Source organism: Allocatelliglobosispora scoriae (assembly GCF_014204945.1).
In the GTDB taxonomy this organism is placed as follows: Bacteria; Actinomycetota; Actinomycetes; order Mycobacteriales; family Micromonosporaceae; genus Allocatelliglobosispora; species Allocatelliglobosispora scoriae.
In genome coordinates, this window is the sequence record NZ_JACHMN010000003.1 from 1,320,931 (window position 1) to 1,378,255 (window position 57,325).

Genomic DNA, 57,325 nt, shown 5'->3' on the forward strand with positions numbered 1-57,325 from the left:
AAGTACGCTCTGGTGATCTTCGCCGCTAAGCGCGCGCGCCAGGTGAATGCCTACTACTCCCAGCTGGGCGAGGGTCTGCTGGAGTACGTCGGACCGCTGGTGGAGACGACGCCGCAGGAGAAGGCGCTCTCGATCGCCATGCGTGAGATCAACGCCGGTCTGCTCGTCGCCGAGCCCACCGAGGGTTAGAAACCCTCCCATGGCCGCCATCGTGCTCGGTGTCAGCGGTGGCATCGCCGCCTACAAGGCGTGTGAGCTGCTGCGGCTGCTGACCGAGTCTGGGCACCGCGTTCGCGTGGTGCCCACGGCGGCGGCCCTGAGGTTCGTGGGCGCGCCGACCTGGGAGGCGCTCTCGGGCCAGCCCGTTCAGCACGACGTCTTCACCAATGTGAGCGATGTTCCGCACGTGGCCCTGGGCCAGGGTGCCGACCTCGTCCTGGTGGCCCCCGCCACCGCCGACCTGCTCGCGAAGGCCGCACACGGCATCGCCGACGATCTGCTCACCAACACGCTGCTCACGGCGCGCTGCCCGGTCGTCTTCGCCCCGGCGATGCACACCGAGATGTGGGAGCACCCCGCCACCACCGACAACGTCGCGACGCTGCGGCGCCGGGGTGCCGTCGTGATCGATCCCGCCGTCGGGCGCCTCACCGGCGCCGACACCGGCCGGGGCCGCCTGCCCGATCCCGCCGAGATCTTCCGGATCGCCCGCCGGGTGCTCGCCCGGGGTTCGCTCACCCCCGACCTCGCCGGTCGCCACGTCGTCGTCACGGCGGGCGGCACCCGCGAGCCGCTGGACCCGGTGCGCTTCCTCGGCAACCGCTCCTCCGGCAAGCAGGGCTACGCCTTCGCGACCGCCGCCGTCGCCCGCGGTGCCAAGGTGACCCTGATCTCAGCGAACGTCTCGCTCGCCCCGCCCGCCGGGGTCGATCTGGTGCCCGTCGGCTCCACCGCCGAGCTGCGCGAGGCGACGCTGCTCGCCGCCGTGCGGGCCGACGCGGTGGTGATGGCCGCCGCACCGGCCGACTTCCGGCCCGCGACCGTCGCCGATCAGAAGATCAAGAAGGCGGCGGACGGCGTCACCCCCGTGATCGAGCTGGTCACCAACCCCGACATCGCCGCCGAGCTCGGCGCCGCCAAGCCGCCCGGCCAGGTGCTCGTCGCCTTCGCCGCCGAGACGCAGGACGCGCTGGCGCACGGCACCGAGAAGCTCCGCCGCAAGCGCGCGGACCTGATCGTGATCAACGAGGTCGGCGTCGACAAGGTCTTCGGCCACGACGACACCTCCGTCACCGTCCTGGATGCTGACGGATCAACGACACATCTCACCGACCGACCCAAGGATGAGGTCGCCGACGCCGTGTGGGATATCGTCGCCGAGCGCTGGAAACGGCAATGAGCCCTATTAACGCACGATTAAGCAGTGTCCTGCCCCGTGGAAAGCGGGCATGTTAGGTGGGTGCCACTGCTGGGAGCTGGCTACACTCCCCGCTAGTCGCATGAGCCGCGCACCGTCATAGAACACGAGATAACACCTAGGGAGTACCGTGGCACGCCGCCTCTTCACCTCTGAATCGGTCACTGAGGGCCACCCGGACAAGATCGCTGACCAGATCAGCGACGGCATCCTCGACGCCCTGATCGGCGCGGACCCGCGTAGCCGGGTCGCGGTCGAGACGCTGATCACCACCGGCCAGGTCCACGTCGCCGGTGAGGTCACCACGAGCGCGTACGCGGACATCGCCGCCATCGTGCGCGAGACGATCCTCGGCATCGGCTACGACTCGTCGAAGAAGGGCTTCGACGGCGCCTCGTGTGGCGTGAGTGTCTCCATCGGCTCGCAGTCGCCCGACATCGCGCAGGGCGTCAACACCGCGATCGAGCAGCGTGAGGGCGGTGCGGGCGACGCGCTGGACTCGCAGGGCGCCGGCGACCAGGGCATGATGTTCGGCTTCGCCTGCTCGGAGACCCCCGAGCTGATGCCGCTGCCGATCGCGCTCGCCCACCGCCTGGCCCGCCGCCTGACCGCCGCCCGCAAGGAGGGGATCATCCCCTACCTGCGTCCCGACGGTAAGACCCAGGTCACGATCGAGTACGACGGTCTCAAGCCGGTCCGGCTCAACACGGTCGTCGTCTCCTCGCAGCACGCGCCCGACATCTCGCTGGAGTCGCTGCTCACGCCCGACGTCCGCGAGCACGTCATCGCGCCCGAGCTGGAGGCGCTCGGCCTCGAGACCGACGGCTACAAGCTGCTCGTCAACCCGACCGGCCGTTTCGAGATCGGCGGCCCGATGGGCGACGCCGGCCTCACCGGTCGCAAGATCATCGTCGACACCTACGGCGGCTACGCCCGCCACGGTGGCGGCGCCTTCTCCGGCAAGGACCCGTCGAAGGTCGACCGCTCGGCCGCCTACGCGATGCGCTGGGTCGCCAAGAACGTCGTCGCCGCCGGTCTCGCCGAGCGTTGCGAGGTCCAGGTGGCCTACGCGATCGGCAAGGCACACCCGGTCAGCCTCTTCGTCGAGACCTTCGGCACGGAGACCGTCCCGGTCGCCCTGATCGAGAAGGCGATCAACGAGGTCTTCGACCTCCGCCCCGCCGCGATCATCCGTGACCTGGACCTGCTGCGCCCGATCTACCAGCAGACCGCCGCCTACGGCCACTTCGGCCGGGAGCTGCCCGACCTGACCTGGGAGCGCACCGACCGCGTCTCGCAGCTCAAGGGCGCCATCTCCTAGGTCACTGTGCGAACATCTGTTCGTGCCACCACGTAAGCGCCGCGACCGGCAGCCCGCAGCAGGGTTGCCGGTCGCTCGCGTCTGCGTGGACCTGCCGCTGCCGCACCTGGACCGGCTCTTCGACTACCTCGTCCCCGAGGACCTCGACGACGTCGCCCGGCCCGGCGTGCGGCTGAAGGTGCGCTTCTCCGGCCAGCTCGTCGACGCGTGGCTGCTGGAGCGGGTCGCCGACAGCGAGCACCCGAAGCTCGCCTACCTGGAGAAGGTCGTCTCCGGCGAGCCCGTGCTGAGCGCCGAGATCGCGCGGCTCGCCCGGGAGGTCGCCGACCGCTATGCCGGCAGTCTCGCCGATGTCCTGCGCCTCGCCGTCCCGCCCCGCCACGCGGCGGCCGAGAAACCCCCCAAGACACCAACTCTTGAAGAGTTGCCCCCATCCCCACCGGCGGACCCCGCGGACCCTGCAGAGCCCGCCGACCCGTCCCGTCACGTTTTGCAGCAAAGCGTGGCCTCCGACCCCCTCCAAGACCACGCTTTGCTGCAAAACGTGACGGGGACCGTGCCCGCGGGCCGGGCTGGCCGGGTCGGCGGTGCCGGCGGGGCGGGGTGGGGGCGGTACGCGGCGGGGGAGGCCTATCTGCGGGCGCTCGCCGACGGGCGGGCACCGCGGGCGGTGTGGTCGGCGGCGCCGGGGGAGGACTGGCCCGCGCGGCTGGCCGAGGCGATCGCGGTCACCGTCGAGAGTGGACGGGGTGCCGTCGCGGTCGTCGCCGATGCGCGGGACCTGGACCGGCTCGATGAGGCGCTGACCGTTCGGTTCGGCGGCGGCGACCGGCACGTGGCGTTGAGCGCGGCACTCGGTCCGGCGGAGCGGTACCGGCGGTTTCTCCGGGCCAGCCGCGGTGAGGTTTCTGCCGTCATCGGCAACCGGGCCTCGGCCTTCGCGCCGGTCGCCGCGCTCGGCTTCGTGGCGATCTGGGACGACGGCGACGACCTGCACTCGGAGCAGCGCTCTCCCTACCCGCACGCTCGGCAGACGCTGCTCAACCGGGCGCAGCTGGCGGAGGCGGCGGTGCTGGTGGCGGGCTTCACGCGTACCGCCGAGGGGCAACAGCTCGTGGAGTCGGGCTGGGCGCGCGAGATCAACCCGGGGCGCGACGAGGCCCGGCGGATCGTGGTGCAGACGGCCGACGACCGGCAGCTCGCCCGCGACCCGGCGGCGGTCTCGGCGCGGCTGCCGAGCGTGGCCTGGGAGGCGGCCCGGGAGTCGCTGCGGGCGGGCGCGCCGGTGCTGGTGCAGGTGCCCCGGCGCGGCTACCTGCCGAGCGTCGCCTGCCAGGACTGCCGGGAGCGGGCCCGCTGCCCGCACTGCGCCGGTCCGCTGGCCCTGACCAGCTCGCAGAGCATCGCCGAGTGCCGCTGGTGCGCTCGGCCCGCCGGTGGCTACACCTGTCCGCGCTGCGGCGGTCGGCGGTTGCGTGCCTCGGTGACCGGCGTCCGCCGCACCGCCGAGGAGATGGGCCGGGCGCTGCCCGGATACACGGTGCGCACGTCGGGGCGGGACGGCGTCCTGCCCACCGTCACGAACGAGCCCGCCCTGGTGCTGGCGACGCCGGGCGCGGAGCCGGTCGCCGAGGGCGGCTACGGTGCCGTGCTGCTCCTGGACACCTGGGCGCTGCTGACCCGGGCCGATCTGCGCGCGGGCGAGGAGGCGCTGCGGCGCTGGATGAACGCCGCAGCGCTGGCCCGCCCGGGGGGCCGGGTGATCGTCGTCGCCGACGGTTCGCTCGTCGTCGTGCAGGCCCTGATGCGCTGGGACGCGGCCTGGCTCGCCGCCCGTGAGCTGGCCGAACGCCGTGAGCTGGGCTTCCCGCCCGCAGCCCGCTTCGCCTCGCTGACCGGGACGCCCGCCGCCGTCGCCGAGCAGCTCGCGGCGACGCGCCTGCCGACCGGTGCGGACCTGCTCGGGCCGATCGAGCTGCCCGACGGCCAGGAGCGGATGCTCGTCCGGGTGACCCGCTCCCACGCTGCCGAGCTCGCCGCCGCGCTGCATGCGGCGGCCGGTGTCCGCAGCGCCCGCAAGGCACCCGACGCGGTCCGGGTGCAGATGGACCCGCTGGAACTCCTGTAACAACATTCACAAAAGATGTGCTGTTGCCAAAGACTTGCAACAGCGGCAGGATGATCGTCATGAACGTGGCGATGCACATCAGCAACGGCATCATCAACGGCCCGATCTCGCTGGTCTTCGGGCTGGTGGCCGTGTCTGCGATCACCTTCTGCCTGGTCCGGGCCCGCGGCGACCTCAACGACCGGCTGGCGCCGATGGCGGGCCTCGTGGCCGCGTTCATCTTCGCGGTGCAGATGCTCAACTTCCCAGTCCTGCCGGGCGTCAGCGGGCACCTCCTCGGCGGCGCCCTCGCCGCCACCCTCGTCGGCCCCTGGGTCGGCGTGCTCTGCGTCTCGGTCGTGCTGGTGGTGCAGGCGCTCGTCTTCGCCGACGGCGGCATCACCGCGCTCGGGCTCAACATCTTCAACATGGCGCTGCTCGGCACCGCCGTCGGCTACCTGATGGTGATCGCCCTGCTGAAGCTGCTGCCGCGGACCGCTGCGGGAGCGGGCTTCGCCGTCTTCATCGCCTCGGTCGTCAGCGTCACCCTCGCCTCGCAGGGCTTCGTGCTGGAGTATCTCCTCGGCGGCGGGGTCGACCTCACCATCGGCTACGGCAAGATCTCCGCCGTGATGGCCGGGGTGCACTCGCTCATCGGCATCGGTGAGGGGCTGATCGCGGCGGCGACCGTCACGACGGTCGCCAAGGTCCGGCCCGACCTCGTCTACGCGCTGCGCGGCCGAGCCCTGGACGCACCCGGTGCCGTGCGGGGCTCCGCCCGGCCGGTCGTCATCGCCGGGCTCGTCGCCGCGCTGGCGCTCGCGGGCGGGGTCAGCTACTTCGCCTCCTCGGCACCGGACGGGCTCGACGCCACCACGCTGCGCGGCTGCACGCTCAACGACGCGGGCGAGATCATCGGCGGCACCTGCATGGCCCAGTCGGCGCAGGACCACGAGTTCGGCGGCGGCTTCCTCGCCGATTACGGCATCAACGGGATCGACGGCACGGTCGGCATCGCCGGGGTGATCGGCGTGCTGCTCACCTTCGCCGTCGGCCTCGGCATCGCCTGGACGATCCGGCGCCGCCGGGCCCACGCGGCCCTGCCGAGCACCCCGGTCGGCGGCTGACGGATGGGAGCGGGGCACCTCCACCCGATGTTCGTGCACCGGCACTCGCCGGTGCACCACCTCGCACCCGAGGCGAAGGTGGTCGCGGCGGTGCTCTGCACCATCGTCGTGGTGGCGACCCCGCGGACGGCGCTCTGGGCGTTCGCGGGTTACGCCGTGCTCATCGCCGCCATCGCGGTGCTGGCGCGGATCCCGGCCGGGTGGCTGGCGCGGCGCAGCATGATCGAGCTGCCGTTCGTGCTGACGGCGGTGCTGCTGCCGTTCCTGACGGCCGGGCCGACGGTGCGGGTGCTCGGCATGGACCTGGCGGTCGACGGGCTCTGGGCGGGGTGGAACATCCTGGTGAAGGGTGCGCTGGGCGTACTCATCGCGTTGTTGCTCGCCGCGACCACCCTGCCGCGTGACCTGATCATCGGCCTGGACCGGCTGCGGGCCCCGACCGCGATCACCCAGATCGCCCTGTTCATGCTGCGCTACCTCGACGTGCTCGCCGACGAGGCGAAGCGGATGCGGATCGCGCGGATCTCGCGCCTCGACGACCCGCGCTTCCTGTGGCAGCTGCGCGGATTCGCGGCCGGGATCGGCACCCTCTTCCTGCGCGCCTTCGAGCGCGGCGAGCGCGTCTACCTCGCGATGAAGTCGCGCGGCTACACCGGCAGGATGCCCGCCGCGCTGCACGCCGACGGCACCGCGACGGCGCGGCAGTGGATGGCCGCGGCGATCCCGCCGGTCGCCGCCGCGGCGATCATGGTGTGCGGCAGGCTGTACGCATGACCGCGCTCCAGCTCACCGACGTCCGGTACGCCTACCCCGACGGCCACCGTGCCCTGCACGGGGTCGACCTGCAGATCGCCGAGGGCGAGCGGGTGGCGCTGCTCGGCCCCAACGGCGCGGGCAAGACCACGCTGGTGCTGCACCTCAACGGCATCCTGCCGACGCCCAACCTGCCCGGCGCCACCGGCACCGTGCGGATCGGCGACACCGTCGTCAACCCGCGCGACCGGGCCGGGCTCGCCGAGGTGCGCCGCCGGGTCGGCCTCGTCTTCCAGGACCCCGACGACCAGCTCTTCCTGCCGACCGTGCGGGAGGACGTCGCGTTCGGCCCGGCCAACCTGGGGCTCAAGGGCGCCGAGCTGGACGCGCGGGTCACCGAGGCGCTGGAGGCCGTCGGCATGACCGAGATGCGCGACCGCGCGCCGCACCACCTCTCGCTCGGGCAGCGACGGCGGGTGGCGGTCGCGACGGTGCTCGCGATGCGCCCCGACCTGCTCGTGCTCGACGAGCCATCGTCCAACATGGACCCGCAGGCGCGCCGGGAACTCGCCGAGATCCTGCTCGCGCTGCCGACGACGATGCTGATGGTCACCCACGACCTGCCCTACGCGCTGCAGCTCTGCCCGCGCTCGGTGATCCTCGACGGCGGCGTGGTGGTGGCCGACGGCCCGACCCGTGAGCTGCTCGCCGACCCGGAGCTGCTGGCGCGGCATCGGCTGGAACTCCCGTTCGGCTTCACGGTCACTGCCTGACCCTGTAGTCGTCTGACCCCTGCCGTTGCCTGGCCCCGGTCACGGTCGCTGCGTGCGGCCCCCCGGCGTGTTCCCTGAATTTTAATGCTGGACACGCCGACGGCCCTTGTCGATCCTGACCTTTGTTGCAGATTCTCCGGCGTGTCCAGCACTAAAATTCAGGGTGGGGGGCATGCACCCGGTGAGTCGGCTACGCGGCGTGAGGGCGGCGGGGCGATCAGTAGACTGACACCGTCGATCACCCGTGCAGAGGAGACCACCCCGTGACCGTCCAGCCCATCCGCTACTTCGGGGACCCGGTGCTGCGGACCCCCGCAGATCCGGTGACGACCTTTGACAAGGAGCTGCGGCGGCTGGTGAGGGACCTGACCGAGACGATGCAGGAGGCGGGCGGTGCGGGACTCGCCGCGCCGCAGCTCGGCGTCGGCTTGCGGGTCTTCACCTTCGACATCGACGACGTCGTCGGCCACCTCGTCAATCCGGTGCTGGAGTTCCCGGACGACGAGGAGCAGGACGGCCAGGAGGGGTGCCTGTCGCTGCCGGGGCTGTATTACGACACCAAGCGCCGGCAGAACGTCATCGCCCGAGGCTTCCACGAGTCCGGCGACCCCGTGCAGATCGTCGGCGCCGGCCTGATGTCGCGCTGCATCCAGCACGAGACCGACCACCTCGACGGCGTGATCTTCATCGACCGCCTCGACAACACCGGCCGCAAGCAGGCCCTCAAGGACATCCGCCGCGCCGAGTGGTACGACCCGACCAACACCCGGGTCAAGGTCAGTCCGCACGTGACCGGCCCGCTGGGGCTGGGCCTGTGAGAATCATCTTCGCGGGTACGCCGGAGGTCGCCCTCCCGTCGCTGGAGGCCGTCGCCGCCTCGGGCCACGAGCTGCTCGCCGTCGTGACCAGGCCCGACGCGCCGGCCGGCCGGGGTCGGCACGCTGCCCGGTCACCGGTCGCCGCCTGGGCCGACGAGCACGGGATCGAGGTCCTGACCCCGGCGAAGCCCCGCGACGAGGACTTCCTGGTCCGGCTCACCGAGCTCGACGTCGACTGCGTACCCGTCGTCGCCTACGGCGCGCTGGTGCCGCCGGTGGCGCTGGAGATCCCCGTGCACGGCTGGGTGAACCTGCACTTCTCGCTGCTGCCCGCGTGGCGCGGCGCGGCACCCGTGCAGCACGCCGTCTGGCACGGCGACGAGGTGACCGGCGCCTCGGTCTTCCAGCTCGAGGCCGGTCTCGACACCGGTCCGGTCTTCGGCACCCTGACCGAGGTGATCCGCCCGACCGACACCTCCGGCGACCTGCTCGCGCGGCTCGCGGTCGACGGTGCCGGGCTCCTCGTCGACGTGCTCAACGCGATCGAGGACGGTTCGGTCCGCGCGGTGGCGCAGCCCGCCGACGGGGTCAGCCTCGCCCCGAAGATCACCGTGGAGGACGCGGCGGTCCGCTGGGGCGACCCGGCGTTCGCCGTGGACCGGCGGGTGCGCGCGATGACCCCGTTCCCGGGGGCGTGGAGCACGTTCCGGGGTGAGCGGATCAAGCTCGGCCCCGTCTCGATCGTCCCCGACGGTCCCCGGCTCGAACCGGGTGACCTGCTGGTGGAGAAGACTCGGGTGCTCGCCGGGACGGCGACGGACCCCGTCGCGCTCGGTGAGGTGAGGGCGGCCGGCAAGAAGCCGATGTCCGCCGTGGACTGGGCGCGCGGTGTGCGGCCGACGTCAGGTGAACGCATGACAGGGGAACATCCAGCATGAGCGAACGACAGGGCGGCTTCCGCTCCGGCACGGCCCGCGAGCGCGGTGGCCGATCTGATCGGGGCGGAGGCGATCGGCCGAGGGGTGGACGTCCGCCCTTCGACCCGGCCCGGTCGGCAGCCTACGAGGCCCTGCTCGCCACGCACCGCGACGACGCGTACGCCAACATCGTCCTGCCCGCGCTGCTGCGCGACCGCGGAGTGACCGGCCGGGACGCGGCCTTCGCGACCGAGCTCACCTATGGCACGCTGCGCCACCTCGGCACCCTCGACGCGATCATCTCCGCCGCCGCCGACCGCGATGTCAGCCGGATCGACCCGCCCGCGCGGGACTCGCTGCGACTCGGCGCCTACCAGGTGCTCTTCACCCGGGTTCCGCCGCACGCCGCCGTCGCCGCGACCGTGGACATGGTGCATGCGGTCGCGCCGCAGGCGGCGGGCTTCGCCAACGCGGTGATGCGCCGCATCACGGAGCAGGACACCGACACCTGGATCGCCGAGGTCTCGCCGAAGGCCGAGGACGACGCGATCGGCCACCTCTCCATCAGCCTGAGCCATCCACAGTGGATCGTTCGGGCGTTCTCGGAGGCCCTCGGCGGCGACATGGGCGAGACGGCCCGGCTGCTCGCCGAGGACAACGAGCGCCCGCCGGTGCACCTGTGCGCCCGGCCCGGCCTCGAGGACGCCGTCGACCTCGCCGAGCAGGTCGGCGGTCTGCCCGGCGCCTTCTCCCCCTACGCCGTCTACCTGTCCGGCGGCTCGCCCGGCGACATCGAGGCGATCCGCGACGGCCGCGCGCACGTGCAGGACGAGGGCTCGCAGCTCGTCGCCGCGGCTCTCGCCGCCGCCCCGCTGGACGGCTCCGACGAGCGGTGGCTCGACCTCTGCGCCGGTCCCGGCGGCAAGGCCGGCCTGCTCGGGGCCCTCGCCGCCCTGCGCGGCGCGTCCGTCACCGCCGTCGAGATCGCCGAGCACCGGGCCCGCCTCGTCGAGCTCGCGACCCGGCGGCTGCCCGTCACCACGATCGTCGCCGACGGGCGCGATGTCGGCGACAACCCGGCCCTGCCCGAGGGCGGCTTCGACCGGGTCCTCGTCGACGCGCCCTGCTCGGGTCTCGGCTCGCTGCGGCGCCGCCCCGAGTCGCGCTGGCGCCGCAAGCCCAGCGACCTGCCGCCGCTCACCAAGCTGCAGCGGGAGCTGCTCGGCGCCGCGTTCCGGGCGGTCCGCCCCGGTGGCGTCGTCGCCTATGTCACCTGCTCGCCGCATGTCGTCGAGACGCAGGTCAGCGTCGTGGAGGCAGCCCGGCGCAGCTCGATCCAGATGGACTTCGTCGACGCCCGTGAGCTGCTGCCGCCGGGTATGCCCGGCCTCGGTGCCGGGCCGACGGTGCAGCTGTGGCCGCACCGGCATGGCACCGACGCCATGTTTCTGGCCGTGTTGAGAAGGGGTAACGAATGAGCGTGATCATCGCTCCCAGCCTGCTCGCCGCCGACTTCGCGCACCTCGCCGACGCGGCGGCCGCGGTGCACGGCGCGGCCGACTGGCTGCACGTGGACGTCATGGACAACCACTTCGTCCCCAACCTGACGATCGGGCTGCCCGTCGTCACCAGCCTGCGGCGCGCGACGGACCTGCCGTTCGACGTGCACCTGATGATCGAGGCGCCCGAGCGCTGGGCTCCGGGTTATGCCGAGGCGGGCGCCTACAACGTCACCTTCCACGCGGAGGCAGCCGAGGACCCGGTGGAGCTGGCGAAGACGCTGCGCGGACTGGGTGCCAAGGCCGGGTTGGCGATCGACAAGGACACGCTGCTCGACCCGTACCTGGATCTGCTGCCGCACTTCGACACGCTGCTGATCATGACGATCAAGGCCGGGTTCGGTGGCCAGGCGTTCGTACCGGAGCTGCTGGACAAGGTCCGCGCTGCTCGGCGGCACATCGCTTCGGGGCATCTGGACATTCGGCTGGAGGTGGACGGGGGAGTGTCGATGGACACCATCGCGGCTGCCGCTGAGGCCGGGGCGGATGCCTTCGTGGCCGGGACCGCTGTCTACGGTGCCGCGGATCCGGCTGCTGCCTGTCGTGCGCTGCGTGCTCTTGCTGAGTCGATCTGAGGTCGTCTGTGCTTGCGGTGGGGGTGGGGGGCGGGATCGACCCGCTCTGGGCGGTCAGGCTTGATCCCGACGCGGGTCGATCCCGCCCCCCACCCTGACCGGGGTCACGCTGTCAGGGTTTGTTGCGGCTTGACGGCTGGACGGGACCGTCGGGTTGGCGGATCTTGGGCAGTTCCGTGGTCGCTTTCGTGACTTCTCCTCCGGGGTGTCGGTTGCTTCTTGGGTCTTTGCTGCTGGTGGGGGCTTGATTCCTGAGATCGGGAATGGTCTTCGTCTGGTGCGGGGTCGGTCGTAGACTGTCGAGTCCCGGGTCTGTCGCGCAGCGTGACGGACAACCGGCCACAACGGACAGTGGGGCGGACTTGACGGCAGAGGGGTACGGCCCAACGCCTTCCGGTGGTGAGGCGGAAGTCATCCTCGTGGTGGATGACGATGCCGATATTGTGCGGTTTGTTCGGGTCAATTTGAAGCTGCAGGGGTTCGGGGTCGTGACCGCGGTGGACGCGGTGGAGGCGCTGGCGGCGATCGAGGAGCGGCGGCCCGACCTGGCGCTGATCGATCTGTCGATGCCGGGGATGGACGGGATCGAGCTGACGCGGCTGCTGCGGGCCGATCCGATGACGAGCGCGCTGCCGATCATCATGCTGACCGCGCGGGCCACCGTCGCCGACAAGGTGCTGGGGCTGACGGCGGGGGCCGATGACTACCTGGTCAAGCCGTTCGACACGCTGGAGCTGATCGCTCGCGTGCGGTCGACGCTGCGGCGCAACCGGGAGTTCCGGGAGGTGTCGCCGCTGACCGGGCTGCCGGGCAACAACCGGATCCTGCGCGAGATCACCGATCGGGTGCACAGCGGCGCCGACTACGCGGTCTGCTACTTCGACATCGACCGGTTCAAGAGCGTCAACGACGCATACGGGTTCGCGCGCGGCGACGAGTTCATCGCGGCGCTGGCCCGGTCGCTGCACCGGGCGGTCGCCGAGGCGGGGCTGCCACCGGCGTTCCTCGGCCACGTCGGCGGCGACGACTTCGTGCTCGTGCTCGCGCCGCACCAGGTGCGCCCGACCACGACCCGCGCGGTCACCCTCTTCGAGGCCGCCGCCGACGAGCTCTACGACCCGGTCGACGCGCAGCGCGGCTACCTGGAGATGGTCGACCGCCGCAACCAGAGCTACCGGGTCAACCTCGTCACGCTCTCCATCGGCGTCGCGCTCTCCACCAGCCGTCCCTTCGCCGATCCTCGAGAGGTGATCGCGGCCGCCTCGGAGATGAAGACCGTGGCGAAACGCCAACCGGGGTCCTACGTCGCGGTCGACAAGCGCTCCGATGTCGGCAGCGACTCGGGCGCCTACCCGACAGTTCCAGCACAGCGGCTCGCCGCCGCCGTGGAGCCCGCGCCCGTGGAGCAGCAGACCGACGTGTGATCTGGTGCGCCCGCCGCCGCCCCGCCCGTGGCGCGCCGCGCCGCTGAGAGAGGATGGTCGCTATGACGGAGGCCACCTCAGCAGAGCTCGCGGCGATGGCGCGCGCGATCGAACTCGCGGCGCGCGGGCTCGGCACGACCAGCCCCAATCCGGTCGTCGGCTGCGTGATCCTCAACGCGGCCGGCGAGGTCGTCGGAGAGGGCTTCCACGCCTACGCGGGAGGTCCGCACGCGGAGATCGTCGCGCTGGCCCAGGCGGGTGAGCGGGCCAAGGGCGGCACCGCGGTCGTCACCCTCGAACCCTGCAACCACACCGGCCGCACCGGCCCCTGCGCGCAGGCGCTGATCAACGCCGGGGTGATCCGGGTGGTCCTCGCGGTGAGCGATCCCAATCCGGCCGCGACGGGCGGTGCCGACACGCTGCGGGCCGCGGGGGTCCAGGTCATCACGGGGGTACGCGAGGCCGAGGCCACCAAGGGCAACATCGCGTGGCTCTCCGCCGTGCGCCGGGGGCGGCCCTATCTGATCTGGAAGTTCGCCTCCACCATCGACGGGCGTTCGGCGGCCGCCGACGGCACCAGCATGTGGATCACCTCCGAGGCGTCCCGGATGGACGTGCACGCGCTGCGCGGCACGGTCGACGCGATCATCGTGGGCGTGGGCACCGTGCTCGCCGACGACTCCCGCCTGACGGCTCGCAATCTGCGCGACGGCAGCCTCGCCATCCGGCAGCCGATGCGGGTCGTCGTCGACTCGGACGGGCGTACCCCCCTGGGGGCGAAGGTGCGCGACGGCGCGGCACCGACGTGGATCGCGACCGCGGCCGAGGTCGGCGTGGACGCGACCGGCAAGGTCGACCTGGTCGTGCTGATGACCGAGCTCTACGCGCGCGGCGTGCGATCCGCCCTGCTGGAGGGCGGTCCGACGCTCGCGGGCGCCTTCCTGTCGGCCGGGCTCGTCGACAAGATCGTCGGGTACATCGCCCCCAAACTGTTGGGCGCCGGTCCCGCCGCGCTTCTCGGCGCAGGTGTGAAGACAATCACTGACGCGATCGAACTTGATGTCACAGATGTTGACAAGGTTGGTCCCGATCTGCGAATCACCGCCGTGCCCAAGAGGGAGAATTGATCGTGTTTACCGGCATCATCGAGGAGCTCGGTGAGATCACGGAGCTGTCCTGGAAGGGCGAGGGCGCGGTCCTCGCGGTCCGCGGCCCGATCGTCGCCTCCGACGCCCGCCACGGCGACTCGATCGCCGTCAACGGGGTCTGCCTCACGGTGGTGACGACCGACGGCGAGTCCTTCACCGTCGACGTGATGAAGGAGTCCTTCGACCGCAGCAGCCTCGCCCAGCTCACCCCCGGCAGCCGGGTCAACCTGGAGCGCGCCGCCAAGGTCGGCGACCGGCTCGGCGGGCACATCGTGCAGGGCCACGTCGACGGCGTCGCCACGATCACCGCGCGCGAGCCGGGAGATCTGTGGGAGATCGTCCGGTTCACCCTCCCGCCCGACCTCGCTCGCTACGCGGTCGAGAAGGGCTCGATCACCGTCGACGGCATTTCGCTGACGATCACCGAAATCTCCGCGGACCACTTCTCCGTGAGCCTGATCCCGACCACACTGGAAGTCACGACGCTCGGCCGCAAAGCCGTCGGCGACCTCGTCAACATCGAGGTCGACGTGGTCGCGAAATATGTCGAACGCCTGGTCACGCCGCACACGGATCGACTTGCAGGGGGAGCCCGATGACATCCATGTCGACGATCGAGACCGCGATCGCGGACATCAAGGCCGGTCGGGCCGTCGTCGTCGTCGACGACGAGGACCGCGAGAACGAGGGCGACCTGATCTTCGCCGCCGAGCTCGCGACCCCGGAGCTGATGGCGTTCACCGTGCGCTACACCTCCGGCTTCATCTGCGCCCCGGTCACCGAGGAGGACGCCAACCGGCTGGAGCTGCCGCCGATGTGGCACACCAACCAGGACCGGCGCGGCACCGCCTACACGGTGACCGTGGACGCCCGGGAGGGCATCACCACCGGCATCTCCGCCGCCGAGCGGGCGCACACGATCCGGCTGCTCGCCGACCCCGCGACCAAGCCCAGCGACCTGTCGCGCCCCGGCCACGTCGTGCCGCTGCGGGCCAAGACCGGTGGCGTGCTGCGCCGCCCCGGGCACACCGAGGCCGCGATCGACCTCGCCGTGCTCGCCGGGCTGCGCCCCGCCGGTGTGCTCTGCGAGCTCGTCAACGACGACGGCACGATGATGCGCCTGCCGCAGCTCACGGCCTTCGCCGAGGAGCACGGGCTCGCCCTGATCTCCATCGCCGACCTGATCGAATACCGCCGCCGCACCGAGCGCATCGTCCAGCGCGTCGTCGCGGCGCGGCTCCCCACCGCCTTCGGCGTCTTCACCGCCGTCGGCTACCGGGCCACCCACGACGGCACGGAGAATATCGCCCTCGTGCTCGGCGCCGGTCCCGACGGCACCTTCGCCGACGGCGAGGACGTGCTGGTCCGGGTGCACTCCGAGTGCCTCACCGGCGATGTCTTCTCCTCGCTGCGCTGCGATTGCGGTCCGCAGCTGGAGGCGGCCCTGGAGCGCGTCGCCCAGGAGGGCAAGGGTGTTGTCCTCTACATGCGAGGACACGAGGGACGCGGCATCGGGCTGCTCCACAAGCTGCAGGCCTACCAGCTCCAGGACGGCGGGCGCGACACCGTCGACGCCAACCTCGACCTGGGCCTGCCCGCCGACGCCCGCGACTACGGCACCGGCGCGCAGATCCTGCACGACCTGGGCGTCCGCACGATGCGCCTGCTCACCAACAACCCGGCCAAGCGCGCGGGGCTGGAGGGCTACGGCCTGTCCGTCGTCGGCCGCGAAGCCCTGCCGATCCGGGAGCACCCGGAGAACCGCCGCTACCTGGAGACGAAGCGGGACCGGATGGGGCACCTGCTCGAGCTCGACGACCACACGGAAGGGGTGGCCTGATGGCCGGCCAAGGTGCACCTCAGCTGGAGCCCGTCGACGCGACCGGGCTCACCCTCGGCATCGTCGCGACCCGCTGGCACGCCGAGCTCGTCGAGCAGATGCTCGACCGGGCCCAGGCCGCCGCGAAGGCGTGCGGGGTCGAGCGGGTCACGGTCCTGCGGGTCGCGGGCTCCGTCGAGCTGCCCGTCGTGGCACAGGCCCTGGCCAGGGCGAATGACGCGGTCGTCGCGCTCGGCGTGGTGATCCGGGGCGAGACGGCCCACTTCGAATATGTGAGCCAGTCCGTCACCGACGGCCTGACCCGGATCGCGCTGGACCTGTCGACCCCGGTCGCGCACGGCGTGCTCACCGTCGACACGGTCGCCCAGGCGGTGGCCCGGGTCGGTCTGCCCGACTCGCCGGAGGACAAGGGCTGGGAGGCGGTCATCGCCGCCCTCGACGCCGCCCTCGCCATCCGCTCCGTCTGACCCGCGATCGCCGCAACCACGATCGCCGCAACTCTTCAAGAGTTGGTGCTTTGAGTCTTCTCAGCACCAACTCTTGAAGAGTTGCGACGCGTCGGGTGGTGTCGAGGGTGGCGCGGTTGGCGTACACATGAGGTGTCCTTTTGACCTGGAGGAGACGTCTGTGCGCGCCTACCCGCTCCGGTTTGCCGCTGCTGCCGCCCTTGCCCTGGGCCTGGCCGCCTGCACCCCGCCTGATCCGCTGCCCACCCCCGGCCAGCCGACCAGGGTGCCGTCCGCGGCGCCCTCGGTGGTCGAACCGCCCGAGCCCTCCTCGGGCACGGTCGCGCCCGGCAAGGCCTCGCTCGCGATCTACTACGTGGGCAACGACAAGACCAGGCTCGTGCTCTATCGCGAGTTCCACACGCTCGCCATCGACGAGGACTCGCCCGCGCCCCGGGCGAAGGCCGCCGTCGCGGAGATGCTGCGGCTGCGCAGCGCGGCGGACCGCGACTACTCGACGCCGTGGCCCACGAGCGCCCGGGTCGGCGACGTGACCGTCGACGGCGACACCGTCACCGTCGACCTCACCGGTGCGGCGACCGGCAGCGCCGGGGCCGAGGCCGCCGCGCAAGCCGTCCAGCAGCTCGTCTGGACCGTGACCGCGGCGACCGGCAAGCCCAACGTCGCGATCACGCTCGACGGGAAGCCCGCCGCCGAGCTCTGGGGCCACGTCGACATCTCGAAGCCGCAGCAGCGGGGCCGCGCCGCCGACGTGCTCGCGGCGGTCTGGCTGATCGACCCGCAGCAGGGCGCCAAGGTCGGCCGGACCTTCACCGTGCACCTCGCCGGGATCCTCTTCGAGGCGCAGGCACACCTGCGGATCACCAAGGGCGGCGAGGTCATCGCCGACCAGCCCGTGCTGCTCGGCGCGGGCGCACCCGCGCAGGGCTCGGCGAAGCTGACGATCACGCTGGAGCCGGGGACCTACGTCGTCGAGGCGTTCGAGATCTCGGCGCGGGACGGCAGCGTCCAGCACGTCGACAACCACACGATCACCGTCGGCTGACGGGAGGGGGTGCCGCCGGGGTGGCGGCACCCCCTCCGATCAGGCCGTGAGCAGTCGCTGCACCTCGGCGAACTGGTCGGCGGGGAGCGGGCCGAACGCCAGCGCTCCCGCGTTCTCCTCCACCTGCGCCACCGTGCGGAAACCCGGGATCGGCACCGTCACCTCGCTGCGGGTCCAGAGCCAGCCGAGCGCGCCCTGCACCAGGCTCCGCCCGTCGGCGGTGAGGGCACCGCGGATCGCGTCGACCCGGGCCAGCCATTCCGGTGCCCCGGCCCCGTTCCGGAAGTAGGCGAGCCAGTCGTAGCCCTGGCTGCGGACGTCGGCAGCGCCGACACTGCGGCCGTCGTGGTATTTGCCCGAGAGCAGCCCCATCGCGAGCGGACCGCGGTTGATGCTCGCCAGCCGCTGCTCCTCGCAGACCGCGATCACCGCCGCCGCGTCGTTCAGCACCGACATGTCGTGCTGGATCGCCGTGCACGCGGCACCCGCGGCGGCGAAGGCGGCGGCGCTGGCGGGGTCGTCGGTGCTCCACCCGTACGCCCGGATCACCCCCGCCTCGACCAGCTCCTCCAGCGTGCCGATCATGTCGAGCGCCTGCGGGACCGGCAGCCCGTTGAGGTGGAGCTGGTAAAGGTCGATGTAATCGGTGCCGAGCCGGCGCAGCGAGCCGTGCAGGCAGCTGCGGATATAGGCGAGGCTGCTGTCCTCGCCGGTCGCCTCGCGGGTCTTCTCGTCGAAGGTGTAGCCCCACTTCGTCGCGATCACGATGTCGTCGCGGGACCCGGCGACCGCCTGGCCGAGGAGGCGCTCGCTGTGCCCGGCGCCGTAGTTGGACGCGGTGTCGAAGAAGGTGATGCCGAGCTCCCGGGCCCGCTGGATCGCCCGGATCGACTCGGCGTCGTCGGTGGGCCCCCAGCCGTACTGGTCGGTGCCGCCCTGCAGCGGGCCGCCGATCGCCCAGCACCCCATGCCGAGCGCGCTGACCTCGATGCCGCTGCGGCCAAGAAGACGTGTCATGGCTCCCATGCTCCCCGCCGGACGCACGCGCGATCCAGCGGGGTGGCCCGTGATCGGCGCACCTCTTCACGAGTTGCGCCGATCACGACGGTGGCTCAGGCGGCCAGGAAGATCTCCCGGGCCAGGACGCCGATGTCGGCCTGGTCGGTGAAGAGCCCGTCGATCCCCGCCTTCAGGAACGTCACCTGCTCGTCGATCGCCCGACCGTAGTCGTTGGGCCCCGTGCCGACCCGGTAGTCGGCGGGCAGGAACTGGTTCTCCGCCCGGAACGTGTAGGGGTGCAGCACCAGCCCGGCCGCGTGCGCGTCGGCGACGAGCGGCGACGGCGTGCCCAGCGTCCCGTCCGGCAGCCGGGGGATGATCAGTCCCTTGTCCGGTCCGACACCGTTGACGACGCGGGCGAGGTCGGCGAGCCCGGCCGGCGACAGGTACTCCGCGTAGGTGCGGGTGTCGCCGAACGGCTTGCCCGCCGCCGATGCCAGGAAGACGAGCGGCACCCGCACCCGGTGCACACTGCGCAGGTCACGCAGGTTGACGGCCTCGAAGGACTGCACGAAGACCGGCGCGTCCCGGCGGTCGAGCCCGTGCCGCCGCAGCGACGCCACCAGCGGGGCCTCCAGCGGCAGGCCGACGCCCCGGAAATAGCTCGGGTGCTTCGTCTCGGGATAGACGCCGATCTCCCGGTGCAGCTCCTTGCTGAGGCGCTCGCGCAGGCGCAGCACCTCCTCGAAGGTCGGGATCTCGAAGAGGCCGTTGAAGAGGGTGTTGCGCTGGCGCACGGCGGGCAGCCGCTCCACGGCACGCAGCCGCTTCAGCTCGGCGAGCGTGAAGTCCTCGGTGAACCAGCCGGTCACGGTCACGCCGTCGATCACCTTGGTGACCCGGCGGTCGGCGAACTCGGCCCGGGAGGCCACGTCGGTCGTACCGGAGATCTCGTTCTCGTGCCGCGCGACCAGCACGTGGTCGGCGGTGGAGACGAGGTCGGGCTCGATGAAGTCGGCGCCCATCCGCGCCGCCAGCTCGTAGGAGGCGAGCGTGTGCTCCGGCCGGTAGCCGGAGGCACCGCGGTGGCCGATGACGAGCGGCTTGCGGTGGGGCTTGCGGCCGCCATCGGCCAGGGCGGGCTCTGCGGCGAGCATGACCGGAACGGTACCGGCCGTCAGCAGGCCCAGGCGCAGCAATGCGCGACGATCCGTCACGGCAACTCCTCGGGGGTCGGCCGGCGACCATCGCCGGCGGCTTCGAGCAGTTCAACCCACCCATGGGTACGCCACCCAAAGCCCCCGTATCCACCGGACGAACATCTCCTTTGGTGCGATGATGCTCTCTGGCACATCAATCGAATCGAGGGAGCATCCGATGGCTTCGCGGCTCAACCCGTATATCAGCTTCTCCGACAACGCCCGCCAGGCGATGGAGTTCTACCAGGGTGTCCTCGGCGGCACCCTCGTGGTGAACACGTTCGGGGATTTCGGATCGCCGGACCCGGCCGTGGCCGACAAGATCATGCACGCGATGCTGGAGACCGATGCCGGCTTCGCGCTGATGGCGTCGGACACCCCGCCCGGGATGGACTACAACCCCGGCACCAACATCACCGTGAGCCTCAGCGGCGACGACGCGGACGACCTGCGCGGCTACTGGGAGAAGCTCGCCGAGGGCGGCACGGTCTCGGTACCGCTGGAGAAGCAGGTGTGGGGCGACGAGTTCGGCCAGCTCACGGACAAGTTCGGCATTCCCTGGATGGTCAACATCACCGCCTCCTGAGGTATCCCAAGATCTGCGATCTTTCGCATTGTCGAGCACGATAGGCGCGGAGTGTCCCCAGATTCGCTGGAGATCACGCCATCTTGGGGGAAAACGGTGTGATCAAGGCCCTTGATCACACCGTTTTCCCCCAAGATGGCGTGATCACGAAGTGGGGGTCGGGGGGAATGCGCGCCCAGGCTCAATGATCGCGTCTGGTTCGGGGAAGCAGACGCGATCACCCACCAAGATCACGTCTGCTTCCCCGAACCAGACGCGATCACCGCCGAGGATGATCACCGATGGGTGAGAAAATGGAGTACGTGGCCGGCTACTCGGGGACTGCGCTCGCGGTGAAGCTCGGCGTCAAGCCGGGGCTCGCCGTGCTGGTCGACGGAGCGCCGGCCGGGTTCGCGCTGGGCGAGCCGCCCGGCACCGACATCGCCGCCACCGGCACCGGCCCGTTCGACATCGTGCTGTGTTTCTGCCCCGATCGTGCGCGGCTTGAGCAACGCTGGCCGGTGCTGCACCGGCTCACCACTCCCGCCGGGGCCCTCTGGATCGCCTGGCCGAAGCGGTCCAGCGGTGTCCCGACCGACCTCAACGAGACCATCGTTCGAGACTTCGCCCTGCTCAACGGCCGTGTCGATGTCAAGGTCTGCGCCATCGACGAGACCTGGTCCGGCCTGAAACATGTGATCAGGGTCGCTGACCGTTGAGGTCCACGTGCTGGACGCGCTGCCGGGGCCTTGAGGATCGTCCGGCACAATGTGGGACGTGAAGACCTTCGAGGAGCTCTTTGACGAGCTGAAGGCCAAGGCGGCTACCGGCGATCCCACCTCTGGGACCGTCGCCGCGCTCACGCGGGGTGTGCACTCGGTGGGCAAGAAGGTGGTCGAGGAGGCCGCCGAGTCGTGGATGGCGGCCGAGCATGAGGGGCCGGAGCGTGCGGCGGAGGAGATCTCCCAGCTGCTCTACCAGGCCCAGGTGCTCATGCTCGCCTGCGGACTTGAGCTGAAGGACGTCTACCGACATCTGTAGAGATCTCGCCCATATTGGTTTGATCTTGAAAGAGAGTCGCTTCATGCTGCGCGTCGCCATTCCCAACAAGGGCACCCTCTCGGGGCCCGCCGCACAGATGCTGCGCGAGGCCGGCTATCGCCAGCGCTCCGCAGACAAGGACCTGACCTGCCTCGATGTCGCCAATGATGTCGAGTTCTTCTATCTCCGCCCGCGCGACATCGCGACCTACGTCGGGTCGGGCGACCTCGATCTGGGCGTCACCGGCCAGGACCTGCTCGTCGACGGCGGCTCCACCGTGGAGGAGCTGCTCGAGCTCGGCTTCGGCGGTGCCACGTTCCACTTCGCCGGGCCGGTCGCCATGGCCGGGCTCGCCGGGGCCGATCTGACCGCCTACCTGTCCGGCCGCCGCATCGCCACCGCCTATCCCGGGGTGGTGGAGCGTCATCTCGCCGACCGCGAGATCAAGGCCGAGATCGTCAAGCTCGACGGTGCGGTGGAGAACGCGGTGCGCCTCGGCGTCGCCGACCTCATCGCCGACGTCGTCGAGACCGGTGCCACCCTGCGCCAGGCCGGGCTCGTCACGCTCGGCGAGCCGATCATGCGCTCGTCGGCGGTGCTGGTCAGCCGCGACACCGGCGAGGCACCGAGTGGTGCGGTCGCGCAGCTGCTGCGGCGGCTGCAGGGTGTGCTGGTGGCCCGGCGCTACGTCATGCTCGCCTATGACTGCCGGGCCGACCGGCTCGACGAGGCGGTCTCGCTGACGCCGGGGATCGAGTCGCCGACCGTCTCGCCCCTGCACCGCGAGGGCTGGGTCGCGGTGCAGGCGATGGTGCTCCGCACGGAGATCCACCGGATCATGGACGAGCTCTACGAGATCGGTGCGCGGGCCATCCTCGTCACCGACATCCACGCCTGCCGCATCTGAATCGACGCCTCCTCGCGGTTCACGCCGGTGCGTGGGCCGCGAGGAAGTCGGCGAACGCCGTGCGCGCCACCTCGTTGGTGCCGGGATTGATCAGCCGGACCCCGTGCCCGTTGTCGTTGACCAGGACCAGCTTGCGGTCCGGGCTCTGGGTGGTGGCGTCGCTGAGCAGTTGCGCAGCCTCGGCGAAGCGGGCGTCGCCGGTGCCGCAGAGGTAGAGCACCGGCACGGTCAGCTTCGGCGCCGTGTTCAGCGCGCTCTCCAGCATCCCGCTCATCCCGAAGGGCGCCGACAGGCTGATCACCGCGGCGACCGGCGTCGTCACCTGGGTGGCTGCGACGAGCACCGCCGTACCCCCCATGGACGCGCCGACCAGCACGATCCCGGTGGCGCCGTCGGCGCGCAGGAAGTCGGCCGCCTCCACCGCGTCGGTCTCGAAGGGCCGCCCGGTCAGCCCCGACGACCCGTTGCCGTTGAAGTCGAAGGCGAGCACCCGGTAGCCCTTCGCGACGAGCTCCGTCGCCACCGCCGCGTAGTAGCAGAGGTCCGCCGACGCCTCGTGCGCCAGCACGACCCCGGTCCGGCCGGTGCCGAGCACGATGCCGCGCAGCTCGTGTCCGAACGCGACGGTCCGGCCCGCCGCCTGCACCGCCGGGCAGCCGGCCCCCGGCACGGGCACGGTCGACGACGGGCTCGGCTGGGCGGTGGGCTGGGCTCCGCACCCCACCAGGGCAAACCCCAAGATCATTCCTATCGTGGTACGCCGAAGCATGCTCACGCCTCTCGTGTCAGTTCATGTACGAGAAGAACGCAAGAAACCACCGAAGCGTTGTAAGAAAATCAGGACGGATTCGTGGACCGCATCAGCAGCAGCAATCGAAGCTCGGTGAACTCCATCGTGGACGCGATGGTGAACTCCTCGCGCAGCACGGCTGCCTTCCCCGACGGCAGCCCGGCGAAGGGGTCCCCGCCGATCGTGGTCGTGACGAACCACAGCCGCCGGATCTCGTCCGGCAGACAGGTGCGGGGTGCCGGGCACTCCGCGACCGCGTAATCGCCGCGCTCGGCAGCCGAGACCTCGGCGAACGGGTCGGGCAGCCACCTCGCCGTGGCGGGCAGGTGATAGGTGGTGCCGAGCCGTTCCCGCCAGGACGCGTCGGCATAGGCGAGCCCGTCCCCGGGCAGTGCCCGTTCGCCGATCACGACGGCGGCACCCCGGAAGTCCGGTGCCCAGCTCGGATCCCGCCGTACGCCCACCTGATCGACCACCCCCGGCAGCCCCACCACCAGCACGACCAGCACGACCAGCACCAGGCCCCCCGCCCGCCACCCCGTCACGTTTTGCAGCAAAGCGTGGCTTCGCGCAGCGAAATGGCCACGCTTTGCTGCAAAACGTGGCAGGGGCTTGGCGGCGGCCGAGGACTCGGCGGTCGGCAAGGGGCCGGCTGCGTCGGCGTGCTGAGGGCTGGGGAGCGGCGAGGTGCCGACGGGCAGCGAGGTGTGGAGGAGGAGGGAGGCGACGCCGGAGGCGGCGAGCAGGGCCCAGGCGGGCAGGGTGAAGAGCAGGTAGCGGGGCACGACGAGGTCGGCGAGCGGCGAGACGGCGAGCAGCAGCAGCGGGGGAGCGGCGGCCCAGATCAGCAGCGGGAAGAGGGTGTCTCGGTGCTCCCGCCAACCCCTGGCCGTGCCGAGCGCGGCGAGCAGGATCAGCCCGATCGCGACGGGGATCGAGGCGGTGAGGTCGGACAGGAGCATCAGCGCGGACAGCCAGGTCGTGTCGATCCAGGAGACCTGTTCGCGCTGGTCGAAGCTGTCCAGGGTGAGCGCGACACCCGGCACGAGCGCGATCGCGGTGGTGGCGAGCCAGGCGGCCGGGGCACGGCCGCCGCGGCGCCGCTGCCAGACCCAGGCGGCGTGGGCGAGCAGCAGCAGGGCGGCGACGAGGTGCAGCGACACGGTCACCGCGAGCGCGAACCCGTAGTCCGCCCAGCGCAGGGCCGTCGGCCGGTCGAGCACGCGCAGCAGGAGCAGCGTGGACAGGGCCGCCGCGGCGAGGACCAGGGCATAGGGGCGGGCTTCCTGGGCGTACCGGCTGATGGCTGGAATCACCGCGAAGAGCAGGCCGCCCGCGACGCCGCCGGTGACGCCCAGCAGGCGCCGCCCGAGCGCGGTGACGAGCGCGGCGGCGAGGACCATCGCGAGCAGGGACGGCAGGCGCAGCGCGACGGGTGACGTGCCGGTGATCGTGACCCAGCCGTGCATCAGGGCGTAGTAGGGCGCGAGCGTCAGGTCGTGCTGCGAGATGAGGCGGGTGAGGTCGGTGCCGGGCAGCGCCGTCGCCCACCAGGTGGCGAGCTCGTCCTGCCAGAGCTGGCGGGAGCTCAGACCGATGGCGCCGAGGACCGCGGTCAGGGCGGCCGGCGCGGCGAGCGCCAGGCGGTTCGCGCTCATCGATCTCTGCGACATCGTGACACGGTAGCGCTCCCACGGCGATGCCGTCGAGAGTGGAGCGCCCCGGTGACCTGGAGCGGTCACCGGGGCGCGCGGCCGAGCAGGATGGAGCTGTCAGAGCAGGTAGGAGTGGTTGCGCAGCTCCCGGTCGAGCGCCTCCAGCGGCTCGGCCTCCGCGCCCGGCGCCGCCTCCAGGGCGGCGATCAGGTCGGCCAGGCGCTGCTTGTCGGCGTCGACGACGAACGGCATGATCTTCTCGCGCGCCTTCCTGATCGACTCGCGGGCGGCGGGGGAGAGCGCCGGCCCGGTCGGGGCGCCCAGGCCGGACGCGCCGGTCGGCGAGTCCATCAGGCCGTCGACCCGGCGCCGCATCGCGGGCAGCTGCGAGCGGTCCTCGCCGGCGCCGAAGGCGAGCTCCTCGTCCATCATGATCTTGCCGCTGCGCTTGTCCTGCAGGCGGACGTGGAGGATGCCGTCGAGGTCGTACTCGTAGGTGATGTCGAACGCGGCGTCCTGCTTGAGCCGCTGTTCCGGCAGGTCGATCGACCAGTTCTTGATCACCACGTTGTCCTCGTGCTCGATGGGCTTCGTCGGGTCGCCCTCGATCACGTCGATGCTGATCTTCTCCTGGAAGTCCATCGCCGGCACGTAGCTGTCCGTCGCGCTCGCCGGGTACTTCGTGTTGCGCCGGATGAGCACGGCGAACTCGCCCGCCTTGGGCGACGTGTCGTTGTGCACGATCGTGCCGAGCGCGTGCTCCGTCCCGACGTGGAAGTCGAGATCGGTGATCGTGCCCTGGAGGATGCCCGCCGCGATCGCGGCGCCCTCGGCGATCGCGGTCATCGGGTCCACATCGGTGCTGAGGTCCGTGCCGACGATGTCGGTGATGAACTTCTGGATCACCGGCATCTTCGAGCTTCCGCCGACCATCACCAGGTGGTCGATGCGGCCCGGGCTCTCGCGCAGGCAGACGTCGAGCGGTTCCCTGGTCCGCTGGATCAGCGGCCGGATCGCCTCCTCGAACTGCGCCCGCGTCACGTCGACGAAACCCTGCTTCGATCCCGGCAGCGCCACCGGTACGGAGGTGAGCGTCGACAGCTTGATCTTCGCCAGCTCCAGCTCCAGCCGGAACAGGTTCAGGTCGTCCGTGCCCCAGTCGGCCGAGCCCGGGATCCGGGACAGGACCGAGCTGAGGAAGGCCGCGTCGACATCGAGGCCGCCGAGGCGCTGGATGCCCTTCGACGACTGCTCGATGAAGGTCCCCTCGAAGGACTGCAGGACGGTGACATCGAGCGTGCCGCCGCCCCAGTCGAAGACGAGGATGCGCTGGTTCTGCCCGATCGCCCGGGCGTGCGCCATCGCGGCGGCGGTGGGCTCGTTGATCAGCGCCATCACCTGGATGCCCGCGAGCCCCGCCGAGAGCTTGGTGCGGTAGCGGGCGAGGCCGCGGCTGTTGGCCGGGATCGTCACCACGGCGCGGTCGAGACGGGAGGTCAGGCCCATCGCGGCGGCACGCTGCTGGATGTGGCGGAAGAAGATGGCCGCGGCCTCCTCGACCTTCAGCTCGTTGCCGCCGATGGTGACCGTGTCGTCGGTGGCGAACAGCCGCTTGACCGCCTCCAGCCGGTTGCTGCTGGACCGCTTCGCCAGCCAGCCGAAGGTCGGGGTCGAGCCGTTGAAGCCGATCACCGAGGGCAGCACCCGGTCGAAGCCGGCCTCCGCCCACGCGGCCGGCGGCTCGTCCAGCGGGATCGCCTCGACCGAGGTCGCCGTGGTGCGGGCCAGGACGCTGTTGGTGGTGCCGAAGTCGATGCCGAACGCGTCGCTCACCGGTCCGCCTCCTCGTCCGTCGCGTGTGCCGCCACGGCTGAGCCGTTCACGGCCCGGTCGGCCGCCTTAGGCCGCTCCCCGGACGGGTCCGGCTCGTCCTCGGTGCGCTCGTCGGCGAGGTCCTCGGCCGCGTCGTCGGCGTCCGGCTCGGCGCGGTCCGCCGCGGCCTTCGCCTTCGCGGTCGGTGCCGGCCGCTCCGGCGCGGCGTGAGCCGGTGCCAGGCGCCGGGCGCGCCCGAGCCGGATCACCCGGCCGGTGAGGGAGTCGATGTACGCCGGTTCGATGATCTCGAACGCGCCGCCGCCATCGCTGACCAGGTCGAACAGGGTGCCGCGCTGGGGATGCCGGGGATCGGTGATGCGGGTGACCCCGGCCTGCTCGAACCACGAGTCGGTCAGCTTCTGCAGCTGCTCGACATCGGCCCCGTGTGCCAGCGCGGAGTCCAGCTGGACCAGTTGGGAGACGTGGGTGAGCCGTTCGGAGACCGCGTTGACCACCTGCTTGCGCAGGCCCTCGTAGGCATCGGCCGCGGCGACGGTCGACGGCTCCCGCACCATCAGGATCGTCTCCATCTTGTCGGCACGACGATCGAGCACGTCCAGCAGTTTCAGCACCTTGGCGAGCTGCGACCGCAGCTCGGCGCCTCTGGAAAACACGTCGGTTGTCCTCCCTAGTTCTTCGCGATGTGTGTCGATGAAAGGTGTGTACTACACCGGGGGCGGTGACAGCTGGCTCGCCCGGTGCACGACGAGGAAGCGCAGGTAGTCGTGTGCCGCGTCGGCACGCAGCGCGTCGAGGGCGCCCTGCGTGTCGCCGGGCCGGGGCGGCAGGAACTCGGGCAGCGGCGACAGTGCGCCCGCGCCGGTGATGGTGAAGGCCGACGGGTCGGCGGGGATCCGGTAGATGCCCATCTCCGCCTCGGGCAGCCGGATCCCCTCGTCCACCTGGTTCAGCGCCCAGGTGAGGTCGGTCATCTGCGCGCGTCCCTCGGCACCGAGCCGGCGGAGGACCCGGGCCTTGCGGGCGAAGGCGATGTTGGCCTCCTCGCGGGAGGACCCGAACGGGATGCCGAGGATGACATACGGATTGCGCTGGGCCACGATTGTCCTCACAGGAGAGAGCGCAGTCGGGCGGACTCGGCGGCCCACCTGTCGACACTGGACACGATCAGGTCGCGCTGTTCGGTGCTGGCCTCGCTGAGCGGCAGACCGGCCATGGCGTTCAGGTAGCCCCGGCAGCGGGCCACGTAGGTGTCGAACACGTCGAGGATCCGCTTCTCCTGCATGACGATCGCGTAGCGGTTCTGGACATCCCACCGCTCCCGCTGGATGAGCTGCTCCCAGGTCTCGCCGAAGAGGTCCCACGCCCGCTCGGTGGTGACGACGAAGGCGATCGCCGCGACGACGGCGCAGCGGCCCAGCTCCAGGGCGACCGCCTCGCGGAGCCCGTCGGGCAGCTCGCCCCGGCGCTCCCGGAATTTCCGCAGCGGTGCGAAGACCAGCCGCTGCTCGGCCTCGGTCGCCAGCTCGCCCTCGTCGTCGCTGATCCGGACGGCGACGTGGGTTCCCGCCTGCATCAGCAGGATCAGCTCGTCCTCGAGCGGCAGCACGCCGCCGGCGGTGAAGGCCTCGATGACGCCGACCAGCCCGGCCGCCTCGCCGAAGGGCACGTGCACCGCGTCCATCAGCATCTCGGTGAGCCAGGTCCGCTCACGGTCCACCCAGGACGGTCGGGGATTCATCCGGCAGAGGCCGACCAGCATCGTCGCCACGTCGATGAAGGTCTCCTGGTGCGAGTCCGACGTGGCGCGCGAGCGGAGGATGAAGTAGCGGATCGCGGCGGCCTGCCCGGCGTTCGCGGCGGCCGGTGCGGCGCCCGCGAGCCACTGCCGATCGTGAATGGCGCTGATGGTGAGGATGCTGTTGTGGAAGTCGTCGTCGGCCTGCGGGGTGGCGAGGGCCTCCCGCACGATCTCGGCGAGCGCGTCGGGGTAGTCCTGTGCCTCGGAGTCCTCGAGCCACACGGTGATCGCCCGGGAGACCGCCCCCTGGCGTACGCGGGGGTCGGTCGACAGCCGCATCGCCTGCGCCAGGTAGGGAAAGGCCGGGCGGCAGCTCTGCTCGCCCGCGACCAGGGCGGCGTTGACGACGAGCCCGGCGGTGAACCGTCCGGTGAGCGCCTCGTTGAGGACGCGCAGCGCCTCGCTCGGCCGTCCCAGCTGCCACTGCGCGAACGCCACCATGTTCAGCGCCTCGTCCTGCAGCGTCTCCAGGTTCGACGTCGCGGCGAGCTGGCGGCCGGTCGTGATCACGTCGGACCAGCGGGCCTCGAAGACCCTGCGCTGCATCGTGCACAGGTCGAGCCAGGCACCGAACTCCGGGTGGCCCCGGCGGACCTCGTCGCTGATCGTGACCTCGCCCCGGTAGGCGAGCTCGCGGATCAGCGGCCAGCAGGACGCGTCCGCGGCCACCTCGGCGGGCGCCTGCCGGCTCGCCTCGCTGCCGCCCTGCCGGATCACCTCGACCATCGCCAGGACGTGCCGGGCGGGGGCGCGCAGCCCGTCGCCGAGCGTGCCCGAGAGCCGGTATTCGCGCAGCGCCCGGTAGTGCGCCACCGCCGGGTCATCGGCGGGCAGGGCGGCGAGCCGCTCGTCGTCGGAGGTGTAGAAGTAGCGGCGGGCGAGCTCCGCGACGAAACCCACCTCCTGCAGTTCGGCCAGGTCGGCGGTGCCGGGATGCAGGCGGCTGCGCAAATACGCCGTCACCGGCGCCAGCCACGGCGCGGGGCCCTGGGCGATCCGCGTCAGCGCCTTGCGGGCGATGAGCTCGTCGAGCAGCGGGATCGGCAGCGTGGCGATGGCGTCGGGAGTCCCGTCCAGGGAGCTGCCCGCCATCCCCGCCACGTACGCGTCGAGCGTGCGGAGCGCCGCCGTCTGGGTCGGCGACGGGATCGGCAGCCGCTCGCCGTTCCTGATGGCGGCTGGCAGCGCCACCAGCGATCCCGTGGGCAGCGGCGAGCCGAGGTCGGTGAGCCGCTGGGCATAGGAGTTGGCGAGGTCGATGACGGTCGCCACCGGTGCCGGGGCGAACGCGGCGTGCATCGCCTGCGCGTCCGGGTCGAGGTCGACGAGGGGCTCCGCGACCCGCCGGGCCGAGGCGGTGTGCGCCGGGCTCGCCAGCAGCTTCGCCGCGTGGCGCTGCAGCAGCGGGATGCGGGCGGCGTAGCCGGTGGGGGGCAGCTTCTCCAGGAAGGTGAGCATCGTGGCGAGGTCGTCCTTGGACGAGGCGGACCACGCCCTGTACCACGCCGCCTCGGATGCCGTGAGCTGCAGGTGATCGAGCCAGCCGGCGGAGCCGAGCATCAACGAGTCGAGGGCCGCGGCGCGGCGGGCGCCGAGGCTCGCCACCGCGAACGTCGCGGCCGCCGCCTCGACCGGCTCGACCGGCCACTTGCCCTTGACGGTGTCGGCCTTGCGGGCGCTGCTCGCGATCCACAGCCGACCGGCCGCGCCGATGACCGCGGGACCGGGGACCGGCGCGGCGGTGTAGGCGTCGAACTGCGCGACCGGGATCGGGGTGATGGTGTCGGGCTTGACCAGCACCGAGACCGTCCCGCCCGCGTCGCCGATGGCGATGGCGTACTTGGTGAGCAGCCGGCCGCCGATGTTGACGACGCGGCCGATCCGCGGGCTGCCCGGGTCGGGGCGGGTGAGCGGGGTTGCGCATCGGCTGCAGGGATCACCGGCATTCGCATTGCCGCAGGCACGACACCACTCGCTCGACATTCAGTGCCCCTTCACTGTCAGTGCTCGGTTAGCTACCCGCTAGCCAACCTCATGGTGGTTCTGTCGGACAGCATCCGGATGGATGAACGTCTACGTCTGAGAGGATGGTGGTATCGGATGGTGCGTGACGATTGGCATCCGATCAAGCGGTACGCGACTCGTACACCGCATGGAATTCTGGCTCTATCGGACACTATGTACGGACGAAGGACCGGGTGACAGCCCAGAATGACGACGGAAGACGATCGCCCATCGGACACGGGCCTCGCCGACCCACCGGTTGCGGCGCCCGGCCGTCCGACCGCTGTCCGCCTCGGGGTCTGGTCGGACGGCCGCCCCACGGTCGGACTGGTGACCCCGTCGGCGCTCTACGTGGCGCTGCCGGGGATCGGGCTCGGCCAGACCGGTCGCGAGGCCTGGCACCGCATCGCCTCCCCGCAGGCGGCGGGCTCGCGGGACCTGGCCCTGGCCATCGGGCCGTCGCGGGGCACCATCGCCTGGTCGGACACGGGCGGGGTCCGCGCCGTGGGAATGACCCGCACGCCGGGCGGAGCCGCCGGTCTCGCCCTCGACGAGCCCCGGACGATCGTCCCCGCGGTCGGCACTGACCAGCCGCGGTACCCGCTCGTCGCGCTCGACGCCGACGGCGTCACCCTCGATCTCGTGTGGACCAGCGATCGGCGGACCCTGCGGCGGGGCGTGATCCGCCAGTGGCAGCCCGAGGTGACGGTGTCCGACCTCGCCGGGCTGTGCGAGCGCGGCGAGCGCCTGCGCAGCCTGGACGTGGCGCTCGCGACCGACCGGTCGGCGTGGCTGATGGTGCTGACCGATCGCGGGCGGGTCCTGCTGTCACATTGGAACCTCATGATCGACGATCTCTCGGCCTGGGTGGTCGTGGAGTCGCCGGTCGATCTCGCCGCCGCCGCGATCGTTCAGCTCGCCGCCGGACCGACCATCATCGCCGGTACGCCGGCCGGCCACCTGATCTCGGTCGACGCGCCGTCGGCCCACGCGGGTAGGGGTGAGTGGCGCAGCGTGGACCGACCGGTCGAGGTGCCGACCGCACCCGTCCGATCCCTCGCCGCTGCATCGGCCGGCGACGTCGCCTGGCTGGCCGTGGTGGAGGAGCACGCGACCTGGCTGGCCCGGCTCGACCGGATGGACGAGATCGCGACGGTGGGCCAGAGGCGGGAGCTGTGGCTGGGAGCCTGAGCCGCCGTCTCGCCGTTGAGGCACAATGGCGGGCGTGACGCAGACAGCAGCAGAGGTCGTCGAGGCACGCCCCCATCGCGTACGCGTCGTGGCCTGGATCGCCGCCGCCGCGATCCTGGCGGTCTTCACCGCCGTCGGCACCGCCCTGACCGGGTCGACCGGCGAGGACGGCGCGGCGGTCTTCCGCCCGGGCGACCAGGCGGCGATGGTGGGGCTCGGCATCTGCGGCGCCCTCGTCGCGCTCGCCTTCACCCGGCCCCGGGTGCGGGCCGACAGCCACGGGATCACCGTGCGAAACGTGTTCAGCGACACCCTGTTCCCCTGGTCGGTGGTGCGGGAGATCCGCTTCGACCGGGGTCACCCGTGGGCCAGCCTGGAGCTGGTCAACGACGACACCGTCTCGCTCCTCGCGGTGCAGGCGGCGGACAAGATGCACGCGGTCGTCGCGATCCAGGGGCTGCGGGCGCTGCACGCGGCGGCACAACCTGTGCCGGTCGAGGGCTGAGCGCACGTCCCGATTCGCGGCAGCTGATGACCAGCTGGTAAAGTAGCGGCGTCGACCGACCGCCCGCTCGCAGGAGCCGGGTGGTCAGACTAAGCGGAGCGCCTGCTCCCACCCATCCGCCCGCGGGCGGCGTGGGTCCGGTCGCCCACTTCACGGCTTCGCGGCCATGCTGTGGGACGTGCGCCGTGTGCGTAGCGTTTGACCGGTCGAGCGGGCCCAGGCTGCCACCCTAGCGGTGCAGATCCTGGGCCTTCTGCTTTCCGGGTCCCACGCCCACGGTCGACACGGACACTATCGAGGAGGCCACATCAGCGTCGAACCACGCATCAACGAGCAGATCCGGGCACGTGAGGTCCGACTGGTCGGTCCTGAGGGTGAGCAGGTGGGCATCGTCCCGCTGGAGCGCGCCCTGCAGTTGGCCGCAGATGTCGATCTGGATCTGGTCGAGGTTGCGCCGATGGCACGCCCGCCAGTCTGCAAGCTCATGGACTTCGGCAAGTTCAAGTACGAGAGCGCGCTCAAGGCCAGGGAAGCTCGGCGTAACCAGCAGCAGACGGTCATCAAGGAAATGAAGCTCCGGCCGAAGATCGATCCGCACGACTATGCGACCAAGAAGGGTCACGTGGTGCGGTTCCTGAAGCAGGGCGACAAGGTCAAGGTGACCATCATGTTCCGCGGTCGCGAGCAGAGCCGTCCGGAGCTGGGTTACCGGCTGCTGACCAGGCTCAGCGACGAGGTCGCGGAGCTGGGCGTGGTGGAGTCCGCGCCGAAGCAGGACGGCCGCAACATGATCATGGTGCTTGCTCCCACTCGCAAGCCCGTGCTCAAGCCCACCAAGGGTGATGAGGACGGCTACGAGGGCGGCGACGTCGATGAGACCGTGGCTGATGTGACCGACGAGGTCGTGCCCGAGGCGTAAGCCGCACGGCACGATTACCAATTCAGGGGAGAAACTTCGTAATGCCGAAGATGAAGAGCCACACCGGCATGGGCAAGCGGGTCAAGCAGACCGGCAGCGGCAAGTGGATCTCCGAGCAGGCTGGCAAGCGCCACCTGCTGGAGGGGAAGACTTCCCGCCGCACCCGCCGCCTGACGGGCACGGTCGAGGTCGCCAAGACCGAGATCAAGCGCATCAAGAAGCTGCTCGGCCGCTGACGCGGCAGCCACCCAATAGAGGAGACCGAACGAGATGGCACGCGTCAAGCGGGCAGTAAACGCCCAGAAGAAGCGCCGCACCGTCCTGGAGAGCGCAGCCGGTTACCGCGGCCAGCGCTCGCGCCTGTACCGCAAGGCCAAGGAGCAGATGCTGCACTCGATGCAGTATGCCTACCGGGACCGTCGTGACCGCAAGGGCGACTTCCGGCAGCTCTGGATCCAGCGCATCAACGCGGCTGCCCGCGCCAACGGCATGACCTACAACCGGCTCATCCAGGGTCTGAAGCTGGCCGAGATCGAGGTGGACCGCAAGATCCTCGCCGAGCTCGCGGTCAACGAGCCCACGGCGTTCGCCGCGCTGGTCGAGGCCGCCAAGGCCGCCGTCGCCACGCACCAGGCCGCCTGAGCAGTTGTCCAGTCAACAACCCGGGGTCGATCCGCCGTTCACCCGGCGGACCCCCCGGGTTGTTGCTGCTATCAAGCTGCAGAAACGCAAGGACCGCGAGCAGGTCGGCCGGTTCCTCGCCGAGGGGCCGCCCGCGGTCGCGTCGGCGTTGACCCACGGGTCGGTACGCGAGATCTTCGTCACCGCCGACCGCCACGCCGACTATGCCGACTCCGGTCCGCCGGTGTCGATCGTCACGGATGACGCGATGTCGGCGCTCGCCGAGACCGTCCACCCGCAGGGTGTGGTGGCGGTCTGCGACACCCTCGACGTGCCGCTGCGCACTGCGCTCGCCCGCGAGCCGAGGCTGGTCGCGGTCGCCGTCGAGATCAACGATCCGGGCAACGCGGGCACGATCCTGCGGACCGCCGACGCCGCCGGTGCCGAGGTGGTCGTCTTCGCCGGTGCCGCCGTCGACCCCTATAACGGCAAGTGCGTCCGGGCGAGTGCCGGGAGCCTCTTCCACGTCGACGTGGTGCGGGTGCCGGACCCCGTCGAGCTGCTCGACGAGCTGCGCGCGGCCGGGCTCCTGACGCTGGCCACCAGCGGTTACGCGGAGCACGACCTGGACGCGCTGCTCGATGCGGGGCGCCTCGGCGTACCCACCGCCTGGCTCTTCGGTTCGGAGGCCCACGGCCTGGCCGCGCCGGTGCTGGACCGGGCCGAACTGGGCGTGCGGGTGCCGATCCACGGGCGGGCGGAGAGCCTGAACCTGGCTGCGGCAGCGGCCGTTTGCCTGTACGCTTCAGCTCGTGCGCAGCGTTCTCCTCTTTAGCCAGCCCGCCGGTGTCGGCGGGCGGCTGAGCTGACGCACCTTCCTCTCCAGCCTCCTTTCGCGCCGGTGGGCCGCGGCCAAGCCGCATGACGCCCCGTCCGTAGACTGACCCGGTTGCCGCATCTGGAGATCCCATGACCTTTCGCACTGATCCATACGATCCCAAGCAGGCCGCCGCGCTGGACCCGTCCGCCCTGGACGAGGCAGTAGCGGAGGCGCGCAAGGCATTCGACGGAGCCACCGATCTCGACGCCCTGGCCCCGCTCAAGTCGCAGCACCTCGGCGATCGGGCCGCGGTGTCGCTGGCCCGACGCGAGATCGGTTCGCTGCCGCCGGCCGCGAAGGCCGACGCGGGCCAGCGTGTCAACGCCGCCCGCACCGCGATCAGCGAGGCGCTCGCCGCACGGCAGGAGATCCTCGCCGCCGAGCAGGCCGAACGCGTCCTGCACGAGGAGCGGGTCGATGTGACCCTGCCTGGTGGGCGGCGTCCGCGCGGCGCGCGGCACCCGCTCACCACCCTGATGGAGCGGGTGGGCGACCTCTTCGTCGGCATGGGCTACGAGATCGCCGAGGGCCCCGAGGTGGAGCTGGAGTGGGCCAACTTCGACGCGCTCAACATCCCCGCCGACCACCCCGCGCGCGGCCTGATGGACACCTTCTGGATCGCCGCGGCCGAGGCCGGTGCCACCGAGTCCGGCCTGGTGCTGCGGACGCACACCTCGCCGGTGCAGGCGCGCACGATGCTGCTGCGGCAGCCGCCGATCTATGTCATCGTGCCGGGCCGGGTCTACCGCACCGATGAGCTCGACGCGACGCACTCGCCGGTCTTCCACCAGTTCGAGGGGCTCGTCGTCGACAAGGGCATCACGATGGCCCACCTCAAGGGCACCCTGGACCACTTCGCCCGCAACATGTTCGGGCCGACCGCCCGGACCCGGTGGCGCCCGCACTACTTCCCCTTCACCGAGCCGTCGGCCGAGTTCGACGTGTGGTTCGAGGCGCACCGCGACGGACCGCAGTGGGTCGAGTGGGGCGGCTGCGGCATGGTCGACCCCAACGTGCTGCGCGCGTGCGGGATCGACCCGGAGGAATACTCGGGCTTCGCCTTCGGCATGGGCGTCGAGCGGACGCTGATGTTCCGCAACGGCCTGTCGGACATGCGGGAAATGATCGAGGGCGACGTGCGGTTCACCCGCGCATTCGGCATGGAGGTGCACTGAGATGCGGGTAGGACTCTCCTGGCTGCGGGAATTCGCGGCCCTGCCCGACGGCGTCACCGCCGCCGAGCTCGACCTCGCCCTGACCAACCTCGGCATCGAGGTCGAGTCCATCGTGGACCAGCGGACCACGGTGCAGGGCGAGCTCGTCGTCGGCAAGGTGCTCACGATCGAGGAGCTCACCGAGTTCAAGAAGCCGATCCGCTTCTGCACGGTCGACGTCGGTGCCGCCAACGGCACCGGCGAGCCGCAGGAGATCGTCTGCGGCGCCAGCAACTTCGCCGTCGGCGACCTCGTCGTGGTGATCCTGCCCGGCGGGGTGCTGCCGGGCGGGTTCGCCATCGGCGCGCGCAAGACCTACGGCCGCAACTCGCACGGCATGATCTGCTCGGCTCGCGAGCTGGCCCTCAGCGATGAGCACGAGGGCATCATCGTGCTCGACCCCGCTGTCGTCACCGCGGTTCCGGGCGACGACGCGCGGCCCGTCGTCGGCCTCGACGAGACGATCATCGAGGTCGAGATCACCCCGGACCGGGGCTACCAGATGTCGGTGCGCGGGCTCGCCCGCGAGCTGGCGCAGTCCTTCGGCGTCGCCTTCACCGACCCGGCGCTCACCATGTCGGCCGCCGGGACGATCGCGCCCGCCTGGGACGTGACCATCGTGGACCAGGCCGGGTGCGACCGCTTCTCCGCCCGGCTCGTGCGCGGGGTCGACCCGTCGGCGCCGACGCCGGTGTGGCTGCAGAAGCGCCTGGTCACGGCCGGGGTGCGCTCGATCGATCTCGCCGTCGACATCACCAACTACATCATGCTCGAGCTCGGCCAGCCGATGCACGCCTTCGACGCCGACCGGATCAGCGGCGGCCTCGTGGTGCGCCGCGCGGTCGCGGGGGAGCGACTCACCACACTGGACGGTGTGGCCCGGGTGCTCTCGCCCGAGGACATGGTGATCTGCGACGACACCGGACCGATCTCGCTCGCCGCGGTCATGGGCGGCGAGGTCTCCGAGGTCGTCCCCGGCACCACCACCAGCGTGCTCTTCGAGGCCGCGCACTGGGACGCCACGATGGTCGGGCGGACGGCGCGTCGCCACAAGCTCTTCAGCGAGGCGGCGAAGCGCTGGGAACGCGGCGTCGACCGCGAGCTCACCCTCGTCGCGATCGAGCGCGCCGTCGCGCTGCTGCTGCGCTTCGGCGGCGACGCCGCGGTCGCGGGCGACGAGGTGCTCGACCACGACTACCCGCTGCCCGGCACCACGATCACGATGGACGCGGGTCGGCCCACCCGGCTGATCGGCGTCGACTACAGCACCGAGCAGGTGCGCTCGCTGCTCACCGAGGTCGGCTGCGTCGTGCATGTCGAGGGCGACGAGCTCCGGGTCATCCCGCCGAGCTGGCGGCCCGACCTGCTGCGCCCCGCCGACCTCGTCGAGGAGGTCGTCCGGCTCGCCGGGGTCGACCAGGTGCCGAGCGTGCTGCCGGTCGCGCCTCCCGGCAACGGGCTCACCGCGTCGCAGCGCCGCAAGCGCTCCGTCGGCCGCGCGCTCGCCGAGCAGGGGTACGTCGAGGTGATCTCCTACCCGTTCGTCGCGGGATCGGCGCTCGCCTCGCTCGGCCTGCCCGACAACGCGGTGCGCCTCGCCAACCCGATCTCGGAGGAGGAGCCGCTGATGCGGACCAGCCTCCTGCCGCCGCTGCTCGGGGCGCTCAAGCGCAACCTCGGCCGGGGCCAGCGCGACATCGCCCTCTTCGAGCAGGGCCTCGTCTTCCACGCCGTCGACGCCGGTCCGCCGCCGCAGCTCAAGGTGCACGACCGGCCGTCGGACTCGGAGTGGGCGCTCGCCAACGAGTCGGTCCCGATCCAGCCGTGGCACGTCGCCGCGGTGCTCGCGGGCTCGCCGCTCGAACCGGCCGGCTGGTGGGGCCCCGGCCGCGCCGCCGACTGGTCCGACGCGGTCGAGGCCGCGCGGACGGTCCTGCTCGCCGCCGGTGTCGCGGCGACGGAGATCACGGTCGCTCCGGCGGCCGAGGCTCCGTTCCACCCCGGCCGGTGCGCGGCGGTCGCGGTCTCAGGGCACATCGTCGGGTGGGCCGGCGAGCTGCACCCCGTCGTCTGCGCCGAGTGGGACCTGCCGAAGCGGGGCCGGTGCGATGGAGCTCAACCTCGACGCGGTGCCGCTGCCGGGTGTCACCCCGCCGCCGGTGTTCTCCAACTTCCCGCCCGCCCTGATCGACGTGGCCCTGGTTCTGCCCTCGGCGACGGCGGCGGCCGAGGTGGAGGAGGCGCTGCGGTCGGGTGCCGGTCCGCTGCTGGAGTCGGTGCGCCTCTTCGACATCTACGAGGGTGCGCAGCTCGGCGACGGCGTGAAGTCCCTCGCCTACAAGCTGACCTTCCGTGCCCCCGACCGTACGTTGAAGGTCGAGGAAGCCGTCGCGGCCCGCGACTCGGCGGTGGCGGTGGCGGCGTCCCGTTTCGGCGCCACCCTGCGCGGCGCGTAACGACGTGGGTGGGCTGGCCAACCCCCAGCCCGCCCACCCCTTTCTCGGTCCGTTCCCAGCCACGCTTTGCTGCAAAGCGTGGCTGTTTTGCGCTGCGAGGCCACGGTTTGCTGCAAAGCGTGACGGGTGCGTCGGGGTTGGAAGAGCGCGACGACGAGGCGGGAGCTTGAGTCTGGCGTCTGGGTTGATCTTCGCTGTCCCGGCTGCGCGTCACGTTTTGCAGCAAAGCGGGCTTATTTCTCTGTGCGAGGCCACGTTTTGCTGCAAAGCGTGACGAGGGCTTCGCACGCTGCGGATCTCGCACACGCTGATCATGGAGTGTTGGCCCGCTCGCGCGTGGTGATCACACCGTTTTCCCCAAAGAAGGCCTGATCATGGACGTTGATCACACCTTCTTTGGGGAAAACGGTGTGATCATCGCGGGGGCGCTCGCCCGGTCGTGGAGATCACGTCTGATTCGGGGAACCAGACGTGATCGAGCGCGGTGATCACGTCTGATTCAGGGAACCCGACGTAATCAGTCCGGCCGTCAAGCTGACCTTGCGCACCCCGGGTTTTGGGGGCTGGGTGACCCACGTCGGGATCAAGCCTGACCGCCCAGAGTGGGTCACCCAGCCCCCAAAACCACCCAACAACAATCCAGTAGTGATCATGAGAGAGCAACGGCTAGCGTCCCCCAGCATGACCAACTCAGCCCTCATCGAGTCAGCGCTATCCCTGCTGACCAGCAAATACGTCTTCCCCGACGCAGCGGCCAAAGCCGCCGGAATCATCCGGGAACGTCAAGCCGCCGGTGACTACGACGGGCTCGGCGAGGCGGAGCTCGGCGAGCGCCTCACCGCACAGCTCTTCGAGGTCTGCGCCGACAAGCACCTGCGGGTACGCGTCCGCGACGCCGCCCTGCACGACTCGATGAGCGAGGCCGACGCGGATGCGGCCTGGCAGGAGTACCTGCGCGTCACCAATTACCGCATCGCGCGGGTGGAGCGGCTCGACGGCAACGTCGGGTACCTCGACCTGCGCGGGGTTCCCGATCCGTCGCTGGGCGGCAAGGCGATCGCGGCCGCGATGGAGCTGGTGTCGCAGACCGACGCACTCATCATCGACCTGCGGAAGAACCGCGGCGGCGATCCGGACGGCGTGGCCTTCTGGTGCAGTTACTTCTTCCCCGACGCCGAAACCCACCTGAACAGCATCTTCGAGCCGCAGACCGGGATCACCAAGCAGTTCTGGACGCTCGCCTTCCTGCCCGGCTCGCGCTACCTGGACCGGCCCGTCTATGTGCTGACCAGCGAATTCACCTTCTCCGCCGGGGAGGAGCTCTGCTATAACCTGCAGGCGCAGGGGCGGGCGACCCTGATCGGCCGGACGACGCGCGGCGGGGCGCACCCGACGGATGCCTTCCCGATCACGCCGACGCTGGAGATCACGGTGCCGGTGGCGCGGTCGATCAATCCGGTGACCGGGACCAACTGGGAGGGCACCGGGGTGACGCCCGACATCGATGTCGACGCCGAGGGGGCGTTCGACGTGGCGTACCAATTGGCGTTGAAGCATGTGGTTTCGACCGTGACGGGCGAACTCGTGCTGGACGAAGCGCGGGCCGCGCTGAACTGAATCCGTGGCAGGCTGGAGGGCATGGACCGCGACGATGATCTGGGGCTCTTCGGGCCCGGCTCGGTGACCTGGGCCGTGCACCGCGAGCCGATCCTGCTCCTCGCGGGCCTGCGCTCGCTCTACCTGCAGGCACTGCATCCCCGGGCGATGGCGGGTGTCGCGCAGAACACCGACTACCGCAACGACCCGTGGGGCCGGCTGTTCCGCACGGCGACCTACGTCGGCACCGTCGTCTTCGGCACGACGGCGCAGGCGGAGGCCGCCGGGCGGCGCCTGCGCACCCTGCACGCGCGGCTGCGCGCCACCGACCCGCTGACCGGCGAGGAGTTCCGCATCGACGAGCCGGAGCTGCTGCGCTGGGTGCACGTGGCGGAGGTGGAGTCGTTCATCAGCACCGCCAAGCGGGCGGGTGTGCCGCTGAGCGACGCGGACGTCGACGCCTACTACGACGAGCAGCGGCGCAGCGCGGCCCTGGTCGGGCTGGAGCCGGGCTCGGTGCCGGGCTCGGCGGCGGAGGTCGCCGACTACTACCGGGAGATCCTGCCGCAGCTGCGGATGACGAAGGAGGCGGCCGAGACGGCGCTCTTCCTCACCGCGCCGCCGATGCCGTGGAAGGTCGGTCCGGCGCTGCGGCTCGGGCTGGAGCTGGGGCCGCCCCGGTGGGCCTATTTCGGGCTGGCGGGCACGGCGCTGGGGCTGCTGCCGTCGTGGGCGCGGCGGCTCTACGGCGGGCTGGGGCTGCGGTCGGCGGAGGTCTCCGCGCAGCTCTCGGCTCGCGGGCTGCGGCTGGCGCTCGGCGCGGTGCCGCGGCGTTACCTGGAGGGGCCGATCTACACCGCGGCGATGGAGCGGGTCGCCCGCCTCGGCGCCGTTCAGGCGGTGTAGAGCGCAGCGAGCCGGTCCAGGGTCCTGGTGATCGCGGCACGGTTGCGGCGCGGGAAGGTGCTGAGGCTGATCACCAGGGGGTACTTCGCCGTGCTCCAGTCGAAGGTCTCGGTGACCTCGGTGTGGCCGTCGTCGACGGGCGTGAGCCGCCAGCGCCAGCGGTGGCCGTTGAAGTGGCGCCAGGCGATGAGGGTGCCCTCCTCGAACTCCACCACGGTGTTGAGGATCTTGTATTTGGCACCGATCTTCATGTCCATGCCGAACTTCATCCCCAACGCCAGCCGCCGCTGCGATCCGCGGGCGGCGACGACGGTGCCGGACCCGTCGATGGTCGGATGCTTCGCGGGATCGGCGAGCAGTTCGAAGATCTGGGCCGCGGGGGCGGGGATGATCCTGGTCTCGGAGATCTGTCGTCTGCTCACACCGACACCCTAGATCAGGATCACCCCGCCGCCGCGGTTCGAAGATCAGAAGGTGGGGACGCCCTTGCCCTTGGTGCCCTTGGCCGACTTCGACATGGTCTTCTTGTCGAGCCACAGGTAGCACCGGACGACCCGGTAACCGGCCTTCCACTGGTCGTCGGAGGCGGCCCGGGCGATGAAGGTGCCGGTACGGGTGTTCTTCATGCCCACGTACGCGTCGATCTTGGAGTAGCAGGCGTTGAAGAGCGGCCGGAACTGCGTGTCCTTCGTGGGGTAGGCCGCGAGGGTGGACCAGATCGAGCCGACGTACTCCGCGTTGTGCTTCGCGGTGCAGGCGACCACGACCTCCTTGACGATCAGGTCGTTCTTGTCGGAGGTCGTCTGGAGGCAGCCGATGAGCAGCTTCGGGTCCAGCGGGGCCTGCAGGCTGCCGGTGCGGGAGGTCGGGAGGTAGTCGTCGACATCCTTGACCTCGTTGAGGTCGCAGCGGAACCAGTGCGAGCCGCTCTTCCACGCGTTCTCGGTGGGGAGCACCAGGTAGAGCTCGAGCCGGGCGTCGGACCAGGGCCGGCCGACGAACGTCGTCGCCTCGCGGTCGCAGTCGCGCCAGGCCGGGAGGAGGCCCGGGTTGTCGGCCTTCGGCGGGACGGGGAGGCTCGCGACGGCACCCGAGAGCTGGCTGACATAGACGGTCTCGCCGTTGTGCTCACCGGTGCAGGCGACGGGGTGGGCGTTCCAGATCGCGGCCACCGGACCGGGGGTCGAGCTGTCACAGGTGCCGGCCGTCGGCAGGTAGGCGACGGCCGGCGGCAGGCTGCCCCAGTTGTCGGCCAGGTCGCCGTCGGTCCCGGCGGGCGGCCCGGACGTGCAGGCGGCGAGTGAACCCATTAAAATGATCATGCCAATACCGAGCTTGCGGCGCATCCCCGTGTCCTCCCAAGGTCCCAGTGCGCAGGGAGTCTAAACCGCGAGCAGCGTTCACGTCGCCTCGGTATCGACGCGGACCACGGCCGAGGTTTCGGTCCGCGACGAGCGGGTATGTCGGTCGGAATGAATGACCACGACCCGATCCTGCTGGGCGGACGCTTCCGGCTCGTCGAACGGCTCGGCGCCGGCGGCATGGCCGTCGTCTGGCGCGCCTATGACGAGGTGCTGCACCGCCGGGTCGCGGTCAAGGTCGTCTCGCCCGCCCTCGCCTCCCAGGAGCGCTTCCTGCGGCTGCTCCGCGTCGAGGCACGGGCCGCCGCGGGCCTGTCCCATCCGCACATCACCAGCGTCTACGACTACGGCGAGGAGCAGACCGCCGAGGGGATCCGGCCCTACGTCGTGATGGAACTGATCGACGGGGTGACCCTCGCGGCGGTGCTCGCCGAGCAGCCGGCCGGGCTGCCCTGGCCCACGGCGGTGGCGATCGCCGCCCAGGTCAGTGCCGGCCTCGCCGCTGCTCATGCGCGGGGCATCGTGCACCGCGACATCTCCTCGGCCAACGTGATGCTGGCGCCGGACGGCGTACGCATCCTGGACTTCGGCATCTCCGCGGTGACCGGGGCGTCCGACGGCGGCGACGAGCTGATGGGGACGGCGGACTTCGTCTCGCCGGAGCGGATCGCGGGCGAGGACGTCGCGCCCGCCGCCGACGTCTACGCCGTGGGAGTGCTGCTCTTCCGCTGCCTCACCGGGGAGCTGCCGTGGGCGCCGGGGACCGAGACGCAGCGCCTGCGCGACCATCTCTACCGGCCGCCGGCCGACCTGCCCCCGATCGACGGCCTGCCGCCGGAGATCGCCGAGCTGTGCCTGCGGTGCCTGGCGAAGCGGCCCGAGGACCGGCCGACCAGCGCCGAACTCGCCGCGCGGCTCGGCGCGCCCGCCGTCACGATGCCGGGTGCGGCCGTCGACGCGGACATCGACGGCCACACCCAGGTGCTGCAGATCTCGACCGGCAGGCTGGGCGAGACCACCGGGGCGCAGGCGACCGTGCCGGTGAACCGGCGCCGGACCAGCACCGCGGTGCTGGCCGGGACGGCCGCAGCGGTCGTCGTCGCGGGTGCGGTCGGCTGGGCGCTCACCCGCTCGACCGCGGCCGCGACGGCGCAGAGCGGTCCGCCGGACCGGAGCCTCGACGCCTGCGTGGTCACCTATGTCCAGCGGGTCGAGGCGGGCCGCCGCTTCGGCGCGAGCATGACGATCCAGTCCAACCGGGCCAGGCCCGCCTCGCAGTGGCGCCTCACCTTCCTGCTCGGCGGCGACCAGCGCCTCACCGGGCAGGCTCCGGCCCGCTTCAGCCAGCAGGACCGCCAGGTGGCGGTCTCCGCGCCCACCGCGCTCGACGGCACTCGCCCGGTGTCGCTGCGCCTCGTCGGCGACTACCGGACGGCGGCGGGCCCGCCTCGGAGCTTCGCCCTCGACGGGCAGACCTGCCAGAGCGTCGTCAGCGCCCCGTCGGCGACCGCCGCCGCCCGCAACACCGGCAACGATGACGATGACGATGAGCCGAAGGGTCCGAAGGGGCCCAAGGGACCGAAAGGGCCGAAGGGCAAGCCCTAACCCCCGACGTGTACGGCCGGCCGCCGCTCCAGGTCCCGCTCGGCCGTCCGCAGGATCTCCCGGGTCACCGGGGCGGTGTCGCCCTGCCCCAGCAGCAGGTAGCGCAGCAGGTGCGCGGCCGGGTTCCCCTCGGTCCACTGGAAGTAGCTGTGCGGGCGCAGCCCCGTGGAGTCCCGGACGCAGAGCAGGATCGCCGCGAGCGCGTTGGGGACGGCCGGGCTGGAAACCCGCAGCACCTGGTGTCCGGAGACGCTGACACCGCGTACCTCCAGGGTGTCGGTGAAGTCCGACGGGTCGTCGACGGTGACCTCGAGGAAGAGCACCGGGGCGTCGGCCGGGATCGGGTTGAAGCCGCGCTGCTCGCGCTCCTTCGCCCTGTACTCCAGCGCGTCGCCGGCCTGCCGCTTGTTGGCGATGATGTGCAGCTCGCCGCGCAGCTGCGCCTCGGAGATGAAGCGCAGGGCCGCCTTGTCGAAGGTGATCTCCTCGGCGCGCAGCTCGGTGGAGCGCAGCACCCGGGAGGTGAGCGACGCGACCACGATGCCCGCGATGAAGGCGGCCGAGATCGCGATTCCGTCCGGCTTCTCGATGACGTTGGCGAGCAGTGCGTAGACGAAGATCGCGGCGACGACGCCGAAGCCGATCGTGGCGAAGGTCTTGCGGTCGCGTCGGGCGGCGAGGGTCACCGCGACGGCGGCGGAGACCATCATCGCGAGGATGCCGGTGGCATAGGCCCCGGCCTGCGCGTCCACGTCGGCCCTGAAGATGATCGTGATCAGGAACGTGATCCCCGTGAAGATCAGCACCATCGGCCGGATCGCGCGGCCCCACTCCGGCGCCATGCCGTAGCCGGGGAGGTACCGGGGGACGATGTTGATGAGGCCCGCCATCGCCGAGGCGCCCGCGAACCACAGGATCAGGATCGAGCTCAGGTCATAGACGGTGCCGAAAGCCGTGCCGAGCAGCTCGTGGGCCACATAGGCGAGGGCCCGGCCGTTGGCCGCGCCACCGGGTTCGAATTCCTGCGGGGGTACGAGCACCGCCGCCACGAACGAGGTAGCGAGCAGGTAGACGCTCATCACCACGGCCGCCACGGTGAGCATCCTGCGGGTGTTGAGCACCCGGTGCCGCTGCCGTGCCTCCGTCGTCGCGCCGCTCGCCTTGATCAGCGGCATCATGCTGACCCCGGTCTCGAAGCCGGACAACCCCAGCACCAGCAGCGGGAACGCCAGCACCGCCGTCCACAGCACCGACCAGATGTCGCCCTGCCCGTGCAGCAGCGCGGTCTGCCAGCGGTCCAGCAGATCGGGGTGGCCGAAGGCGTAGACCAGCCCGTAGCCCGCGACCACGGCGTTGAGCAGCAGGTACGCCGCCACCAGCGGGATCGCCACACCGACCGCCTCGCTGAACCCGGCGAGGAAGACCGCGCCCAGGATCGCGAGCAGCACCAGCGTGACGAGGACCGGGTGCTCGCCGATGACGTCCGGGGTGAACGGGTTCTCGGCGATGTGCGCGGTCGCGTCCGCCGACGACAGGGTGATCGTGATGATCCAGGAGGTGGCGACGAAGCCGAGCAGGCCGAGGACGAAGAACTTGCCCCGCCAGAACGGCAGCGCCTTCTCCAGCATCGCCACCGAGCCCTGCCCGTGCGGGCTCTCGGCGGCGACCCTGCGGTACATCGGCAGCATGCCGAAGAGGGTCAGCACGACGATGAGCAGCGTGGCGAGAGGTGCGAGTGCCCCGGCGGCGAGCAGCGCGATGCCGGGCAGGTAGCTCAGCGTGCTGAAGTAGTCGACGCCGGCGAGGCACATCACCTTCCACCAGGGGTGCTGGTGTTCGGCGGTCTCGCGTACGCCCGGGCCGGTCACCGGCTCGACGCGGTGCCGCAGCAGCCAGCCGCCGAGCCCGCCGGCCCGGTGCGGGGCCGGTTCCGGCTCTGTGGCGGGTGCTTGCGTGGCCGAGGTGCTCATGGCCGGTCCTTCCGGGCGGTGGCGGGGTGGCGCTTGCATGATCGCGGGGCGACGGGGCACCAACCTGCCATACCCACGCAAGCCCCGCCGCTACCGGGTAGGCGGATCGACGCAGGTCACCCCTTGATCGCCGCAACTTTTCAAGAGTTGCGGCGATCTTGGCGAGATGACGCGGATGCCGGATGCGGTTCGGCGGCCTACGCTGTGGCGGTGACGCCTGGTGTGGCTTCCTCCCGTGCGGTGACCGGTGCGGCCGTCGTCGCGGCGCTGGTGATGTCCCTGGCCTGCGGCATCAAACCGGAGCGCTCGACCGTGAGCGACGGCCCGTCGGCGGCCGCCGTCTCCGCCGCGGCGGCGCCGGTCGCGAAGCTCGGCCAGACCATCACGCTCAGCGGCGGTCTCGGCGACAACCGGGTGGCGGTGACGGTCTTCAGCCTGACCACGCGTTCGTCGGCGGTCGACGCCGCCTGGGTCAAGCCCGCGAAGGGCGTCTTCGCCGTGGTGAAGGTCGAGATGAAGGTGGTCCGGGGCAAGACCCACGCGTGCTCGTGCGACTTCGCGCTCGTCGCCGCCGACGGATCCCTCTTCGAGCCGGTCTGGCCGATCGGTTTCGACGAGGCGATGCAGTCGGTCACCCTCAACACCGGCGAGAAGGTCGCCGGACTGGTCGTCTTCGACGTGCCGGCAGCGGCGGCGAAGTCCGCGACGATCCAGCTCCGCCCCGACTGGACCAACGACGTCCGCGGCCGCTGGCAGTCCTGACAAGATCGCCGCAACTCGTCAAGAGTCGGTCCTGAGGGCGCTCAGCGTTTGGGCCACTGCCACGGGGGTTCGTCGAGGATGCCCTGGTCGGCGACGGTGGTCTGGCCGAACTCCTTGACCAGCTCGATCAGGTGCGCGTCGGTGCCGTTCGCCGCCGCGCTCTGCTCCAGCGCCGCCGCGAACGGGCGCGAGTGCGTCACGACGACGACCTGGGTGTGCCGGGCGGCGGTGATGACCAGCTCGGCGAGCGGGCGCAGCAGCTCCGGGTGCAGGCTCGTCTCGGGTTCGTTGAGCACGAGCAGCGCGGGCGGGCGCGGGGTGAGCAGCGCCGCGATCCAGAGCAGGTAGCGCAGCGTGCCGTCGGAGAGCTCGGGTGCGCGCAGCGGCCGGAGCAGGCCGTGCTGGTGCAGCGTCAGCTCGAAGCGGCCGTCGGAGTTGCGGATCTCGACCTCGCTGCCGGGGAAGGCGCGCTCCACGGCGGCCTCCAGCGCCGCGCGGTCGCCGATCTCCAGGATCGTCTGCAGCGCCGCCGCGACGTCCGAGCCGTCATGGCTCAACACGGGGGTACGCGTGCCGATCTGCGCCGATCGCGCGGGCGCCCGGGCGTCGGTGCGGACGTGGTCGTAGAAGCGCCACGACCGCAGCGCCTCGCGCACCCGCAGGATGTCGGGTGCCCGCTGCGGGTCGGCGAGCTCGCTGAGCATGCTGTCGAAGGGCTGGACGAAGGAGTGCTTCTCCTGCCAGGAGCCGTCGGCGGAGCGGATCCGCACCACCGTGCCGCCCCGCTCGGTGAGCAGTGTCGCCGGGCGCAGGATCGGGCCGGTCCAGATCACCTCGCGTTTGATCTCCGGGTCGAGGTTGAAGGCGGAGTGGGTGCCGACGGGCATGCCCAGGTCGACGGCGTAGCCGAACTCGTCCCCGGCGAAGCCGAGCAGCAGCCGGGCCGGTCCGGTGCTGACGGTGCCCTGGACGGGGTGGCGCCCCTCCCGGACGGAGCGGCCGAGCTTCTCCGGCCCGGCCCACAGCGCCGACGGGAGGCCGCCCTCCTGGGCGAGTGCCGCGATGGCGCCGTTGCGGGAGGAGTCGGCGAGCAGGCGCAGCGCCCGGTAGAGGCTGGATTTCCCGCTGCCGTTGGCGCCGGTGACGATGTTGAGCCGGCCGAGCGGGACGATCAGGCGGCGCAGCGATCGGTAGTTCTCGACGGCGAGCGCGGTGATCACCGCCCGAGCGTAGCGGCAGCGACGGGGTCGGTAACGCCCGAACAACGCGAGATGAATGAAAACCTGAGGAGTTGCATGACGATACGACGCTTAGGTATGCTCGCCACTGCATAGACTTGCGAAGGGACGGGAACGATGGGTATTCGGACAGCGGTGGTGGGCGCGAGCGGCTACGCCGGCGGCGAACTGCTGCGCCTGCTCGCCGGGCACCCCGACCTCGACCTCGTGCTGGCCACGGCACACTCGCAGGCGGGTCGGCCCGTCGCCGGCGTACACCCCCATCTTGCGGGGTTGGACCTGGTGCTCGGCGCGACGGACCCGGCGGCCCTCGCCGAGACGGACCTGGTCTTCCTGGCCCTGCCCCACGGCGAGTCGGCGGCGATCGCCGCGCAGCTCCCCGACACCGTCAAGATCGTCGATCTCGGCGCGGACTTCCGGCTGATCGACCCGGCCCAGTGGGGGAGGTATTACGGCGGCGAGCACGCCGGGACCTGGACATACGGCCTGCCCGAGCTGCCCGGCCAGCGGCTGCGGGTCGCCGCGAGCGACCGGGTCGCCGCGACCGGCTGCTACGCCGTCGCCACGATCCTCGCGCTGGCACCGCTCGTCGCCGCCGGGCTGATCGAGGCCGAGGACGTGGTCGTCGTCGCCGCCTCCGGCACCTCCGGCGCGGGCAAGGCACCCAAGGCGCACCTGCTCGGCGCCGAGGTGATGGGCGACCTCACCCCCTACAAGGTGGGTGCGCACCAGCACGTCGCGGAGATCAAGCAGGCGACCGGAGCGGCTTCGATCTCCTTCACCCCGGTGCTGGCGCCGATGCCGCGCGGCATCCTCGCCACCGTCACCGGCCGCCCCGCCAACGCCGACATCACCGCCAACGTCGTGCGCGCCGTGCTCGCCGACGCATACGCCGACAGCCCGTTCGTGCACGTGCTCGCCGAGGGCCAGTGGCCGCACACCGCGGCGACCTTCGGCTCCAACTCGGCCCACCTGCAGACGGCCGTCGACATCGACAGCGGTCGCGTGATCGTGGTGAGCGCCATCGACAACCTCGGCAAGGGCGCGGCCGGCCAGGCCGTCCAGTGCGCCAACCTCATGCTCGGCCTGCCCGAGACCACCGGCCTGCCCGTCCACGGAGTGAGGTAACCATGAGCGTCACATCCCCCAAGGGATTCCGGGCGGCGGGGATCGCCGCCGGAATCAAGTCCTCCGGCAACCTCGACCTCGCCCTCGTCGTCAACGACGGTCCCGACGCGACCGCCGCCGGTGTCTTCACCGCCAACCGCGTCCAGGCCGCCCCGGTGCTCTGGAGCCGCCAGGTGCTCAAAGGCGGCGTGCTCAAGGCCGTCGTGCTCAACTCCGGCGGCGCCAACGCCTGCACCGGCCCGGCCGGATTCCAGGACACCCACGCCACGGCCGAGCACGTCGCCGCCGTGCTGCGCGGCCCCGGCGTCAAGCGGATGCTGCTCGGCGCGGGCGAGGTGGCCGTCTGCTCGACCGGCCTCATCGGCGAGCGGCTGCCCATGCCCAAGCTGCTCACCGGCGTCGAGCACGCCGCGCGGGCGCTCGCCAAGGACGGCGGTCCGGCCGCCGCGACCGCGATCATGACGACCGACTCGGTCGCCAAGAACACCGTCGTCACCGGCGAGGGCTGGAGCGTCGGCGGCATGGCGAAGGGCGCCGGCATGCTCTCGCCCGCGCTCGCCACGATGCTCGTCGTGCTCACCACCGACGCCGTCGCGGGATCGTCGCTGCTCGACACCGTGCTGCGGGAGGCGTGCCGGGTCACCTTCGACCGGCTCGACTCCGATGGCGCGATGTCCACCAACGACACCGTGCTGCTGCTCGCGAGCGGCGCCTCCGGCGTCGAGCCGACCGAGCAGGAGCTGACGGCCGCCGTCACCGCCGCCTGCCACGACCTCGCCCAGCAGCTCATGGCCGACGCCGAGGGCGCCACGAAGCACGTCGCGATCGAGGTCGTCGGGGCCGCGTCGGAGGCCGACGCGGTCGAGGTCGGCCGGTCGGTCGCCCGCAACAACCTGGTCAAGACCGCGCTGTTCGGCAACGACCCCAACTGGGGCCGCATCCTCGCCGCCGTCGGCACCACGGGCGCCGCCTTCGAGGCCGACGAGCTCGACGTGGCGATCAACGGCGTCTGGATCTGCCGCAACGGCGCCGCCGCCGAGGACCGGTCCAAGGTGGACCTGAGCGGCGAGCAGGTGGCGATCACGATCGCGCTCAACGCGGGCGACGCCGCGGCGACCGTCTGGACCAACGACCTGTCGCACGCCTACGTGCACGAGAACTCGGCGTACTCGTCATGACACTCTCGTTTCTGGAGGCTGTTCCCTTCCTCGCCGAGTTCGCGGGCGCCACGATCGTCGTGAAGTACGGCGGGCACGCCATGACCAGCCCCGAGCTGCGCAGCGGCTTCGCCGCCGACATGGTCGCGCTGCACCGGGCCGGGCTGCGGCCGGTCGTCGTGCACGGCGGCGGTCCGCAGATCTCGGCGATGCTGGACCGGGTCGGCATCGCCTCGGAGTTCACCGGCGGCCTGCGGGTCACCAGCCCCGAGGCGATGGAGATCGTCCGGATGGTGCTGATCGGCCAGGTCGGCTCCGACGTCGTCGCGGAGATCAACAAACAGGGCGGCCCCACCGCCGTCGGGCTCTCCGGTGCCGACGGGGGACTGCTCACCGCCGTGCGTCGGCCCGCCTACGTCGACGGGCTGCCGGTCGACATCGGGCAGGTCGGGGATGCCGGTGCGGTCGACCCGTCGATCGTCACCACGCTGCTCGACGCCGGGCACATCCCGGTGATCTCGACGGTGGCGCCGGACGCGGACGGCTCCCCCCACAATCTCAACGCCGACACCGCGGCCGCAGCCGTCGCGATCGCGCTGGGGGCGCGGAAACTGATCGTCCTCACCGACGTGGCCGGCCTCTACGCCGACTGGCCCGACACGGACAGCCTCATCTCCCGGCTCAGCGCCGAGGAGCTCGCGAAGCTGCTCCCCGACCTCTCCGCGGGCATGGTGCCCAAGATGGAGGCGTGCCTGCGCGCCGTCCAGGGCGGCGTCCCCGCGGCGCACGTGGTGGACGGGCGCGTTCCGCACTCCACCCTGCTGGAGATCTTCACCCACGACGGCTTCGGAACGATGGTGACCCCATGACCACCCTGCGGGACCGCTGGCAGCACTCCCTGATGGACAACTACGGCACACCGCCGCTGGCGCTCGTCGCGGGCGAAGGGTCGGTCGTCACCGACGCCGACGGCAAGTCCTACGTGGACTTCCTCGCCGGGATCGCGGTCAACGCCCTCGGCCACGGCCACCCCGCCGTCGTCAAGGCAGTCTCCGAGCAGATCGGCAAGCTCGGCCACGTCTCCAACCTCTACCTCGCCGAGCCGCCGATCGCGCTCGCCGAGCTGCTGCTCGCGCTCTCCGGCCGGGCCGGACGGGTCTTCTTCAGCAACTCCGGCGCCGAGGCGAACGAGGCCGCGTTCAAGCTCTCCCGGCTCACCGGCCGCACCCACGTCGTCGCCGCGCGCGGCGCCTTCCACGGCCGCACCATGGGCGCGCTCGCCCTCACCGGCCAGCCGTCGAAGACCGATCCCTTCCGGCCGCTGCCGGGCGACGTGACCCACGTGGAGTACGGGGACATCACCGCCCTGGCCGCCGCGATCACCACCGACACCGCGATGCTGATCCTCGAACCCGTCATGGGCGAGGGCGGCGTCGTGACCCCGCCGCCCGGCTACCTCGCCGCGGCTCGGGAGCTGACCGCGCGGCGAGGTGCGCTGCTCGTCCTCGACGAGGTGCAGACCGGTGTCGGCCGGACCGGCCACTGGTTCGCCCACCAGGCCGACGGCGTCACGCCCGACGTGATCACCCTCGCCAAGGGCCTCGGCGGCGGCCTGCCGATCGGCGCCACGATCGCCTTCGACCGCGCCGCCGAGCTCTTCACCCCGGGCAGCCACGGCACCACCTTCGGCGGCAACCCGATCTCCTGCGCCGCCGCCCTCGCCGTCCTGCGGACCATCGCGTCGGAGGGGCTCCTCGACCACGTGAAGCGGACCGGCGAGCGGCTGCGCGAGGGCATCGAGGCCCTCGGCCACCCGCTCGTCAGCCACGTCCGGGGCGCCGGGCTGCTGCTCGGCGTCGTGCTCACCGTACCGGCCGCACCGGGGCTCGCCGCAGCGCTGCGCGACGCCGGTTTCCTCGTCAACGCGGCCCAGCCCGACGTGATGCGCCTGGCCCCGCCCCTCATCATCACCGCCGAGCAGGTGGACGCGCTGCTCGCGGCCCTGCCGGCGGCGCTGGATTCCGCTGGAGCATCCCTGTGATCAAGCACTTCCTGCGTGACGACGACCTGTCCCCGGCCGAGCAGGACGCGGTGCTCTCGCTGGCGATCGAGATGAAGGCGGACCGGTTCGCCCACCGGCCGCTCGCCGGGCCGCACTCGGTCGCGGTCATCTTCGACAAGCCGTCGCTGCGGACCCGGCTCTCCTTCGAGGCGGGCATCGCCGACCTCGGCGGCAACGCGATCATCGTGGACAGCGCCGGCACTCACTTCGGCCGCGGCGAAGCCCTCCCGGACGCCGCGAAGGTGCTGTCGCGCTACTGCTCGGCGATCGTCTTCCGGACCTTCGGCGACGAGCGGATGGAGCAGCTCGCCGCCGGAGCCGACGTACCGGTGATCAACGCGTTGACCGACGGGCTGCACCCGTGCCAGCTCCTCGCCGACCTGATGACGGTCCGCGAGCGCTTCGGCAGCCTGGCCGGCCGCACCGTCGGCTATGTCGGTGACGCCGCCAACAACATGTCCCACTCCTGGCTGCTCGCGGGTGCCACCGCCGGGATGCACGTGCGGGTCGCCGGACCGGCCGGGTTCGACCCGGACCCGGCGATCGTCGAGCGCGCCTCGAAGATCGCCTCCGGGACCGGCGGCTCGGTCACGGTGCTGCGCTCGCCGCAGGAGGCGGTCGCGGGTGCGCAGGTCGTCGTCACCGACGCCTGGACCTCGATGGGCCAGGAGAACGACGGGCTGGACCGGCTCGGCCCGTTCTGGCCCTACCAGGTCAACACCGCCCTGCTCGGGGAAGCCGACCCGGCCGCGATCGTGCTGCACTGCCTGCCCGCGCACCGGGGCGAGGAGATCACGGACGAGGTTTTCGACGGCCCGGCGAGCGCGCTCTTCGATGAAGCGGAGAATCGTCTGCACGCCCAGAAGGCGCTGCTGACATACCTTCTCACCGTATCGGAGACGTCATCATGACCGCCCCGCTCACCCGTACCGCCCGCCACGCCCGCATCGTGGAGCTGATCCGCGACCGGCAGGTGAAGTCCCAGACCGAGCTCGCCGAGATCCTCTCCTCGGACGGGGTCCAGGTCACCCAGGCCACGCTCTCGCGGGACCTGGAGGAGCTCGGCGCGGTGAAGGTACGGGGACGCGACGGCGGTTCGGCGGTCTACCTCATCCCCGAGGACGGCAACCGGGCCCTGCGCCCGGCCGAGCAGGCACCGGCCCGGCTGGTCCGGCTCCTGCGGGAGCTGCTCGCGGGGACCGACCACAGCGGAAACATCGCGGTCCTGCGCACACCGCCGGGGGCCGCGCACTACCTCGCCAGCGCTATCGACCGCAGCGGCCTGCCCGACGTCGCGGGCACGATCGCGGGCGACGACACGATCTTCGTGGTGGCCCGGACGCCGACCGGTGGCGAGGTCCTCGCCGCCCGGCTGTCCAGCTGGGCCGGCACCGATGCGGAAGAGTCGTCGGCGGATGCCGACGGACCGGCAGCATGACCCACCCTCCAGGGCGCAACTCGTGAAGAGTTGGTGCTTCTCGCGCCCGCGCGACAAGAACGACTCTTCACGAGTTGCGCCCGTTCGCACCTGCACAGCACACGGCATCACGAGAGGTAAGACCACATGAAGCTCTGGGGTGGACGGTTCGCCGGCGGACCCGCCGAGGCACTGGCCCGGCTCAGCGTCAGCGTGCACTTCGACTGGCGGCTCGCGCCCTATGACCTGCTCGCGAGCAAGGCCCACGCGCGGGTGCTCGCCAACGCGGGCCTGCTCGACCCCGAGGAGCTCGGCGAGATGCTCGCCGCCCTCGACGACCTCGCCATCGCGGTGGAGACCGGCCAGTTCCGGCCGACCGTCGAGGACGAGGACGTGCACACCGCTCTCGAACGCGGCCTGCTGGAGCGCCTGGGCACCCTCGGCGGCAAGCTGCGTGCCGGGCGGTCCCGCAACGACCAGGTCGCCACGGACCTGCGCCTCTACCTGCGCGATCACGCACGGCGGCTGGCCGGGCAGATCGGCGAGCTCGCCGAGGCGCTGACCGAGCAGGCGGCCCGCCACGTCGACACCCCGGCGCCGGGCATGACGCACCTGCAGCACGCCCAACCCGTCGTCTTCGGCCATCAGCTGCTGGCGCACGTACAACCGCTGCTGCGCGACCTGGACCGGCTGCGCGACTGGGACGCCCGGACGGCCGTGAGCCCGCTCGGCTCGGGGGCCCTGGCCGGGTCGAGCCTGCCGCTGGACCCGGTCGCCGTCGCCAAGGAGCTGGGGTTCGACTCGGCCGCGCCCAACTCGATGGACGCCGTCGCCGACCGCGACTTCGTCGCGGAGTTCCTCTTCGTCACCGCGCTGCTCGGCGTGCACCTGTCCCGCCTCGGCGAGGAGGTCGTGCTCTGGACCTCGCAGGAGTTCGGCTGGGTCGTGCTCGACGACGCCTTCACCACCGGTTCGTCGATCATGCCGCAGAAGAAGAACGCCGACATCGCCGAGCTCGCCCGCGGCAAGGCCGGCCGGCTCATCGGCGGCCTCGTCACGGTGCTGACGATGCTCAAGGGCCTGCCGCTCGCCTACGACCGGGACATGCAGGAGGACAAGGAGCCCGTCTTCGACGCGCTCGACACCCTCGAACTGGTGCTGCCCGCGCTCGCCGGCATGATCTCGACGATGACGGTCCGGGTCGACGTGCTCGCCGCGAGCGCCCCGATCGGCTTCTCCCTCGCCACCGAGGTCGCGGACTGGCTGGTCCGCAAGGGGGTGCCGTTCCGGGAGGCGCACGAGATCACCGGTCAGCTGGTGGCGCTCTGCGCCGTCCGCGAATGCGAGCTGCACGAGGTGTCCGACGACGAACTCGCCACCGTCAGCGAGCACCTGGACCCGAGCGTGCGCCAGGTCCTCTCGGTGCGCTCCGCCCTGTCGGCCCGGATCACGCCCGGCTCCACGGGCCCCGGCCCGGTCGCCGACCAGCTCGCCGCGGTCACCGAGAGCCTCATCGGCTGGCATCGCTGGGCGACGGCGACCGTGGTGCCGCGCTGACCGGCTGCTGGAGCACATCGAGGACGGTCGGGGAGTAGGCGAGCAGTGCCACCCCGACCGCGATCAACCAGCCCGACGCGGCGAGCCCCGCGAGCGCGGCCGGGCTCGCCGGCGGCCGGGCGTCGAAGAGCACGGCGCCCCAGACCCAGCTCATCACCGGATCGGCGATGGTCATCGCGGTCAGCGCCGTCGGGAACGAACCGCTGGCGAACGCCTCCTGCACCAGCAGCGCCGCGATCAGCCCGGCGAGCCCGAGGCACGCCAGGGGCCAGTGCAGCAGCATCCCTCGCGCCAGGTCGTCGGTGACGATGACGGTGAAGGCCGCCGTGACGCTGAACCCCGTCCCCGCCGCGACCCCGACGAGCGCGGTCCGGGTCGGCGAGTGCCGCCGGGTCCGCGCCACCGCGACGAGCCCGGTCATCAGCAGCACGGCCGCGAGCGCCAGCACGGGCGCTGCGGTCGCCCGCTCCACCGTCTGCGGCACGCTGCCGCGCGTGGCGACGAGCGCGCCGATCCCGGCACAGACGCAGATCGTCCCGATCCAGTCGCGGGCGAGCGGTGCGCTGCCCGTCCGGGCCGTCGCGAGCGGCAGCGCAAACATGAGTTGTACGGCGAGCAGCGCCTGCACGATCGTGATGGACCCGAGGTGCAGCGCGGTCGCGTGGGCTGCGAATCCGAGCACGTTGCAGGCGAGCCCGGCGAGCCAGACCGGGCTGCGCAGCACCCGTCCGAGCAGCCCCAGCACCGGCAGCCACCCCGCGCCGTGCCCGGGCGGCCGGGCGAGGGCGACCCGGCGGGTGACCGAGTGCTGCAGGGCACCGGCGGTGGCGAAGAGCAGGGCCGCCAGCAGTCCCAGCGCGATGCTTGCGATCACGGGCGCAGCATGACCGGCCGGCGATAACGCAGCCGGTCATGCTCGTGAACGCGTTACAGCGCGCGGGTGTAGTCCCGGCGGTTGGTGAAGTTGTCATAGCCGCTGCGCAGGAACGCCCGCACCATGGCCGGGTTGCCCTTGTCGCAGTCGCCCCGGATCTCGTCGACCCCGGTCGCGGCGAGGATCCCGGTGCCGCGGGCGGCGACCGCGGTGGCGTAGCCGCGCCCGCGATGCCCCTGGGCGACCCCGACGAAACCGAGCACGGAGACGTTGGAGTTGGCCGCGGGCATGCTCACCGCCGCCGGCAGCCCGGCCTCGTCATAGCCGATCTCGAACCAGTGCGGCTCGTGCCGCATCTCCTCCATGTCGGCGAGGACCGTCTCGGCGGCCTTGCGCAGGCCGTGCTCGGCGATGTCGGCGCTGATCCAGCCGTCGGGGGTGTCGACGATCACCGTCTCCAGCAGGTCGACGAAGGCGTCCCGGCCGGTCTCGGTGATCGGCACCCAGCGCAGCCCGGACCTGTCCGCGGGCACCTCGCGGTCGCTGGTCCAGCGGAAGCGCATGCCGTCGCGGGCGAGGTGGAAGCCGGACGCGGTGAGCAGCGCGTCGCGGCCTTCGACGGTGGCGTGGTGCTGGGCCGGTGCTGCCGGGAAGTCGAGCGCGTAGCCCTGCCGGGTGGCGCCGTGCGCGGCGGCGAACTCGCCCGCGAAGGCGACGAGCGCCAGACCGGTCTCGTCGGGACCGGCCTCCAGCATCACGAGGTCCGTCGGCACGTCATGGCCGGGCCTGGTCCACAGGCAGACGCTCGCGACGGTCTGCCCGCCGTCGTCGGCGACGAAGCACCACTCGGGCCGACTGGTGGTCTTGGCGAAGAGGTCCTCCACCGCGGCGCGCGCGGCGAGGTTGCGTTCCTCGGTGGCGGCGGCCAGGTCGGTGAAGGTGGTGATCTCGTCGGGGCGGACAGGTCGGATAACGGTCACGCGGTGACTCCCATGATCTGTGGTCGGATGCCCGATCATGCCCCAGCGGGCCGACCGGACGCAGCCCGATTAATCGCCCAGGCCTGCGTCGACGCGCCCCCACGCGGACAGGGTGTGCAGCCGGTCGACCGTCACGCAGCCCTCGTTGTCGAGCTTCGCCCGGGCCCAGGCCCGCTCGTCGACGAAGGACCAGTCCCAGGTCAGCGGCCATGACCCGGTCGGCGACTGCCGGGAGATCCAGTAGTCCAGGTTGGCCTGGACGGCCGCCTCGTCCACGACGGCGGCGAGGAACGACCCTGGGGCCCGCACCACGTCGAGCGGCTGCAGCACATAGGCGGTCCAGTCGGCCGGGTCGCTCGCGACCAGCAGCGGGGCGGCGCGGAGCGCTTTCGCCTCGACCCGGGCCCGGGCCGGCTCCGGCAGGTGCCGGGCCGCCGCGAGCGCCAGCAGGCAGGGCAGGTCGTTCATCGGCAGCGCGTCGGGCGCCGACTCGACCCTGGCGAGCACCCGCTCGGTCAACTCCGCCAGCAGCGCGGCCGGAACCTGCTCCGCGTGCTCGTGCAGCACGCCGAGCAGGCTCGCGGTCGGGTTGATCCGCGACCCGTCGAAGGCCTCGTCGATCCCGGCATGCGTCCACCACGGCGCGTGCGGGGCGTCCTCCACCGCCGCCGGGACGATCGGCCACACCCAGCGCTCGCGGTCGAGGGTCGCCAGCAGGTAGTCCACCGCCCGACGGGCCATCGGCTCGTCGGCGGCGGCCCCGATCTCCCGCAGCACCGCGAAACCGTGCCAGGTCGCGATCGCCGACGAGGCGGCGCAGCGCAGGTCGGGCTCGAGCGCG

At 71.5% G+C, this 57,325-nt stretch carries 54 protein-coding genes and 2 pseudogenes (2 of these 56 running past the window's edge); 41 read left to right on the forward strand and 15 right to left on the reverse strand.

Going from position 1 to position 57,325, the window contains the following annotated elements; genetic code table 11:
• From rpoZ to F4553_RS32545, 18 genes and pseudogenes are all read left to right on the forward strand, one after another.
• Positions 1–189 carry the 3' portion of a DNA-directed RNA polymerase subunit omega gene (gene rpoZ, locus F4553_RS32465; RefSeq protein ID WP_184843883.1) on the forward strand. It extends 75 nt beyond the left edge of the window, so only the last 189 of its 264 coding nucleotides appear in the window; the start codon falls outside the window, past its left edge; the stop codon is at positions 187–189.
• Positions 190–199: 10 nt separating this feature from the next.
• Complete coding sequence (gene coaBC / locus F4553_RS32470) at positions 200–1,399, forward strand: bifunctional phosphopantothenoylcysteine decarboxylase/phosphopantothenate--cysteine ligase CoaBC (RefSeq protein ID WP_184843886.1); 1,200 nt, start codon at positions 200–202, stop codon at positions 1,397–1,399.
• A gap of 148 nt (positions 1,400–1,547) precedes the next feature.
• The gene (metK, locus tag F4553_RS32475) at positions 1,548–2,738 is read left to right on the forward strand and encodes a methionine adenosyltransferase (RefSeq protein WP_184843889.1); all 1,191 of its coding nucleotides are present in this window, start codon (positions 1,548–1,550) and stop codon (positions 2,736–2,738) included.
• 85 nt (positions 2,739–2,823) lie between these two features.
• The gene (locus F4553_RS32480; RefSeq protein WP_184847188.1) at positions 2,824–4,866 is read left to right on the forward strand and encodes a primosomal protein N'; all 2,043 of its coding nucleotides are present in this window, start codon (positions 2,824–2,826) and stop codon (positions 4,864–4,866) included.
• A 59-nt stretch (positions 4,867–4,925) separates the two neighbouring features.
• Positions 4,926–5,627: pseudogene (locus tag F4553_RS40295) on the forward strand (energy-coupling factor ABC transporter permease); the annotation flags it as partial.
• Positions 5,610–5,972, forward strand: coding sequence for a PDGLE domain-containing protein (locus F4553_RS41380; protein WP_312875570.1), 363 nt, complete (start codon positions 5,610–5,612; stop codon positions 5,970–5,972). The pseudogene F4553_RS40295 and the gene F4553_RS41380, both read left to right, overlap by 18 nt.
• Before the next feature lie 3 nt (positions 5,973–5,975).
• A complete protein-coding gene (gene cbiQ, locus F4553_RS32490) occupies positions 5,976–6,746 on the forward strand; it encodes a cobalt ECF transporter T component CbiQ (RefSeq protein WP_184843892.1) in 771 nt (256 codons plus the stop codon).
• Positions 6,743–7,498, forward strand: coding sequence for an energy-coupling factor ABC transporter ATP-binding protein (locus tag F4553_RS32495; RefSeq protein ID WP_184843895.1), 756 nt, complete (start codon positions 6,743–6,745; stop codon positions 7,496–7,498). Before cbiQ ends, F4553_RS32495 begins: the two co-directional genes overlap by 4 nt.
• 263 nt (positions 7,499–7,761) lie before the next feature.
• The gene (def, locus tag F4553_RS32500; protein ID WP_184843898.1) at positions 7,762–8,316 is read left to right on the forward strand and encodes a peptide deformylase; all 555 of its coding nucleotides are present in this window, start codon (positions 7,762–7,764) and stop codon (positions 8,314–8,316) included.
• Positions 8,313–9,254, forward strand: a complete 942-nt coding sequence (fmt, locus tag F4553_RS32505) for a methionyl-tRNA formyltransferase (RefSeq protein WP_184843901.1) — start codon at positions 8,313–8,315, stop codon at positions 9,252–9,254. The genes def and fmt overlap by 4 nt, the downstream gene beginning before the upstream one ends.
• Positions 9,251–10,711, forward strand: a complete 1,461-nt coding sequence (locus F4553_RS32510; RefSeq protein WP_184843904.1) for an RsmB/NOP family class I SAM-dependent RNA methyltransferase — start codon at positions 9,251–9,253, stop codon at positions 10,709–10,711. The genes fmt and F4553_RS32510 overlap by 4 nt, the downstream gene beginning before the upstream one ends.
• Complete coding sequence (rpe, locus tag F4553_RS32515) at positions 10,708–11,367, forward strand: ribulose-phosphate 3-epimerase (RefSeq protein WP_184843907.1); 660 nt, start codon at positions 10,708–10,710, stop codon at positions 11,365–11,367. The genes F4553_RS32510 and rpe overlap by 4 nt, the downstream gene beginning before the upstream one ends.
• A 362-nt stretch (positions 11,368–11,729) precedes the next feature.
• The gene (locus F4553_RS32520) at positions 11,730–12,791 is read left to right on the forward strand and encodes a response regulator (RefSeq protein ID WP_246467541.1); all 1,062 of its coding nucleotides are present in this window, start codon (positions 11,730–11,732) and stop codon (positions 12,789–12,791) included.
• Positions 12,792–12,853: 62 nt separating this feature from the next.
• Positions 12,854–13,918, forward strand: a complete 1,065-nt coding sequence (ribD, locus tag F4553_RS32525) for a bifunctional diaminohydroxyphosphoribosylaminopyrimidine deaminase/5-amino-6-(5-phosphoribosylamino)uracil reductase RibD (RefSeq protein ID WP_184843913.1) — start codon at positions 12,854–12,856, stop codon at positions 13,916–13,918.
• 2 nt (positions 13,919–13,920) lie between these two features.
• A complete protein-coding gene (locus F4553_RS32530; RefSeq protein ID WP_184843917.1) occupies positions 13,921–14,538 on the forward strand; it encodes a riboflavin synthase in 618 nt (205 codons plus the stop codon).
• Complete coding sequence (locus tag F4553_RS32535; protein WP_184843920.1) at positions 14,535–15,779, forward strand: bifunctional 3,4-dihydroxy-2-butanone-4-phosphate synthase/GTP cyclohydrolase II; 1,245 nt, start codon at positions 14,535–14,537, stop codon at positions 15,777–15,779. Before F4553_RS32530 ends, F4553_RS32535 begins: the two co-directional genes overlap by 4 nt.
• Positions 15,779–16,246: a 6,7-dimethyl-8-ribityllumazine synthase gene (gene ribH, locus F4553_RS32540; protein WP_184843922.1), complete on the forward strand. Its 468-nt coding sequence runs from the start codon at positions 15,779–15,781 to the stop codon at positions 16,244–16,246. Before F4553_RS32535 ends, ribH begins: the two co-directional genes overlap by 1 nt.
• A gap of 160 nt (positions 16,247–16,406) precedes the next feature.
• Positions 16,407–17,291: a GerMN domain-containing protein gene (locus F4553_RS32545; RefSeq protein WP_184843924.1), complete on the forward strand. Its 885-nt coding sequence runs from the start codon at positions 16,407–16,409 to the stop codon at positions 17,289–17,291.
• A 39-nt stretch (positions 17,292–17,330) separates the two neighbouring features.
• Here F4553_RS32545 and F4553_RS32550 read toward each other — a convergent pair whose 3' ends face one another.
• Positions 17,331–18,317, reverse strand: coding sequence for an aldo/keto reductase (locus F4553_RS32550; protein ID WP_184843927.1), 987 nt, complete (start codon positions 18,315–18,317; stop codon positions 17,331–17,333).
• 86 nt (positions 18,318–18,403) lie between these two features.
• Positions 18,404–19,507, reverse strand: a complete 1,104-nt coding sequence (locus F4553_RS32555) for a glycerophosphodiester phosphodiesterase (RefSeq protein WP_312875474.1) — start codon at positions 19,505–19,507, stop codon at positions 18,404–18,406.
• Between the two features lie 160 nt (positions 19,508–19,667).
• Here F4553_RS32555 and F4553_RS32560 point away from each other — a divergent pair, with 160 nt between their 5' ends.
• The 4 genes from F4553_RS32560 to hisG all read left to right on the forward strand — a co-directional run bounded on the left by F4553_RS32560 (position 19,668) and on the right by hisG (position 22,002).
• Positions 19,668–20,075, forward strand: coding sequence for a VOC family protein (locus F4553_RS32560; RefSeq protein WP_184843930.1), 408 nt, complete (start codon positions 19,668–19,670; stop codon positions 20,073–20,075).
• 281 nt (positions 20,076–20,356) lie between these two features.
• Entirely contained in the window at positions 20,357–20,773 is a 417-nt protein-coding gene (locus F4553_RS32565; protein ID WP_221470570.1) for a DUF3052 domain-containing protein, read from the forward strand.
• Between the two features lie 58 nt (positions 20,774–20,831).
• Complete coding sequence (locus tag F4553_RS32570) at positions 20,832–21,095, forward strand: phosphoribosyl-ATP diphosphatase (protein WP_184843932.1); 264 nt, start codon at positions 20,832–20,834, stop codon at positions 21,093–21,095.
• A gap of 43 nt (positions 21,096–21,138) precedes the next feature.
• Positions 21,139–22,002, forward strand: a complete 864-nt coding sequence (hisG, locus tag F4553_RS32575) for an ATP phosphoribosyltransferase (RefSeq protein WP_184843935.1) — start codon at positions 21,139–21,141, stop codon at positions 22,000–22,002.
• A 19-nt stretch (positions 22,003–22,021) separates the two neighbouring features.
• Here the strand turns inward: hisG and F4553_RS32580 are convergent, their stop codons facing one another.
• The 6 genes from F4553_RS32580 to F4553_RS32605 form a co-directional block, all read right to left on the reverse strand.
• Positions 22,022–22,747, reverse strand: coding sequence for an alpha/beta hydrolase family protein (locus F4553_RS32580; protein WP_184843938.1), 726 nt, complete (start codon positions 22,745–22,747; stop codon positions 22,022–22,024).
• 92 nt (positions 22,748–22,839) lie between these two features.
• Complete coding sequence (locus F4553_RS32585) at positions 22,840–24,465, reverse strand: glycosyltransferase family 39 protein (protein ID WP_184843941.1); 1,626 nt, start codon at positions 24,463–24,465, stop codon at positions 22,840–22,842.
• A 99-nt stretch (positions 24,466–24,564) separates the two neighbouring features.
• The gene (locus F4553_RS32590; protein WP_184843943.1) at positions 24,565–26,280 is read right to left on the reverse strand and encodes an Hsp70 family protein; all 1,716 of its coding nucleotides are present in this window, start codon (positions 26,278–26,280) and stop codon (positions 24,565–24,567) included.
• Positions 26,277–26,936: a hypothetical protein gene (locus tag F4553_RS32595; RefSeq protein ID WP_184843946.1), complete on the reverse strand. Its 660-nt coding sequence runs from the start codon at positions 26,934–26,936 to the stop codon at positions 26,277–26,279. The genes F4553_RS32590 and F4553_RS32595 overlap by 4 nt, the downstream gene beginning before the upstream one ends.
• Before the next feature lie 51 nt (positions 26,937–26,987).
• Positions 26,988–27,392, reverse strand: a complete 405-nt coding sequence (locus tag F4553_RS32600) for a hypothetical protein (RefSeq protein ID WP_184843949.1) — start codon at positions 27,390–27,392, stop codon at positions 26,988–26,990.
• Complete coding sequence (locus F4553_RS32605; RefSeq protein WP_184843952.1) at positions 27,389–30,064, reverse strand: hypothetical protein; 2,676 nt, start codon at positions 30,062–30,064, stop codon at positions 27,389–27,391. Before F4553_RS32605 ends, F4553_RS32600 begins: the two co-directional genes overlap by 4 nt.
• A gap of 228 nt (positions 30,065–30,292) precedes the next feature.
• Here F4553_RS32605 and F4553_RS32610 point away from each other — a divergent pair, with 228 nt between their 5' ends.
• From F4553_RS32610 to F4553_RS32655, 10 genes and pseudogenes are all read left to right on the forward strand, one after another.
• Positions 30,293–31,276 (forward strand): hypothetical protein, encoded by a 984-nt coding sequence (locus F4553_RS32610; protein WP_184843954.1) that lies wholly within the window; start codon positions 30,293–30,295, stop codon positions 31,274–31,276.
• A gap of 34 nt (positions 31,277–31,310) precedes the next feature.
• A complete protein-coding gene (locus tag F4553_RS32615; RefSeq protein WP_312875475.1) occupies positions 31,311–31,781 on the forward strand; it encodes a PH domain-containing protein in 471 nt (156 codons plus the stop codon).
• A gap of 325 nt (positions 31,782–32,106) precedes the next feature.
• The gene (infC, locus tag F4553_RS32620) at positions 32,107–32,700 is read left to right on the forward strand and encodes a translation initiation factor IF-3 (protein WP_184847196.1); all 594 of its coding nucleotides are present in this window, start codon (positions 32,107–32,109) and stop codon (positions 32,698–32,700) included.
• 41 nt (positions 32,701–32,741) lie between these two features.
• A complete protein-coding gene (rpmI, locus tag F4553_RS32625) occupies positions 32,742–32,936 on the forward strand; it encodes a 50S ribosomal protein L35 (RefSeq protein ID WP_184843959.1) in 195 nt (64 codons plus the stop codon).
• Positions 32,937–32,970: 34 nt separating this feature from the next.
• Positions 32,971–33,342, forward strand: a complete 372-nt coding sequence (gene rplT, locus F4553_RS32630) for a 50S ribosomal protein L20 (RefSeq protein WP_184843962.1) — start codon at positions 32,971–32,973, stop codon at positions 33,340–33,342.
• Between the two features lie 4 nt (positions 33,343–33,346).
• Complete coding sequence (locus F4553_RS32635) at positions 33,347–34,156, forward strand: TrmH family RNA methyltransferase (RefSeq protein WP_184843965.1); 810 nt, start codon at positions 33,347–33,349, stop codon at positions 34,154–34,156.
• Between the two features lie 134 nt (positions 34,157–34,290).
• Entirely contained in the window at positions 34,291–35,376 is a 1,086-nt protein-coding gene (pheS, locus tag F4553_RS32640; protein WP_184843968.1) for a phenylalanine--tRNA ligase subunit alpha, read from the forward strand.
• Between the two features lies 1 nt (position 35,377).
• A pseudogene (gene pheT / locus F4553_RS32645) lies at positions 35,378–37,871 on the forward strand (phenylalanine--tRNA ligase subunit beta).
• A gap of 681 nt (positions 37,872–38,552) precedes the next feature.
• Positions 38,553–39,488 carry a S41 family peptidase gene (locus F4553_RS32650; protein WP_184843971.1) on the forward strand — a complete coding sequence of 312 codons (936 nt, stop codon included), beginning with the start codon at positions 38,553–38,555 and terminating at the stop codon, positions 39,486–39,488.
• A gap of 21 nt (positions 39,489–39,509) precedes the next feature.
• Positions 39,510–40,373 carry an oxygenase MpaB family protein gene (locus F4553_RS32655; protein WP_184843973.1) on the forward strand — a complete coding sequence of 288 codons (864 nt, stop codon included), beginning with the start codon at positions 39,510–39,512 and terminating at the stop codon, positions 40,371–40,373.
• Here F4553_RS32655 and F4553_RS32660 read toward each other — a convergent pair.
• Entirely contained in the window at positions 40,361–40,795 is a 435-nt protein-coding gene (locus F4553_RS32660) for an SRPBCC family protein (protein WP_184843976.1), read from the reverse strand. The two genes, F4553_RS32655 and F4553_RS32660, sit on opposite strands and share 13 nt — an antisense overlap.
• Positions 40,796–40,840: 45 nt before the next feature.
• Positions 40,841–41,683, reverse strand: a complete 843-nt coding sequence (locus F4553_RS32665; protein WP_184843978.1) for a septum formation family protein — start codon at positions 41,681–41,683, stop codon at positions 40,841–40,843.
• A gap of 162 nt (positions 41,684–41,845) precedes the next feature.
• Here F4553_RS32665 and F4553_RS32670 point away from each other — a divergent pair, with 162 nt between their 5' ends.
• The gene (locus tag F4553_RS32670) at positions 41,846–43,339 is read left to right on the forward strand and encodes a serine/threonine-protein kinase (RefSeq protein WP_184843981.1); all 1,494 of its coding nucleotides are present in this window, start codon (positions 41,846–41,848) and stop codon (positions 43,337–43,339) included.
• On the opposite strand, the gene F4553_RS32675 is transcribed toward F4553_RS32670, so the two are convergent.
• Complete coding sequence (locus F4553_RS32675) at positions 43,336–45,348, reverse strand: APC family permease (RefSeq protein ID WP_376776325.1); 2,013 nt, start codon at positions 45,346–45,348, stop codon at positions 43,336–43,338. The genes F4553_RS32670 and F4553_RS32675 overlap by 4 nt on opposite strands.
• A 171-nt stretch (positions 45,349–45,519) precedes the next feature.
• Between F4553_RS32675 and F4553_RS32680 the strand changes: the two genes are divergently transcribed.
• Positions 45,520–46,071, forward strand: coding sequence for a DUF1942 domain-containing protein (locus tag F4553_RS32680; RefSeq protein WP_184843987.1), 552 nt, complete (start codon positions 45,520–45,522; stop codon positions 46,069–46,071).
• A 41-nt stretch (positions 46,072–46,112) separates the two neighbouring features.
• Here the strand turns inward: F4553_RS32680 and F4553_RS32685 are convergent, their stop codons facing one another.
• Positions 46,113–47,291 carry an AAA family ATPase gene (locus F4553_RS32685; protein WP_184843990.1) on the reverse strand — a complete coding sequence of 393 codons (1,179 nt, stop codon included), beginning with the start codon at positions 47,289–47,291 and terminating at the stop codon, positions 46,113–46,115.
• 135 nt (positions 47,292–47,426) lie between these two features.
• Here F4553_RS32685 and argC point away from each other — a divergent pair, with 135 nt between their 5' ends.
• The 7 genes from argC (at position 47,427) to argH (ending at position 54,630) form a co-directional block, all read left to right on the forward strand.
• Positions 47,427–48,437, forward strand: a complete 1,011-nt coding sequence (argC, locus tag F4553_RS32690) for an N-acetyl-gamma-glutamyl-phosphate reductase (protein WP_184843994.1) — start codon at positions 47,427–47,429, stop codon at positions 48,435–48,437.
• Positions 48,438–48,439: 2 nt separating this feature from the next.
• A complete protein-coding gene (argJ, locus tag F4553_RS32695; protein WP_184843997.1) occupies positions 48,440–49,615 on the forward strand; it encodes a bifunctional glutamate N-acetyltransferase/amino-acid acetyltransferase ArgJ in 1,176 nt (391 codons plus the stop codon).
• On the forward strand, positions 49,612–50,463 hold the full coding sequence (gene argB, locus F4553_RS32700) for an acetylglutamate kinase (protein ID WP_184844000.1): 852 nt from the start codon (positions 49,612–49,614) through the stop codon (positions 50,461–50,463). The genes argJ and argB overlap by 4 nt, the downstream gene beginning before the upstream one ends.
• Complete coding sequence (locus tag F4553_RS32705) at positions 50,460–51,635, forward strand: acetylornithine transaminase (protein WP_184844003.1); 1,176 nt, start codon at positions 50,460–50,462, stop codon at positions 51,633–51,635. The genes argB and F4553_RS32705 overlap by 4 nt, the downstream gene beginning before the upstream one ends.
• A complete protein-coding gene (gene argF, locus F4553_RS32710) occupies positions 51,632–52,567 on the forward strand; it encodes an ornithine carbamoyltransferase (RefSeq protein WP_184844006.1) in 936 nt (311 codons plus the stop codon). The genes F4553_RS32705 and argF overlap by 4 nt, the downstream gene beginning before the upstream one ends.
• Positions 52,564–53,094 (forward strand): arginine repressor, encoded by a 531-nt coding sequence (locus tag F4553_RS32715; protein ID WP_184844009.1) that lies wholly within the window; start codon positions 52,564–52,566, stop codon positions 53,092–53,094. The genes argF and F4553_RS32715 overlap by 4 nt, the downstream gene beginning before the upstream one ends.
• 126 nt (positions 53,095–53,220) lie before the next feature.
• Positions 53,221–54,630 carry an argininosuccinate lyase gene (argH, locus tag F4553_RS32720; RefSeq protein WP_184844012.1) on the forward strand — a complete coding sequence of 470 codons (1,410 nt, stop codon included), beginning with the start codon at positions 53,221–53,223 and terminating at the stop codon, positions 54,628–54,630.
• On the opposite strand, the gene F4553_RS32725 is transcribed toward argH, so the two are convergent.
• The 3 genes from F4553_RS32725 to F4553_RS32735 form a co-directional block, all read right to left on the reverse strand.
• Entirely contained in the window at positions 54,584–55,504 is a 921-nt protein-coding gene (locus F4553_RS32725; RefSeq protein ID WP_184844015.1) for a DMT family transporter, read from the reverse strand. The two genes, argH and F4553_RS32725, sit on opposite strands and share 47 nt — an antisense overlap.
• A 53-nt stretch (positions 55,505–55,557) precedes the next feature.
• On the reverse strand, positions 55,558–56,484 hold the full coding sequence (locus F4553_RS32730; RefSeq protein WP_184844018.1) for a GNAT family N-acetyltransferase: 927 nt from the start codon (positions 56,482–56,484) through the stop codon (positions 55,558–55,560).
• Positions 56,485–56,553: 69 nt separating this feature from the next.
• Positions 56,554–57,325, reverse strand: partial view of a hypothetical protein gene (locus F4553_RS32735; protein WP_184844021.1) — the 3' portion only. 206 nt of this gene lie beyond the right edge of the window; the window shows 772 of its 978 coding nt (coding positions 207–978); its start codon lies beyond the right edge, outside the window; it ends in the stop codon at positions 56,554–56,556.

Bases quoted from the DNA above. Each gene is read 5' to 3' on its own strand.
- coaBC (WP_184843886.1), top strand. From the start codon at position 200: ATGGCCGCCATCGTGCTCGGTGTCAGCGGTGGCATCGCCGCCTACAAG.
- cbiQ (WP_184843892.1), top strand. From the start codon at position 5,976: ATGGGAGCGGGGCACCTCCACCCGATGTTCGTGCACCGGCACTCGCCG.
- F4553_RS32495 (WP_184843895.1), top strand. From the start codon at position 6,743: ATGACCGCGCTCCAGCTCACCGACGTCCGGTACGCCTACCCCGACGGC.
- F4553_RS32510 (WP_184843904.1), top strand. From the start codon at position 9,251: ATGAGCGAACGACAGGGCGGCTTCCGCTCCGGCACGGCCCGCGAGCGC.
- rpe (WP_184843907.1), top strand. From the start codon at position 10,708: ATGAGCGTGATCATCGCTCCCAGCCTGCTCGCCGCCGACTTCGCGCAC.
- ribD (WP_184843913.1), top strand. From the start codon at position 12,854: ATGACGGAGGCCACCTCAGCAGAGCTCGCGGCGATGGCGCGCGCGATC.
- F4553_RS32535 (WP_184843920.1), top strand. From the start codon at position 14,535: ATGACATCCATGTCGACGATCGAGACCGCGATCGCGGACATCAAGGCC.
- ribH (WP_184843922.1), top strand. From the start codon at position 15,779: ATGGCCGGCCAAGGTGCACCTCAGCTGGAGCCCGTCGACGCGACCGGG.
- F4553_RS32550 (WP_184843927.1), bottom strand. From the start codon at position 18,317: ATGGGAGCCATGACACGTCTTCTTGGCCGCAGCGGCATCGAGGTCAGC.
- F4553_RS32560 (WP_184843930.1), top strand. From the start codon at position 19,668: ATGGCTTCGCGGCTCAACCCGTATATCAGCTTCTCCGACAACGCCCGC.
- F4553_RS32565 (WP_221470570.1), top strand. From the start codon at position 20,357: ATGGGTGAGAAAATGGAGTACGTGGCCGGCTACTCGGGGACTGCGCTC.
- hisG (WP_184843935.1), top strand. From the start codon at position 21,139: ATGCTGCGCGTCGCCATTCCCAACAAGGGCACCCTCTCGGGGCCCGCC.
- F4553_RS32580 (WP_184843938.1), bottom strand. From the start codon at position 22,747: ATGATCTTGGGGTTTGCCCTGGTGGGGTGCGGAGCCCAGCCCACCGCC.
- F4553_RS32585 (WP_184843941.1), bottom strand. From the start codon at position 24,465: ATGTCGCAGAGATCGATGAGCGCGAACCGCCTGGCGCTCGCCGCGCCG.
- F4553_RS32605 (WP_184843952.1), bottom strand. From the start codon at position 30,064: ATGTCGAGCGAGTGGTGTCGTGCCTGCGGCAATGCGAATGCCGGTGAT.
- F4553_RS32610 (WP_184843954.1), top strand. From the start codon at position 30,293: ATGACGACGGAAGACGATCGCCCATCGGACACGGGCCTCGCCGACCCA.
- rpmI (WP_184843959.1), top strand. From the start codon at position 32,742: ATGCCGAAGATGAAGAGCCACACCGGCATGGGCAAGCGGGTCAAGCAG.
- rplT (WP_184843962.1), top strand. From the start codon at position 32,971: ATGGCACGCGTCAAGCGGGCAGTAAACGCCCAGAAGAAGCGCCGCACC.
- pheS (WP_184843968.1), top strand. From the start codon at position 34,291: ATGACCTTTCGCACTGATCCATACGATCCCAAGCAGGCCGCCGCGCTG.
- F4553_RS32650 (WP_184843971.1), top strand. From the start codon at position 38,553: ATGACCAACTCAGCCCTCATCGAGTCAGCGCTATCCCTGCTGACCAGC.
- F4553_RS32655 (WP_184843973.1), top strand. From the start codon at position 39,510: ATGGACCGCGACGATGATCTGGGGCTCTTCGGGCCCGGCTCGGTGACC.
- F4553_RS32665 (WP_184843978.1), bottom strand. From the start codon at position 41,683: ATGGGTTCACTCGCCGCCTGCACGTCCGGGCCGCCCGCCGGGACCGAC.
- F4553_RS32670 (WP_184843981.1), top strand. From the start codon at position 41,846: ATGAATGACCACGACCCGATCCTGCTGGGCGGACGCTTCCGGCTCGTC.
- F4553_RS32675 (WP_376776325.1), bottom strand. From the start codon at position 45,348: ATGCAAGCGCCACCCCGCCACCGCCCGGAAGGACCGGCCATGAGCACC.
- argC (WP_184843994.1), top strand. From the start codon at position 47,427: ATGGGTATTCGGACAGCGGTGGTGGGCGCGAGCGGCTACGCCGGCGGC.
- argJ (WP_184843997.1), top strand. From the start codon at position 48,440: ATGAGCGTCACATCCCCCAAGGGATTCCGGGCGGCGGGGATCGCCGCC.
- argB (WP_184844000.1), top strand. From the start codon at position 49,612: ATGACACTCTCGTTTCTGGAGGCTGTTCCCTTCCTCGCCGAGTTCGCG.
- F4553_RS32705 (WP_184844003.1), top strand. From the start codon at position 50,460: ATGACCACCCTGCGGGACCGCTGGCAGCACTCCCTGATGGACAACTAC.
- F4553_RS32715 (WP_184844009.1), top strand. From the start codon at position 52,564: ATGACCGCCCCGCTCACCCGTACCGCCCGCCACGCCCGCATCGTGGAG.
- argH (WP_184844012.1), top strand. From the start codon at position 53,221: ATGAAGCTCTGGGGTGGACGGTTCGCCGGCGGACCCGCCGAGGCACTG.